General features: G+C 36.4%; 55 protein-coding genes (2 of these 55 cut by a window edge). 5 read left to right on the top strand and 50 right to left on the bottom strand.

The annotated features are described in order from the left end of the window. The 5 genes from malQ to CS063_RS11640 form a co-directional block, all read right to left on the bottom strand. Window positions 1-1481: the 5' portion of a 4-alpha-glucanotransferase gene (malQ, locus tag CS063_RS11660; protein ID WP_099449875.1), read on the bottom strand. The gene continues 16 nt to the left of window position 1, outside the view; 1481 of the gene's 1497 nt are visible here — the first part of the coding sequence; the start codon lies at window positions 1479-1481; its stop codon lies off the left edge, out of view. 29 nt (window positions 1482-1510) lie between these two features. Beyond that, complete coding sequence (locus CS063_RS11655; protein WP_099449874.1) at window positions 1511-2335, bottom strand: carbohydrate ABC transporter permease; 825 nt, start codon at window positions 2333-2335, stop codon at window positions 1511-1513. Continuing rightward, window positions 2335-3201 carry a carbohydrate ABC transporter permease gene (locus tag CS063_RS11650; protein ID WP_099449873.1) on the bottom strand — a complete coding sequence of 289 codons (867 nt, stop codon included), beginning with the start codon at window positions 3199-3201 and terminating at the stop codon, window positions 2335-2337. Before CS063_RS11650 ends, CS063_RS11655 begins: the two co-directional genes overlap by 1 nt. A gap of 138 nt (window positions 3202-3339) precedes the next feature. After that, a complete protein-coding gene (locus CS063_RS11645; protein WP_099449872.1) occupies window positions 3340-4683 on the bottom strand; it encodes an ABC transporter substrate-binding protein in 1344 nt (447 codons plus the stop codon). 54 nt (window positions 4684-4737) lie between these two features. Continuing rightward, window positions 4738-5751, bottom strand: a complete 1014-nt coding sequence (locus tag CS063_RS11640) for a LacI family DNA-binding transcriptional regulator (protein WP_099449871.1) — start codon at window positions 5749-5751, stop codon at window positions 4738-4740. Between the two features lie 450 nt (window positions 5752-6201). Here CS063_RS11640 and pfkB point away from each other — a divergent pair, with 450 nt between their 5' ends. Then, a complete protein-coding gene (gene pfkB / locus CS063_RS11635) occupies window positions 6202-7098 on the top strand; it encodes a 1-phosphofructokinase (protein WP_099449870.1) in 897 nt (298 codons plus the stop codon). A gap of 42 nt (window positions 7099-7140) precedes the next feature. Here pfkB and CS063_RS11630 read toward each other — a convergent pair whose 3' ends face one another. Then, entirely contained in the window at window positions 7141-8472 is a 1332-nt protein-coding gene (locus CS063_RS11630) for an MATE family efflux transporter (protein ID WP_330401010.1), read from the bottom strand. 147 nt (window positions 8473-8619) lie between these two features. Between CS063_RS11630 and CS063_RS11625 the strand changes: the two genes are divergently transcribed. Continuing rightward, on the top strand, window positions 8620-9696 hold the full coding sequence (locus CS063_RS11625; protein WP_099449868.1) for an HD-GYP domain-containing protein: 1077 nt from the start codon (window positions 8620-8622) through the stop codon (window positions 9694-9696). A 77-nt stretch (window positions 9697-9773) separates the two neighbouring features. Here CS063_RS11625 and CS063_RS11620 read toward each other — a convergent pair whose 3' ends face one another. From CS063_RS11620 to CS063_RS11570, 11 genes are all read right to left on the bottom strand, one after another. Then, entirely contained in the window at window positions 9774-10523 is a 750-nt protein-coding gene (locus CS063_RS11620; RefSeq protein ID WP_099449867.1) for a response regulator transcription factor, read from the bottom strand. 19 nt (window positions 10524-10542) lie between these two features. Further along, on the bottom strand, window positions 10543-12315 hold the full coding sequence (locus CS063_RS11615) for a sensor histidine kinase (protein ID WP_099449866.1): 1773 nt from the start codon (window positions 12313-12315) through the stop codon (window positions 10543-10545). A gap of 23 nt (window positions 12316-12338) precedes the next feature. Further along, the gene (locus CS063_RS11610; protein WP_099449865.1) at window positions 12339-13172 is read right to left on the bottom strand and encodes an alpha/beta hydrolase; all 834 of its coding nucleotides are present in this window, start codon (window positions 13170-13172) and stop codon (window positions 12339-12341) included. A 104-nt stretch (window positions 13173-13276) separates the two neighbouring features. Further along, the gene (locus tag CS063_RS11605; RefSeq protein ID WP_099449864.1) at window positions 13277-14404 is read right to left on the bottom strand and encodes an autoinducer 2 ABC transporter substrate-binding protein; all 1128 of its coding nucleotides are present in this window, start codon (window positions 14402-14404) and stop codon (window positions 13277-13279) included. Between the two features lie 65 nt (window positions 14405-14469). Beyond that, on the bottom strand, window positions 14470-15456 hold the full coding sequence (locus CS063_RS11600) for an ABC transporter permease (protein ID WP_099449863.1): 987 nt from the start codon (window positions 15454-15456) through the stop codon (window positions 14470-14472). Beyond that, window positions 15456-16448, bottom strand: a complete 993-nt coding sequence (locus CS063_RS11595) for an ABC transporter permease (protein WP_099449862.1) — start codon at window positions 16446-16448, stop codon at window positions 15456-15458. The genes CS063_RS11600 and CS063_RS11595 overlap by 1 nt, the downstream gene beginning before the upstream one ends. Before the next feature lie 3 nt (window positions 16449-16451). After that, on the bottom strand, window positions 16452-17975 hold the full coding sequence (locus CS063_RS11590) for a sugar ABC transporter ATP-binding protein (protein ID WP_099449861.1): 1524 nt from the start codon (window positions 17973-17975) through the stop codon (window positions 16452-16454). Between the two features lie 295 nt (window positions 17976-18270). Next, window positions 18271-19209: a TIGR03943 family putative permease subunit gene (locus CS063_RS11585; protein WP_099449860.1), complete on the bottom strand. Its 939-nt coding sequence runs from the start codon at window positions 19207-19209 to the stop codon at window positions 18271-18273. A 14-nt stretch (window positions 19210-19223) separates the two neighbouring features. Continuing rightward, window positions 19224-20201, bottom strand: coding sequence for a CobW family GTP-binding protein (locus CS063_RS11580; RefSeq protein ID WP_099449880.1), 978 nt, complete (start codon window positions 20199-20201; stop codon window positions 19224-19226). 157 nt (window positions 20202-20358) lie between these two features. Further along, on the bottom strand, window positions 20359-21219 hold the full coding sequence (gene metF / locus CS063_RS11575; protein ID WP_099449859.1) for a methylenetetrahydrofolate reductase [NAD(P)H]: 861 nt from the start codon (window positions 21217-21219) through the stop codon (window positions 20359-20361). Between the two features lie 126 nt (window positions 21220-21345). Continuing rightward, window positions 21346-22254 (bottom strand): LysR family transcriptional regulator, encoded by a 909-nt coding sequence (locus CS063_RS11570; protein ID WP_099449858.1) that lies wholly within the window; start codon window positions 22252-22254, stop codon window positions 21346-21348. Window positions 22255-23343: 1089 nt separating this feature from the next. On the opposite strand from CS063_RS11570, the gene CS063_RS18085 reads away from it, so the two are divergent. Beyond that, the gene (locus CS063_RS18085) at window positions 23344-23619 is read left to right on the top strand and encodes a transposase (protein ID WP_180270772.1); all 276 of its coding nucleotides are present in this window, start codon (window positions 23344-23346) and stop codon (window positions 23617-23619) included. 279 nt (window positions 23620-23898) lie between these two features. Here CS063_RS18085 and CS063_RS11560 read toward each other — a convergent pair whose 3' ends face one another. The 31 genes from CS063_RS11560 to CS063_RS11410 all read right to left on the bottom strand — a co-directional run bounded on the left by CS063_RS11560 (window position 23899) and on the right by CS063_RS11410 (window position 54450). Continuing rightward, window positions 23899-24372: a cupin domain-containing protein gene (locus CS063_RS11560; RefSeq protein ID WP_099449856.1), complete on the bottom strand. Its 474-nt coding sequence runs from the start codon at window positions 24370-24372 to the stop codon at window positions 23899-23901. Next, window positions 24373-25464, bottom strand: a complete 1092-nt coding sequence (gene eutH, locus CS063_RS11555; protein WP_099449855.1) for an ethanolamine utilization protein EutH — start codon at window positions 25462-25464, stop codon at window positions 24373-24375. A 38-nt stretch (window positions 25465-25502) separates the two neighbouring features. After that, entirely contained in the window at window positions 25503-26051 is a 549-nt protein-coding gene (locus CS063_RS11550; RefSeq protein ID WP_099449854.1) for a BMC domain-containing protein, read from the bottom strand. After that, complete coding sequence (locus tag CS063_RS11545) at window positions 26044-26319, bottom strand: EutN/CcmL family microcompartment protein (RefSeq protein WP_099449853.1); 276 nt, start codon at window positions 26317-26319, stop codon at window positions 26044-26046. Before CS063_RS11545 ends, CS063_RS11550 begins: the two co-directional genes overlap by 8 nt. Before the next feature lie 10 nt (window positions 26320-26329). After that, window positions 26330-26983, bottom strand: coding sequence for a hypothetical protein (locus CS063_RS11540; RefSeq protein ID WP_099449852.1), 654 nt, complete (start codon window positions 26981-26983; stop codon window positions 26330-26332). 24 nt (window positions 26984-27007) lie between these two features. After that, window positions 27008-27631 (bottom strand): ethanolamine utilization phosphate acetyltransferase EutD, encoded by a 624-nt coding sequence (eutD, locus tag CS063_RS11535; protein ID WP_099449851.1) that lies wholly within the window; start codon window positions 27629-27631, stop codon window positions 27008-27010. Between the two features lie 44 nt (window positions 27632-27675). Next, window positions 27676-28437 carry a cobalamin adenosyltransferase gene (locus CS063_RS11530; protein ID WP_099449850.1) on the bottom strand — a complete coding sequence of 254 codons (762 nt, stop codon included), beginning with the start codon at window positions 28435-28437 and terminating at the stop codon, window positions 27676-27678. A 124-nt stretch (window positions 28438-28561) separates the two neighbouring features. After that, a complete protein-coding gene (eutM, locus tag CS063_RS11525; RefSeq protein WP_099449849.1) occupies window positions 28562-28846 on the bottom strand; it encodes an ethanolamine utilization microcompartment protein EutM in 285 nt (94 codons plus the stop codon). 67 nt (window positions 28847-28913) lie between these two features. Beyond that, window positions 28914-30389, bottom strand: a complete 1476-nt coding sequence (locus CS063_RS11520) for an acetaldehyde dehydrogenase (acetylating) (protein WP_099449848.1) — start codon at window positions 30387-30389, stop codon at window positions 28914-28916. A 37-nt stretch (window positions 30390-30426) separates the two neighbouring features. Further along, window positions 30427-30987, bottom strand: a complete 561-nt coding sequence (locus tag CS063_RS11515; RefSeq protein WP_099449847.1) for a BMC domain-containing protein — start codon at window positions 30985-30987, stop codon at window positions 30427-30429. Further along, window positions 30987-31640 (bottom strand): ethanolamine utilization microcompartment protein EutL, encoded by a 654-nt coding sequence (gene eutL / locus CS063_RS11510; RefSeq protein ID WP_099449846.1) that lies wholly within the window; start codon window positions 31638-31640, stop codon window positions 30987-30989. Before eutL ends, CS063_RS11515 begins: the two co-directional genes overlap by 1 nt. Window positions 31641-31655: 15 nt before the next feature. After that, complete coding sequence (gene eutC / locus CS063_RS11505; RefSeq protein ID WP_099449845.1) at window positions 31656-32579, bottom strand: ethanolamine ammonia-lyase subunit EutC; 924 nt, start codon at window positions 32577-32579, stop codon at window positions 31656-31658. Between the two features lie 17 nt (window positions 32580-32596). Beyond that, window positions 32597-33961 (bottom strand): ethanolamine ammonia-lyase subunit EutB, encoded by a 1365-nt coding sequence (locus CS063_RS11500; protein WP_099449844.1) that lies wholly within the window; start codon window positions 33959-33961, stop codon window positions 32597-32599. 13 nt (window positions 33962-33974) lie between these two features. Continuing rightward, window positions 33975-35420 (bottom strand): ethanolamine ammonia-lyase reactivating factor EutA, encoded by a 1446-nt coding sequence (gene eutA / locus CS063_RS11495; protein ID WP_099449843.1) that lies wholly within the window; start codon window positions 35418-35420, stop codon window positions 33975-33977. Between the two features lie 42 nt (window positions 35421-35462). Beyond that, window positions 35463-35912: a EutP/PduV family microcompartment system protein gene (locus tag CS063_RS11490; RefSeq protein WP_099449842.1), complete on the bottom strand. Its 450-nt coding sequence runs from the start codon at window positions 35910-35912 to the stop codon at window positions 35463-35465. Window positions 35913-35915: 3 nt separating this feature from the next. After that, window positions 35916-36272 (bottom strand): BMC domain-containing protein, encoded by a 357-nt coding sequence (locus CS063_RS11485; protein ID WP_099449841.1) that lies wholly within the window; start codon window positions 36270-36272, stop codon window positions 35916-35918. A 70-nt stretch (window positions 36273-36342) separates the two neighbouring features. Next, on the bottom strand, window positions 36343-37473 hold the full coding sequence (locus CS063_RS11480) for a 1-propanol dehydrogenase PduQ (protein ID WP_099449840.1): 1131 nt from the start codon (window positions 37471-37473) through the stop codon (window positions 36343-36345). Between the two features lie 708 nt (window positions 37474-38181). Further along, the gene (locus tag CS063_RS11475) at window positions 38182-39285 is read right to left on the bottom strand and encodes an ABC transporter substrate-binding protein (RefSeq protein ID WP_099449839.1); all 1104 of its coding nucleotides are present in this window, start codon (window positions 39283-39285) and stop codon (window positions 38182-38184) included. Between the two features lie 56 nt (window positions 39286-39341). After that, window positions 39342-40313, bottom strand: a complete 972-nt coding sequence (locus tag CS063_RS11470; protein ID WP_099449838.1) for an ABC transporter permease — start codon at window positions 40311-40313, stop codon at window positions 39342-39344. Window positions 40314-40327: 14 nt separating this feature from the next. After that, a complete protein-coding gene (locus CS063_RS11465; RefSeq protein ID WP_099449837.1) occupies window positions 40328-41821 on the bottom strand; it encodes a sugar ABC transporter ATP-binding protein in 1494 nt (497 codons plus the stop codon). Window positions 41822-42101: 280 nt separating this feature from the next. Next, window positions 42102-43067 carry a substrate-binding domain-containing protein gene (locus CS063_RS11460; RefSeq protein ID WP_099449836.1) on the bottom strand — a complete coding sequence of 322 codons (966 nt, stop codon included), beginning with the start codon at window positions 43065-43067 and terminating at the stop codon, window positions 42102-42104. Continuing rightward, entirely contained in the window at window positions 43064-44758 is a 1695-nt protein-coding gene (locus tag CS063_RS11455) for a cache domain-containing sensor histidine kinase (RefSeq protein ID WP_180270771.1), read from the bottom strand. Before CS063_RS11455 ends, CS063_RS11460 begins: the two co-directional genes overlap by 4 nt. 71 nt (window positions 44759-44829) lie before the next feature. Next, the gene (locus tag CS063_RS11450) at window positions 44830-46449 is read right to left on the bottom strand and encodes a response regulator (protein WP_180270770.1); all 1620 of its coding nucleotides are present in this window, start codon (window positions 46447-46449) and stop codon (window positions 44830-44832) included. 157 nt (window positions 46450-46606) lie between these two features. Further along, a complete protein-coding gene (locus CS063_RS11445; protein WP_099449833.1) occupies window positions 46607-47743 on the bottom strand; it encodes a 1-propanol dehydrogenase PduQ in 1137 nt (378 codons plus the stop codon). 45 nt (window positions 47744-47788) lie between these two features. Beyond that, entirely contained in the window at window positions 47789-48337 is a 549-nt protein-coding gene (locus CS063_RS11440) for a BMC domain-containing protein (protein ID WP_099449832.1), read from the bottom strand. Between the two features lie 28 nt (window positions 48338-48365). Then, window positions 48366-49706 carry an SLBB domain-containing protein gene (locus CS063_RS11435; RefSeq protein WP_099449831.1) on the bottom strand — a complete coding sequence of 447 codons (1341 nt, stop codon included), beginning with the start codon at window positions 49704-49706 and terminating at the stop codon, window positions 48366-48368. Between the two features lie 51 nt (window positions 49707-49757). After that, window positions 49758-50045, bottom strand: a complete 288-nt coding sequence (locus CS063_RS11430; RefSeq protein WP_456300489.1) for a BMC domain-containing protein — start codon at window positions 50043-50045, stop codon at window positions 49758-49760. A gap of 251 nt (window positions 50046-50296) precedes the next feature. Then, window positions 50297-50719, bottom strand: a complete 423-nt coding sequence (locus CS063_RS11425) for a EutP/PduV family microcompartment system protein (protein WP_099449829.1) — start codon at window positions 50717-50719, stop codon at window positions 50297-50299. A gap of 1 nt (window position 50720) precedes the next feature. Then, window positions 50721-51098, bottom strand: a complete 378-nt coding sequence (locus CS063_RS11420; protein ID WP_099449828.1) for a BMC domain-containing protein — start codon at window positions 51096-51098, stop codon at window positions 50721-50723. 16 nt (window positions 51099-51114) lie between these two features. Then, entirely contained in the window at window positions 51115-51903 is a 789-nt protein-coding gene (locus CS063_RS11415; RefSeq protein ID WP_099449827.1) for a glycyl-radical enzyme activating protein, read from the bottom strand. Between the two features lie 27 nt (window positions 51904-51930). After that, window positions 51931-54450, bottom strand: a complete 2520-nt coding sequence (locus CS063_RS11410) for a glycyl radical protein (RefSeq protein WP_099449826.1) — start codon at window positions 54448-54450, stop codon at window positions 51931-51933. A gap of 227 nt (window positions 54451-54677) precedes the next feature. Between CS063_RS11410 and CS063_RS11405 the strand changes: the two genes are divergently transcribed. Next, complete coding sequence (locus CS063_RS11405; protein ID WP_099449825.1) at window positions 54678-55607, top strand: LysR family transcriptional regulator; 930 nt, start codon at window positions 54678-54680, stop codon at window positions 55605-55607. A 68-nt stretch (window positions 55608-55675) separates the two neighbouring features. Here CS063_RS11405 and CS063_RS11400 read toward each other — a convergent pair whose 3' ends face one another. Further along, on the bottom strand, window positions 55676-56071 hold the full coding sequence (locus tag CS063_RS11400; RefSeq protein ID WP_180270769.1) for a PilZ domain-containing protein: 396 nt from the start codon (window positions 56069-56071) through the stop codon (window positions 55676-55678). A gap of 235 nt (window positions 56072-56306) precedes the next feature. Between CS063_RS11400 and CS063_RS11395 the strand changes: the two genes are divergently transcribed. Continuing rightward, on the top strand, window positions 56307-57476 hold the full coding sequence (locus tag CS063_RS11395; protein ID WP_099449823.1) for an iron-containing alcohol dehydrogenase: 1170 nt from the start codon (window positions 56307-56309) through the stop codon (window positions 57474-57476). A gap of 78 nt (window positions 57477-57554) precedes the next feature. Here the strand turns inward: CS063_RS11395 and cls are convergent, their stop codons facing one another. After that, window positions 57555-57671, bottom strand: the 3' portion of a protein-coding gene (gene cls, locus CS063_RS11390; protein WP_099449822.1) for a cardiolipin synthase. Its footprint extends 1419 nt past the window's final position; 117 of the gene's 1536 nt are visible here — the last part of the coding sequence; its start codon lies beyond the right edge, outside the window — the gene reads right to left on this strand; its stop codon occupies window positions 57555-57557.

Raw genomic sequence — 57671 nt, 5'->3', positions numbered from 1 at the left:
TTCAACCTTCCATATAATTTGGTTAATTCATAAATTTGATTAGCCAGATTCTCTGTTAGTACACCGCGTTGTATTCTCCACTTCCAATTTGTTCCAAGTGTAGATGGCAGGTTCATTCTTGCTTCATTTCCAAGTCCTAAAAAGTCTTGCATTTGGGCGATTGCTACATTTCCTGTGCTGCTCCAAGCTCCCCTTATAAACCCCCAGTGATAACCTTCCTTTTCATCGCACTTGAGGTATTTCTTAGCATATTCTACATCTGATTTTAGCCCCGTTGTATTAAACCAGCCCATGACTGTGTCATTATCATGTGTTCCTGTATAAACGATGCAATTTTTGATGTAGTTATGTGGTAAATAATCACTTTCTTCTCGCGTATCAAACGCAAATTGCAATACCTTCATCCCTGGATAACCTGTTTGATTTCTAAAATCTATAACCTCTTGTGTCAGATAACCTAAATCTTCAGCAATAACCTTTATATGTCCTAACTCTTTTTGGATGACTTCAAAGAGCTTCATGCCTGGTCCTTTTACCCATTTCCCCTTCTCGGCAGTTGCTTCACCATAAGGAACCTCCCAATAAGCTTCAAAGCCTCTAAAATGATCGATACGAATCACATCATAAAGCTTTAAGCTTGCTTTAAGACGTTCTATCCACCAGTTGTATTGGGTTTCTTCTAGGTAATCCCAGTTATAAATAGGGTTCCCCCACAATTGACCTGTGGATGAAAAAGCATCTGGTGGGCATCCTGCAACCACTATGGGGTTTTTGTTTTCATCTAATTGAAAAAGTTCCGTATTGGCCCATGTATCACTGCTATCAGCCGCCACATAAATAGGAATATCTCCTATAATCTCAATACCTAAACTATTCACATAAGCTTTAAGTGCTCCCCATTGTTTAAAAAACATGAACTGAATAAATACCCAGTAATCAATTTCTTCTTTAAGCTCTTTTTTATATTTTGCCATAGCTTCTGCTTCTCTTTTTTTGATAGTAGGCTCCCATTCTTGCCAGCTTTTAAGGCCCATTTCATGCTTAACCGCCATATAAAGAGCATAATCTTCTAACCAAGCTGCATTTTCTTTTCTAAACGCTGCTATTTCTTGCCCGGGCTGTTGTTTAAAGTGGAAGTAAGCCTTTTTTAAAACCTTAAATCTTTCTTTAAAGAGCTTGCCATAATCCACTTCACCTGCATTGCTTCCAAAATCAATTCCCACTAAATCATCTTTTTCCAAAAGCCCCTCACTCATAAGCTTTTCTAGATCAATAAAATAAGGATTACCTGCAAAGGCTGAAAAGGCTTGATAAGGTGAGTCACCGTAGCCAGTATGCCCTAATGGGAGTATTTGCCAATAACTCTGACCTGCCTCCTTCAAAAAGTCTGCAAATCTATAGGCGCTTTCTCCAAAGGTCCCTATTCCATATTCTCCGGAAAGAGATGCTATATGCATGATAATGCCACTCTTTCTACTCACTTTGATATCCTCCCTTTTCTATAATTTCATTATTTAATTGCCCCTTGCATCACACCTTTGATAATGTGTTTTTGCATCGCTAGATAAAATACAACGATTGGAATCATGGCAATAATTAAACCTGCCAAAGCTAAGTCCCACCTTTTTGCAAATTGTCCAAAGAAGTAAAACATTTTAAGTGGTATGGTCTGCCAAGCCGGTTTATTGATAACAAGTTGTGGAAGTAAGAAATCATTCCAAATCCACATGGCATTAAGCACCGCAATGGTAACTGTAATGGGCTTTAAAAGAGGAAAAACAATCTTCCAAAATACCCCAAACTTACTGCAACCATCAATAGTAGCAGCTTCTTCAATCTCTACTGGAACACTCTTAATAAAACCGTGATACATGACAACAGACATAGCTGTTCCAAAGCCTATATAGGTAATAACAAGCCCTACTGGGTTAAGCATATGCAGCTTGCCCATGATATTAATAAGAGGTAGCATAACTGCTTGAAAAGGTATGAGCATGGATGCTGAAAACATAAGAAAAATAAATGTACTTGTTTTGGTCTTTGTACGAACAAGCATCCAAGCTGCCATAGAAGTGAGAAAAATAAGTAAAACAACTGTAATGACAGTAATAAGAAGTGAATTCGTGGCTGCTCGCATAAAATCTAACTTCTTAAACGCATCTACGTAATTATTCAGTGTAAAGTACTTACCCGGTAACCCCATTACATCTATTAAAAAACCTTTTTGCGTTTTAAAAGAATTAATAACAACTAGATAAAAAGGAGCTAAAAAAGTAAGTCCCGCTAAAAACCCTATTATACCTAATATTACTCTATTGGTTTTTTTCTCTACCATTACATTTCTACCTCCCTCTTCTTGCTTAAGTACATTTGTGTAATCGCTACAATGCCAAGTACCACTAAAAAGATAACGGCTTTGGACTGCGCTAACCCAAATTTACTACTTGTAAATGCTGTCTTGTAGATATTCATGGCTACCATTTGCGTTGAATTTCCTGGTCCACCACCTGTTAAAGATAAGTTTTGATCGTAAAGTTTAAAGGAATTTGCTAAGGTAAGGAATAATCCTACTGTAAAGGAAGGGGCTACAAGTGGTAATGTAATACGTCTTAAAATATCCCATTTACTTGCACCATCAATGGCTGCTGCTTCTAGTACACTATCTGGTATATTTTGAAGGCCTGCTACATAAATAATCATCATATAGCCTGCCATTTGCCAGGTCATTAAAATGATGAGGCCCCAGAAACCTGTTGTCTCTGTGGAAAGCCATCCACGTAACCATTCAATACCTAGCGCTGCACCTATTGCATCAAACCCCTTTGTAAAGATAAACTGCCATACAAATCCTAAAATCAACCCTCCAATTAAGTTAGGAATGAAAAAAATTCCTCTTAAAAAATGACTTCCTTTTAATCCTGAAGTAACAAGAAGGGCTAGTAAAAAACCTACTAAGTTAATACTTATAACAGATACTATTGCAAATTTTGCTGTAAATAAAAAGGAATTAAAAAAATCCTTATCCTTAAACACTGCTTTATAATTGTCAAGTCCTACAAAATCTATTTGGCTAGAGATTCCATTCCAAGAAGTAAAGGAATACCCTATGCCCATGATAATGGGTATCAACACTACTAAAGTAAATGTTGCGAGGACAGGACCTGTAAATATCCAAAACCATTTTTTTGAGCCTTTATTCATGCCAATCACCATCCTGAAGTATTTATGCCTGCTAAATCTTATCTCTCTTTTGATGAAATAAGGCTTAAATGAATTCCCTTTTTAGTTAGGAACTATAAATAAAGAGGAAATCATTTAAGCCTTGTAATCAGTTATACGCTATTGTCTAGCTTCTGCCCATTTTGCTTTTGCATCATCTATTACTTGTTCCCAAGTCATTTCACCTGCTACATATTTTTGAAGATTAATACCAAGTACATCTTCTCCCCAAGCAGTTGGATAACCCATGAATACCCAAGGAGTTGTTTTATCTTCTGCTTGGTAACGCATGATTTCTTTACCAAGTGCATCTTGTGCTGGATAGTTTTCATAGCCTGTAAAAGGTGGTATAAAGAAAAATTCATTTACTACTACATTTTTACCCTCATCTGAAGTATACAGCCAATTTAAGAAATCTTTAGCAGCTGCTTTTTCTGCATCTGGCTGTGTACTATTAATTGCCCAATACATAGGTACACCTAGAGGAATCCTATCTCCACCTACAGGAAGAAAGCCTAGGTTTTCAGCTACTTGCTCATCTACATTTTTAACATCACCATATACCCAGTTACCTTGTTGAGTGACAGCTACTCTCTCAATAGCAATGCCTTGACCTACTTGTGTAGCATAGTCTACAGCATTTAATTTAGCTGGGCTATCACTATGAGAAGAGTATTTAACCATTAAATCAAAATATTCTTTGAAATCTTCACTTTTTTCAAAAGCAATTTCCTTTGCATTATAAGCATCTACACCTGTTTTAAATTCTTGGTTGATAAAGATATTTGAGCTATGCAGGCCTGTTACCCATTTTTCTTTAACAGGATATTCTGTTACAGCTTCTAATAATGGGAATTGTTCTTTAAGTTCTCCTGCTTTGATTTTAGCATCTAGCTGTGCAAAGGCTTTATCCATTGAAGCCGTATCTACGATGGTACTTGCATCAATGCCTGCTGCTTCAAAAATTGCTTTATTGTAAACGAGACCATAACCTTCTACACCATAAGGCATACCATAAACTTTACCTTCTGAAGTGACTGCCCCCAGAGTGCTTCCTGCACGATCTACCCAATTTTGATCGCTTAAATCCTCTAATTTTTCAATCCAATCTGCTACGTCTTGTGGACCACCTACATTAAAGATAGTTGGTTCTTGACCTGATTGAAATTTTGCTTTAAGAGCTGCACCGTAATCATCTCCACCACCTACTGTTTGAAGATTAATGGTTACATTAGGATGGGTAGACATATATAAATCAGCTGCTTTTTGAAGGGCTTCTGATATTTCTACCTTAAATTGAAAAATATCTACTTCTACCTTTTCTCCTGATTGGCTAACATCTGTAGTCCCTGGAGTTGTCGCTGGTTTTTCCTCTGGTGACTTACCACATCCTATCACTGATACACCCATTACTATAGTTAATGCACTTGCAAATAAAGCTTTAGATAGTTTGTTTAATTTCATAAACATAACCCCTCTCTTGTTGTTTAAATGATGTTTTAATAAAGTCTATTTATATTAAATTGCTGTACAGGAACCTCCCTCGAGCAACTTAACATCTAAAAATACATGTTGATTCGGTAAATCTCTTTCTAAAATACCTAATAAAAGTTCTACACTGAGTTTAGCCATTTCTTCTTTGGGCTGTTTAATAGTTGTAATGGATGGATTATAGAACTTAGCGATATCCATCCCATCAAATCCTATAATCGAGATATCCTTGCCTATCTGATATCCTAAATCCGAAATAGCCTTAGCGGCACCTACTGCCATACTATCTGATATGGCAAAGAATGCAGTTACTTCTTTGTGCTTTGTTAAGAAGGCTTGAACGGCTTTATAAGCCTTTTCAAAATCAAAATAGCCATATAGCGTATACTCTTCCTTAAAGGCTAGGTTGTATTCTTTTAAAGCTTTTTTGTATCCTTCATAACGTCTTTTTCCAATCCCTAAATCACAAGCATCACCTAATAAAATGGCTATATTTTGGTGCCCTTTATGAATTAAATATTGGGTAGCTTCATAAGCTGCTGTAAGGTTGTGAATACTAATAGAAGAAAAGCGTTTAAAATTACTTTGCCTGCGCATATCTACTGAAACAAGTATGATCCCCACATTAAGTGCTGTTACACTTTCAAAGCTTTCATCACTTAAATTGATAAAGTTACCACCTAAACAGATCACGCCCTGTAAGCGTTTCTCTTTTATGAAGCCCACTAGTGTATCTATATCATCCTCATTACTATAATGTTCTATAATCATGGTATAACCAGCAGCTTCAACACCCACACTGATTTTTTTTAAAAGTTCTGAGAAAAAAGGATTAAAAACACCTCTTACTAAGACACCTATATTTTTAGTGTTAGTTTGTTTAAGTACTCTTGCACTATTATTAGGAACATAATTATTTTCTTTCATAATAGCTAATACCTTATCTCTTGTTTCAGTTTTTACATCTGGATGATTATTAAGTACCCTTGATACTGTACTTACTCCTACCCCAGCAATTTGAGCTATATCTTTTATGTTCATTTTTCCTTCTCCTATTTATAACCTTTTTATGTTCCGTATGCTCACATAAAAGCTATGCTTTATGGAAACCATACCGGTAACCTTATCGGTATCGTTTCCATAATTTATTTTAACTTATTATCTCACAAAAATCAACTATTATTTTATACTTATCATTACTTTTTTGTTCAACATGTATGCATCCTTTAACCTTTTGTTCTTACATATTATAAAATAAAAATTATTTAATTATTATAAAAATTTTATAACTAGCTTTACTTCTCACACATACACTTCTATACTATATCTTATTCTAGAAAATTGTTTTAACAGTTTCATATATTTATTTTTGCGTAAAATAAATTTTTTACAAACAAGTTATATTCTAATAAGGTTATGGGAAGTATAAATGAAAAGTCTTATGGACGCTTTCTAAAATACGTTTTCCTGTTACTTCGGGAGGTAAAAGCTATGATTTATACCGTTACATTTAATCCATCTTTAGATTATGTTATGCATGTTGAGGATTTAATGACTCATTCGATTAACAAAAGCCATAAGGAAGAAGTCTATCCTGGTGGAAAGGGCATCAATGTTTCCATCGTCCTTCATACACTTAGAATTCCAAATAAAGCATTTGGCTTTGTAGCTGGTTTTAGTGGCAAAGAAATTGAACGCTCATTAAGTAAACTCGGCGTTCATCATGATTTTATTACTTTAGATAATGGCTTTTCACGTATCAATGTAAAGCTTAAGGCAAAAGGAGAAACAGATATTAATGGAAGTGGTCCTCAAATCACTCCTTCTGATTTAAGAGAGCTCTTTGAAAAACTCAATGAACTCAAAGAAGGTGATTACCTAGTCCTAGCAGGTAGTATCCCTCCTAATGTTCCCCATGATATCTACCAAACCATTATCAAGGAGTTAAGTTCCAAAAATATCTTTGTCATAGTAGATGCCACAAAAGAGCTCCTTCTTAATGTGCTTCCTTATAAGCCTTTTCTTATTAAACCCAATCAAGAAGAATTAGGCGAACTATTTGGCGTAACTCTTCATACTAAAGAGGAGGTTATTGCCTATGGTAAAAAACTTCTTGAAAAAGGTGCTCAAAACGTACTGATCTCTCGTGGCAGTGAAGGAGCACTCCTTTTAACAAATGATGGACAGATATTAGATGGTACTATCCCAGATGGCAAGCTCGTAAGTAGCGTAGGTGCTGGTGATTCCATGATAGCTGGCTTTATTGCTGGTTATATCAAATCTCACTCTTTTGATACAGCACTTAAGCTCAGTTTAGCTACTGGTAGTGCTACTGCCTACTCATCTTGGCTAGCTACACCCGATCAAATAGATGATTTGCTGCTTTAATTTATAACTAAAACAGGGTCTATTACCAACTTGTAATAGACCCTATATTTTTTTCCTACGCATAATATAGATGTACCTTGGTATAAGTGGAATATTAGCAGCAATCCACGCCATTGGCGATGCAAGGCAAATCCCTGCATAACCAATCATAGCTGGAAGTGTGATAGCTACGACAAATCTCGCAACGAGTTCTGCTAAGCCTCCTAGCATAGGAAAAAAGGCTTCTCCCATCCCTTGGAGGGCATTTCTGTAAACAAATATAACACCTAATATAGGGTAAAAAATAGCTACCGTATATAAATATTGTTTGGCATTAGTCATTATTTCTACTCCTGCATGTTCTATAAATAATCTCACTATATATTCTCCTAAGAAAATATTAACAAGTGCAGCAGCAACAGCTGCTACCAAGGTCATGACTACTGCAATGTTTACTCCTTTTTTAATACGCTCTAACTGGTTAGCTCCTAAGTTTTGCCCACAATAGGTTGCCATCGTTATACCTAATGCTGGAAAAACTTGTGTAACTAGCATTTCTACTTTATTAGCAGCAGTAAAGGCTGCAATCACATTAGAACCAAACTTATTTAATGCACCTTGAATCACCATAACGCCTATTGCTGTTACAGAAAATTGGAGAGCCATAGGTAGCCCTACCTTTAAATGAAAAACTGCAAAATGACCATTCCATCTAAAATCCTCTTTTTTAAGTGCTAAAATCTTATAGCGTTTAGCCGTATAAAAAGTACATAGTATAGCTGCTATAAGTTGAGAGATGACGGTTGCATAAGCTGCTCCTGCAACACCCATTTTAAAGTTAATAATAAATAGTAAGTCCAACACAATATTAAGTCCTGAAGAAAGAAGTAAGAAGTAAAGAGGCGTTTTACTATCTCCTAAAGCACGTAAAATGCTTGCAATCATGTTATAGTACATGGTTGCACCAATTCCCATATAAATAATGCTAATATAAACTGTCGCATCCTGCATAATGTTATCTGGTGTATTCATTAGCTTTAAAAGTGGCTTAACAGTTACAATACTTAAGGTAGTCGTAAGCACTGTTGTTAGGATGCACAAAATAATGGAGGTTGCAACAGAACGGCGAACTCCCTCTTCATCTCCTGCTCCAAATTTTTGTGCTGTAATAACTGCAAAACCACTGGATATCCCCATTACAAATCCAATCACCAAAAAGTTAATAGCCCCTGTAGAACCTACTGCTGCCAATGCTTCTACACTTACAAAACGGCCTACAATAATAGTGTCTACCATGCTGTAAAGTTGTTGAAATATATTTCCTATTACTAAAGGAATCGCAAATAATAGTATGAGTCGCCAAGGATTCCCTTTTGTCATATCTTGTGCCATCATTAATCATCCTTTCATTAGTCTTCTATAAGATAGCATCATTTCATACTGTTAGCAATAGTCATGTCTATCTAAATAAAAATATAAATAAACTTTCAAAATAGTCAATCTAATGTTAAAATAAATGTAACAAAAAAGCGAGGTGAATGAATGAATCACATTTGGATAAATACGGATAAACTTTTATGTGGTATGGTTATAGCTGAATCTGTACATCTTCCCAATGGGCAGGTTCTCCTTGGAAAAAATACACTGATTACTACAAGAAGTATACTTAAGCTCAAATTATTATCCATCCCTTCTGTTTGTATCACTGCTGAAAGTGCCAATCCTAAACTTCAAGAAACGACCCTTTCTTATATAGAAAAGGTTCGTAATACAGAGGACTTTAAACATTTCAATAAAAATTTTGAGCAAGGTGTCCATTCTATTAAACATTCTCTTAATGAAGTTGTTAAACGTAATGCAGAAATTGATGTAAATAAACTTATTAAAGATGTAGAGCAGGTCATTTCTCAAACACCTAATAAACTTTATATATTTAATATGCTTCATTGCATGCGTGATTATGATGATTTAACTTATGTTCATAGTTTTAATGTATCACTTATTTGTTCTGTCTTCGGTCATTGGCTAAAGATGTCTGCTGAGGATATCCGTGTTCTCACGCTTTGTGGACTTCTCCATGATATTGGTAAACTTTTGATTCCTCAAAGTATCATTACTAAGCCTTCTAAGCTTACATCTAAAGAATATGAAATTGTTAAAAAACATACTATTTTAGGTTATGACATTTTAAAAGATAAAAAAATAGATAACCGAATCAAAGAGGTGGCTCTTATGCACCACGAAAAATGTGATGGCTCAGGTTATCCTAGAGGTCTTGTTGGTGAACAAATCAGTAGCTTTGCCAAAATAGTCGCAGTAGCTGATGTCTATGATGCTATGACCTCTAACCGCATCTATCGTCAAGGACTTTGCCCCTTTGAGGTTATTTCTATCTTTGAGGATGAAGGACTTAGCAAGTATGACCCTTCTTATCTATTACCTTTTTTAGAAAGTACGGTTCAATCTTATATTCATCAAACTGTACGCCTTAATAATGGTCAAACGGGTGAACTTATCATGATTAATAAACTGGATCTTGCCCATCCTGTTGTTCACACTAACGAAAGCTTTATTGATTTATCTAAAAATCGCCATTTAAAGGTAGAGGCTATTGTTTAAATATTCTATAGATTAAAAAATACACCTAGTTTATCTACTAAGGTGTATTTTTTAGTCCTTAAACAACCTAAACAGCATTATTCTTCTAAGTTTTGATTCCGGTATTCTCTAGGTGTATAACCTGTAGCTACTTTAAAAACTTTACTAAAATAGAATTGATCAGAAAATCCAAGACTTTCTGCAATCTCCCCTATACGAAATTCCTCTTTTCTCTTTAACAGCTTCTTAGCCTCTTGTACACGTATAGAGGTAAGATAATCATTGTAAGTACAATTTTTATGTTGTTTAAATATTTTACTTAAATAAGGCTGGCTAATATAAAATTTATTACAGATAGTAAGTATGCTATTATCCTCTCTCAGATTCTGCTCAATATAATCTGTAATTTTTTCTACTAATTTTTCTGAACTTAACTTAGTGGGAGCTAATTTCACTCTCGTCTTTTTATTTTTATCTAAGGTTTTATCCATTCTTATAAATAAGTCCTTTAACTTTTGTGAATCTATCGGTTTAAGCAGATAGTCAAAGGCTCCATAGGTAAAGGCTCCATGTACATAATCAAAATCTGAATAACCACTTAACGCAATACAAATAGTACTCTTTTCTTCCTGTTCCGTAATATATCTAATTAATTCTATTCCACTTTTTTTAGGCATTTTCATATCTGTTATAATAACATCCGGTTTTAACTCCTTAAAAAGTCTAATCCCTTGCTCCACATCATAGGCTTCTCCAACTACCTCATAGTTCTGTGTACTTTTGCTAATAGCCCTTTTAACCATAGAGAGTGCCGCCGGTTCATCATCCACTAGCAGTACTTGATACATAACTATAACACCTCTTATTCTATCTGAATTCTTTGATATTCATACTAAGTATTATACTTGTTCCACCTACATCATTCTTTTCTTGTAATTCATACTGAAAGCTTTCGCCATAAAAAATAGATAATCTAATCAAGGTACCACTAAGCCCTAATCCTCCAAACTGAATCTTAGTAACAATTTCTGATACATCTTCATTGCTGAAAAATTCATTAATACGTTCCTGTATCTTTTCACCTGCTTCTTTTGTAATACCACATCCATTATCCTTCACTTCTATGTAGAGCCTCTCTCCTAGTAATACTGTAAATACCTTCACAATAACATTTTCATTTTCCATAAGGCTATACTTGATGGCGTTCTCCACTATGGGCTGATAGGTAAGCTTAGGTATGATAATATCTTTTGCTTCCTCATCCACATGCAGTTCAAATTCCAGACGATGTCTATATCTACTTTTCATGATCGCCATATAAGAGCGAAGCTTTTCCATCTCTTCTCCTATCGTTACCTCACTCATTTCATAACTCGACACATAGCGCAAGATTTCTGTCAGACTATAACAAGCATCCGCTGCCATTTCTGTTTCTCCTTCTTCACACATATTGGCAATGCTTCCTAGACTATTGTATAGAAAGTGAGGTCCCATCTCTGATTGCAACGCATTAAACAAGGTTTTAGTCTGCACACTCTCCATTTTTTTCTGTGTAAGAATATACTCTTGAATACGGTCTGACATTTTTTGAAATGCTCCCACCAATATAGCCGTTTCATAGTCCTTCATTTTAATATTGAGGTCTTTATTCAAGTGATTCATATCTATGTGTTCCATATGTTGAACCAATAGATGAATAGGCTTAATAACTGATTTCACTGCCAAAATACAAAATAAAATAGTAAGAAGCATTAATCCAAGAGCAATTAAAATCATTAATTTCATTGCCCTATTAAAAGCTTCCATTAATATAGCTTCTTCTAAGGCAATAACTGCTCTTCCTTCATAATAATTGGAAGAGGAAGTAAATACGACTTGATTCCTTAGATGCCTTACTTTAGAGTATTGTTTTGTAGCAGCCTTTAGTCTATTTATTTTTTCTCTTTCGTCTTCATCGAAAGTAGCATAAAATACATCTTCTCCATTACTCATAAAAACTACTACATCTAATAAATAGTCATTCCACTTTACATTACAAATTTCACGAATATAGAGTGCATTTTGCTGAACCTCTATATACCCTAAAGTGTTTCCCTCTCGGTCCTTAATCGGCTTGATAAGAGAAAAAACTTGCGTATCACTGGTTGTATCCCAGTGATCATAATGTAGACTCACAAAGGCACGACTACTCATTTTATTCATCATGTATTTGCCTTGAATCATTTTTATTCTTTTAAGTACATCCTCCTTAGTAACCGTTGTCTTTCCTGTAGAGAAGTATTCTCCATGTAGTGTATAGACTGCAACACGACGTATATCCGATCGATTCATATAGGCCTTCATTAGTATCTGACGAATCTCATGGGAGTAAATAGATTCTTCATCTTTCATCTCTTTTCTCCACATAGTCATAAAAGTACCCTCTGTCAAAACCTCTACAGTAACGGCATCCATTGTCTGTAACCTACTATCAATTTGCTTCATGACAGTTTCTACAATTTGAGAAATATTGCTAACTCCTTGACTATAGGCATTGCTATATCCATACCTATAAAAAGCCATAATGCCTACTACCACTAAAAGTGTCGTAAATACTATATAAAGAGCTGCTAGTTTTGTGCTCATCCTACTTTTTGACATATATTCCAGCCTCTAATTTTCTTCTAAAATCTCCTAATCCACTGAATAGCTAGCTGTATCCAATTTGCATTATCTGGTTGAACCTGTTCGGGTATATCCATTGTTGTTTCATCACATAATGCTAATCCATGTTCTCCAATTTCATAAATATGTAGTTCAAAAGGAACACTATGCTTTCGAAGAGCCATTGTCAGTAAAAGAGCATTCTCCACTGGGACAGCTGTATCCTCCGCAGTATGCCAGATAAAGCAAGGAATGGTTTCTTTGGTTACCCGTGTTTCTAGTGAAAGACTCTTTCTAGCTTCACTAGTAGCCTCTGGTCCTAAAAGCAACTGACAGGACTCCTCATGTGTATATTCTCCTGTGGTAATGACTGGATAGCATAAAATCATTCCATTAGGCTTCCACATTTTTTCCTCAGTCCCTAAACTATCTTTTAAAAAAGGTTCATTCCACAAGGTCCCTAATGATGCACATAAGTGTCCTCCTGCTGAAAAACCACAAACAAAAATTCTGTTGGGATCAATATCCCACTCACTTGCATGCTCTCTCACTACGGCTACTGCCTTTGCCAGTTCTAATAAAGCAGATGGATACCTAGAAGGTGCTACACTATACTGGAGTACAAAAGCTTGCATTCCTGCTGCAAGAAAGCGCATTGCTATAGGCTCTCCTTCTCTATCTGATTTAAAGCGATACGCTCCACCAGGACATACAATAACTGCAGGTCTTTTTCGAGGTAATTTGATTTCTTTGCTGCTTTCTAAAAGATAGGCGATTAACTTAGGTTGGTAGTTATCATGAATAGCCTGTACTTTTTTGTAATCCACCTTCATTTCTATTTCTCTATATAACATATGGACATTCCTCCATTCTTCATACACTTAATATTATATCAAAATATAACAAAAAATGACACGAAATATTCGTATCATTTTTTGTTATTATCAAAAGTCTTTTCTTAATAGTCAAAGTTATCTACATTAGTAGCATCAAATACTAAAGCATCTCCTAATACACATTCGCGATTATTAATTTCTTTTTCCCCTAATCTTCCTGCTTGAACAGAAGTAGAGTCTGTTGTAATGGTATTATTTGCAAGTTGGTAGCCTGCCTGAACAGCTAAATAACCTAAATCCATACAATTCCAAAGCACACCACTATTAAGTGGATTTGTTTCATCTTTGATATAAGTTTTTAACGCATTAGGTGTAGCTAAACCAGTTAAAGTAATTTTAGTTGCATCTGGCTTACTTGCTGCACTTTGATACTGTGCACCTAAAGCAGGTGTTGACATAGAAGATAAGGCGATAGCTGCTTGAATTTTATCAGCTCCTTCTCCCATACGAGAAATTAAAGTTGCACATTCACTATTAACCTTTGTTTCATCTGTTCCTGGATAGTAAACATCTGTATCCTTATTTTGGATTTTCATAAAGTTATATTCGGGTGTTTCTAATAAAGTGTAGATAGCATTTTCCCAAGCTGTTTGGTTAGCATCTGTACCTGAACCAGAAACTAAAGCAATATTGGCTGGATTATCCGCTGTATACCCCTTTGCTTTTAAGTCCCCTGCTGCTCCATCTAATAACCCTTTACCTGCTGCATCTGGAGTAATCTGATTGATAAATAAATCTCTTGCTTCTGGGTCAGCATCTGCATCATAAGACACTACTTTGATCCCACTTTGTTGTGCTTTCTTTAGAGTAGGCGCGATAGCAGTTGGGTCATTAGGTGATACGATAATAACATCTACTTCTTGTGCAATCCATCCTTCTAAAATATCTACTTGCTTTTGATTGGTTGCTTGATCTTGTGAAGGACCATCATACAATAATGTAATTCCCAGTTCATCAGCTGCTTCTTGTGCACCTAATTTACAAGCATCAAAATAGTTTTCCCCTTTGAATTTTGGAAGCATAGCAATAACCATTTTATCTTTGCCATCTTTAGCTGCTTGTGAACCCTCACTAGTGCTTGGCTTTGTAGAACCTGCTGTATCCGTCTTTGAACACCCTACCATAGTTGAAAATGACATAAGACCTATTAATGACATCGCCGTTAATTTTTTTACTAGATTCTTTTTCATACCTTCATTCTCCTTTTATTATTTTTTATGTAAATTTTTACATAAGCTTTAGAGAGTACCTACTTTTAGGCTTCAGATGCTACGTTCGTTTTATCTATAGCCACAATCTTTTTCTTTTTCATTCGTACATTGACAACAGCATAACTGATTAATGCAATCATAAGAACAACTCCCTGTACGATAGTCTGCACATCAATTGGGATATTCAGTACAGTAAGTCCACTATTTAATGTGGCTATAATGAGTGTTGCTAGGACAGTTCCTTTCATATCACCAAAGCCACCGTTAATACTTGTACCTCCAAGTACAACTGCTGTGATAACCTTGAGATTGAAACTAGTTCCTGCATCATATTTAACGCTTGTAAATCTACCTAGCCAGATAAAGGCGGCTAGTGCGCAGATTATACCACATAGTGTATAAAGTACAATCAGCATCTTTTCTGTATCTACCCCCGCATACTTGGTAGCATTTTTATTTAACCCAATGCTATAAAGTTTTCTTCCGAAGGTGGTTTTACCAAGTAAAATAATAAATAGGATAGCAATTACACTATAAATCCATATTTGAACAGGTATCCCTACTATAGACATTGTTCCCATGTTTTCTGCAAAATCATAAGCATAGACACTATCCCCTTTTGAAATTCCTCTAGCTAACCCTAGGTAAAGATACATCGTAGCTAGTGTCGTTACCATTGGCGAAATTTTTGCTCTGGCAATAATCAGTCCATTTATAAGCCCGCAGATAGCTCCTGTTAAAAGAGTTACCACGATCCCCATTGCCGTGCCAAATGAAGCTGCAGCCATTCCGCCTAACATGGCTGACAAAACAAGTATATTTCCTACAGATAAGTCAATACCACCTGTGATAATAATCATAGTCATAGGTAAAGCAACCATCCCAATTTCAACGATGTTACGAAGCATTACATTGATAATATAGTTGGGTTTTAGGAATGCTGGTGCATTTAAACTAATTGCTCCAAAAATAACTACCCAGATTAAAAACAGTGCCATATTAAATGTAAATTTGATTTTTCCTTTTTTCATTATGCTTCACCGCCTAACTGTCTCATCTGATCTGTAATGACTCTTTTCTTTTTGATATATTTAGCTGCACTTACAAGCACAGATATGATAATAATAGCACCCTTAATGGCATCTGCCCAGTTCGCACTGATTCCTAGGTAATTGATAGCTGGTGCAATCATTGCTAAAATAAATGCCCCAATAACGGTTCCTATAATGCGCCCTGAACCTCCTGCTGTACTCGTTCCTCCTAATACAACTGCGGCAATAAAGGTCATTTCCATACCACTTCCCATTGTCGTCGTCACACGCTGCCCAGCAGTAGCTACAATAAGTGCTGTAATTCCAAATAATGCACCTGCTATGGTATAGGTAATAACAATGGTTTGATCTACATTAATCCCTGCGAGACGTGCACCATTACTATTATTTCCGATAGCATAAATCTTCTTTGAAAACTTGGAGTACTTCATAAAAATAATTGCAACAACTGCTACAATCAAGCAGATAAGTATACTTGCTGGGATCATTCCAAATATTTTTGCTTCAAAGGCTAGCCATGTAAAACTCTCAGGTAAGTCATAAATAGAACCCTCTACAGTGAGTGGCAGGACACCTTGAAAAATTTGAGTAGTTGCTAGTGTTGCTACAATTGCTGGAATTTTTAGCTTAGTAATAAATAGCCCGTTTAAAGTACTTAAAACAGCTCCAATCACCATTGCTGCAATAAGAAGCACTCCAAAAGGTGCACCTTGCTTCCCAATTGCTGCTACACTTAGTGCTACTACAGATATAAGTGCTCCTGTTGATACGTCAATGTTAGACGTTAAGATAATCATATTCATTCCTATTGCTGAGATTAAAATATAACTAAAGGAATTTAATAAGCTCATTATGTTGTTAATAGAGTAGAAGGCTGGTGCAAATACTCTTAGTAGCAAGAGAGCTGCTACCAAAAACACCATTAAATAAAATTCTGTTGATAAAGAGGATTTTTTCTTATTTGTTTTCATTTGTTATACCCCCACCACATTTTGCTTTTTAGATTCTAGCGCCAGGGCAAGAATTTTTTCCTGTGTCACTTCTTCTCGTTCAAAGCTTCCTGCTATATACCCATCCTTCATAACACAAATACGGTCACACATTCCGATAAGCTCAGGCAGCTCTGAAGAAATCATAATAATCGTTAAGCCTTTTAGTGTTAAATCACTGATAATTTTATGTATTTCTGCCTTAGCATTGACATCCACCCCTCTAGTGGGCTCATCTAATATTAAAATCTTAGGTTGAAGTGCTAAAGCCTTAGAAACTGCTACCTTCTGCTGATTCCCACCTGATAAATTAGCTACCATAAATTCTGAATCAGGTGCCTTGATCCCTATTTCTTTGATATAGGCATTCCCAATCTCCGTCTCTTTTTCTGTCTTAATAATTCCCATTTTATCAGCAAACTTATGAATCTGCGGAAGTGTAATATTCTGCTCAATGCTCATATCTACAATTAAGCCATATTTCCCTCTATCCTCTGATACATAGACAATACCATTTGCCATGGCGTCTTTATAATTCTTGATTTCAATTTCTTTTCCTTCTAAAATCACTTTTCCCATAGCCTTAGGGGTAAAACCACAAATAGAAGTCATTAGCTCTGTTCGTCCTGCTCCTGCTAGTCCTGCAAAGCCAAGAATTTCTCCTTTTCTAAGCCCAAAATTGATATCTTCCAAAAAGCCCTCGTCATAATAGTGTTCTACCCGGAAGAATTCCTCACCTATAGGTGTCTCTGCTTTAGGGTAGTAAGCTCCCATCTTCCTTCCAACCATATCTGCTACCAGCTCATCTTTATTGGTTTCCTTTATATTCTTAGTGGAAATATATTGTCCATCTCGCACAACCGTTACCCTGTCACATATTTGGAAAATCTCTTCCATCCGATGACTAATATACACAATCCCTAGTCCTTCTGCCTTCAGACTATTGATGATTTTAAATAAGGCTGTTACTTCACGCTCTGTTAAGGAAGCAGTAGGCTCGTCAAATATAATAATATTGGCATTGAAGGTAAGAGCCTTTGCAATCTCTACCATTTGTTTCTGCGCCATACCTAATGTCTTAATCTGTGCACCTAAATCTATTTCTGTATTAAGGCGCTTAAAAATTTCTTTTGCCTGTTTCTCCATAGCTGCATAATCAATAATGGATAACGGCCCTATTTTCTTAGTCACCTCATGCCCTAAAAAAAGATTATCAAGGATTGTCATTTCCTCAAATAAGCTTGTTTCTTGAAAAATAATAGAAACACCCTTGCTATAGGCTTCCATAGGATTAGCAAAAGACTCTTTCTTTCCATTTACAGTCATCTCACCACTATCTGGCTTATGTACCCCACATACCACTTTCATAAGGGTAGACTTTCCTGCTCCATTCTCACCGCAAATAGCATGAACTTCTCCACTTCTTAAATTGAAGTTAATACCATTCAATGCTAAAACACCAGGAAAAGTTTTTACAATATCATTGAGTTCCAATATTGTCTTATTCATCTTCACTCTACTCCTATCTTTTCCGTCTTTTATATTATTTTGTATCCATAGCTATATGTTACTATCTATTCATTTTTTAATACATGTAAAATCTAAAGACTTTTATGTAAAATACAAAATAGACAAAAAAAATAAGGAAATCCTATTTTTTTTGAGGAGTTTCCTAGTAAAATTTAAAATTCTATAATTTTGTTTAGTTTTTATGAAATAATTTCTTATTCTACAATCTCAGCAATTCGTATATAACCTAAATTCGTTTCTTCTCTTATAACTTAAGACTTCATTTTATAAGTATTTATCCAAAACTAATTATGGAGGATTGATCTTTAGCAGCAGATGCGATACTTTTGACATGGAGTACTGGACCTTCTCCTTGATAAACAGGTGCTTCTTCCCAACAGATTTCAGCTAATAGCTCTACGCTCTCTTTATTTTGAAAACGTGGCTTGCCAATATTGTGACAGTAAAGTCCCATAAAAGCTATGTCATCCTCACAACAAGGCATCGCAAAGCGCCCAAAGCTGAAGCGGTCTTTAGGATCACTTGGCTCTTTGAAAAAAAGTCCACTTACTTTTACTTTTTTATGAAGATACTTGTTGGGTTCCTCCCATAAATCAATATACCAAATACCATAGTGCTCCTCACTAACCTCAATCACATCCTTTGTTATATCATAGGGAAGCTCTTCTTTAATAGGTGTCATTACAAAGTCTGTTGAAACACTCAATAATTGAACCTCACTATTTATCGCCTTTACTGTGCCTGTTAAAGCTCTTATATTCATCTCTTCATTCATGCGATTGACTATAACTAATTGAGCTGTTTTAAAATGCTCCATCATCATCCCTCGCATATTATTAAAGTAAAGATTAAAGGTCTCTCCGTTTACGATCACCATGCTTTGGTAGAGAAACCAGCCTGTAGGGAGTGGTGTATCAAAAAGAAGCTCTAATCCCCACATCCCATTGTATTCCATAATGACCCTACTTGGACTATGAATCAAATTGAGTTCTTTTAGGAAAGCTTCTGTTAGCTCCTCTTCCTCGTCTACTCTTACTAAAGTCACATGATTTTTAGTCAGTAGTATCTCCTCATAGTCTTCGACCCCTTCTTCACAAACAATAAGAAGTGTTTCCTTTCCATCTGCAAAAATAGGCTTAGCTAGAAGATGACTTATAAAGGAAGTTTTACCTGATTCCAGTAATCCATTCAATAAAAAGATAGGTATTTTCATGGTTCTGCTCTCCTCTAACACTCTTCAAATAGTTGCTGAAGTCCCTTTTTATCTAGCTTTGTTCCGATTACACACAAGCGTCCTGTGTAGTCTGCTGCTTCTTGTCTTATTTCATATTCTCCTGGCACCATATCAAAGCAAAACCAATTACCTTTTTCATCTTGCAAAATCCCTTTAGCACGAAGAATCATCCCGTACGCTTGTGTATTTGAAAGCTTTTCCAAAACTCTTTTAATGGCTTCTTGTTTAAAAGGACGAGGTGTTTCTAAACCCCAACTAGTAAAAACTTCGTCTGCATGATGATGCTGGTGATGGTGATGATGTTCCGTATGAGAATGGTGTCCACCACAACATGAACAAATAGCCTCCTTCTTAAGAAGCTCCTTCTCTAATGTATTTTGACTTTCCATAGCCTCTAAAAGCTGCTTGCCTTCTAGGTCTTGCCATGGGGTAGTCACTAATGTAGCTGCCTTATTACGTTCTTTAATTAGTTGAGTGCACTCTATCAACTTGTCCTCACTGATATCTTGTGTACGACTTAATAAAATAGTTGTTGCATTTTCAATTTGATTATTAAAGAACTCTCCAAAGTTTTTCATGTACATTTTACACTTTTTAGCATCTACTACTGCAGTCCTAACATTAAGAGTTATTTGTGCGTCTTGCTCCTTATCTTTAACAGCTTTTATTACATCTGAAAGCTTACCTACTCCTGACGGCTCAATAATAATGCGGTCCGGCTTATATTTACTTAGTACTTCTTTTAGTGCTACACCAAAATCACCTACTAACGAACAACAGATACAGCCTGAGTTCATTTCTGTTATTTCTACTCCACCTTCTTTAAGAAAGCCACTATCTATCCCTATCTCACCGAATTCATTTTCAATAAGCACTAGCTTTTCATCCTTAAAAGCTTCTTTGATAAGTTTTTTAATTAAAGTTGTTTTACCTGCCCCTAAAAATCCTGAGATAATATCCACCTTTGTCATTTGCATTTCCCTCTCTTCCATACTGCAATTTATCACGCCTTTTAATTATAGGTTTATTCATTTATTTTATACAATTATCCATCAAATTTCAAACAAATCCAATATAAGTTCTATATATAAAAAAAAGCAAGGCTTTATACCTTGCTTTTTTTACAGTTTAAAGAAGTTTCTTGATACCCTCATAAATTCTTTGAGCCACAAGTGGGTTATTCATCGTATAAAGGTGAATACCCTCTACATCATGAGCAATTAGGTCAACGATTTGGTCAATGGCATAAGCAATCCCTGCCTCAAATAAGGCTTCTTTATTATCTTCATATTTTTGCATAATCTTTGTAAACTTACTAGGTAGTGACGCTCCACAAAGAGAAACCATCTTTTCAATTTGTGCTTTATTAATAACAGGCATGATTCCTGCTTCAATAGGTACCTCAATCCCCGCAAGCTGGGCATTTTTTTGAAAGTTATAGAAAACATCATTATCAAAGAAAAGCTGTGAGATCAAATGCCCTACTCCTGCATCTACTTTTTTCTTAAGATTAAGGATATCCTGCACCTCATTCTCACACTCAGTATGTCCTTCTGGATAACACGCTCCACTTAATCCAAAGTTTCCTTGGCTTTTGATATAGGCTACTAAGTCACTGGCATATGTAAAATCTTTCTTAGGTGTCACATTTGGATTTTTATCCCCACGAAGGGCTAAGATATTTTCTACTCCTGCCTTCTCTAATTCTTGAAGAAGTATGTTTATTTCATCTTGATTATGATTAAGACAGGTAAGATGAGCGAGTGCTTCAATATGGTATTTAGCTTTTATTTTTTTAGCAATTTCTACTGTTTGATTGTTAACACAGCTTCCACCTGCTCCAAAGGTTACACTGATAAAATCTGGTTTTAATTGACTAAGAATTTCTAAGGTTTCATCTAAATTTCTTAAAGCGCTTTCTTTCTTAGGTGGAAAAATTTCAAAAGAAATAATGGGCTTTTTTTGTTCAAAAAAATGTTCTATCTTCATAATTACTTGCTTCCTTCCCTTTTGCTGTTCTAGCTCTTTACTTACTGTTTTTATATTGTAGTAAGTATACGTGCTTTCCTAAAAAGAGTAAATTACAAAAAAAATATAGCTTGCTATAGTTTAATACTATAGCAAGCTAATTGTATGACGTTTTAGTGCTTCTAAATAAATTTCTCCTAATCGACTTATTGTTACACTTTTATGAGTAATGATACCAATACGCATTACTTCTTCTACATCTAATGGTATAGCAATGATGTGCTTACCGTTTAATTCTTCACTTATAATACCACTTGAAATAGTAAAACCATTTAGTCCTACAAGTAAGTTGAAGAGTGTTGCTCTGTCACTTACCTTGATGGCTTTTTTATGTACTAAAGTACTCAGAATCTCCTCTGAAAAATAAAAAGAATTATTTTCTCCTTGCTCAAAGGATAAACAAGGGTAATCTCTAAGTTCTTCAAGAGAGACACTTTTTTGCTTTGCTAGGGGATTCCCTGACCAAATAAAGATATGAGGCTTAGCTGTAAAAAGTTCCTTAAAGACTAAATTACTTTCCTTTAAAAGCTTGCAAATAACCTTTTCATTAAATTCATTCAAATATAAAATACCAATTTCACTTCTAAGTTGTTTGACATCCTCAATAATTTCATAGGTTTTAGTTTCTCTTAGTGTAAATTCATATTCCTCTAAGCCATATTCTTTAATAAGTTCCACAAAAGCATCTACTGCAAAGGCATAATGCTGGGTTGAAACGCTAAACTTTTGCTTAGCCGGCTTCATCCCTAAATACTTCTCCTCTAATAATCCCATTTGCTCCACTACTTGTCTCGCATAGCCTAAGAACTCCTTTCCTTCTGTGGATAAGACAATTCCTTTGTTATTTCTATTAAAAAGACTTATGCCAAGCTCGCCCTCTAAGTCCTTTATAGCATTTGATAAGCTAGGCTGTGAAATAAATAATGTCTTAGCCGCCTCACTCATGGAACTACTATCTGCTACTGTAATAACATATTTAAGCTGTTGTAAAGTCACTTTGCTTCCCCCTCTTGCTCTTTATTTATCTGGATGCCTTATATCTTATAAACTTCTATATACCCTCTTTTTTACTCTCCTTATTATAGCATACCTCCAAAATAAATTTCCCCTACATTTCTCCCTGTTCCTATTCATTATTCCTCTTTATCTTTTCTTATTCCTATTCGTCATTCCTCTTTATCCTTCCTTATTCCTATTCATCATTCCTCTTTATCCTTCCTTATTCCTATTCATCATTCCTCTTTATCCTTCCTTATTCCTATTCATCATTCCTCTTTATCTTTTCTTATTCCTATTCATCATTCCTCTCTATCTTTCCTTACCCCTATTCATCATTCCTCTCTATCTTTCCTTATCCCTATTCGTCGTACGGGGCGATTCCATATCGCCCCCATAATGCCTAACCAATTCTATATCTCACACACAATCCATGTTATCTTCAGCCTTGATTAAAGTATTTCAATTACGGATATTATAATAAATACACTATGGATAAATAGTATTTAGATAATTATAGAATTACAAGGAGATATGAGGTTACGGGAGATATGGAATCTCGGGCGGATATGGAATCCCGGGCGGATATGGAATCCGCCCCTACGAGGTGGGATAGGTGAAATGATAGAAAAGGGGATGTTAATAATTTGAAAATTTTAGATAGGTGGTGAAATCTTGAATTTACCTAGAAGGAAATCTAATCGATTAAAAAATTATGATTACAGTCAAAACGGTGCTTATTTCATAACACTATGTACTCACAACAAAAAAATATTATTCACCCCCGTAGGGGACGATTCCATATCGTCCCGCGATTCTATATCGTCCTGCAATTCCATGTCGTCTCGTAATTCCATATCGCCCCACGATTCCATATCATTTCAAAATACCCTATCATTTAGCAACTCCATGTCGTCCCGCGATTCTAGACCATCTTACAGATCTCTATCAACTCAAATGATAAATAGTATATTTCTAAAAACAATTGCACACTATCCCCATGTAACCTGTCCCAAATATGTGATTATGCCTAATCATTTTCATGCTATTCTTGTTATTGAAAGAAAGGATATGGAGTCACATAGAAGTATGGAATTATTGGCGGATATGGGATTACGGGCGGATATGGAATCCGCCCCTACGGTGTCGGGGGTTGTGCAGGCTTTTAAGCGCTATTCTACGATTGAATATATAAAAATGGTTAAACAAGGGATTTTACCATCCTTTGATAAGCATATATGGCAACGTTCTTTTCATGACCATATCATCCGTAATGAGCAGGCCTATCAAAAAATATGGGAGTATATTGACACAAATCCTTTGAAATGGGAATTGGATTGTTTTTATACTCCTGATTATAAATAGCTTCTTTATTAATTATTATAATTATTGGATAGTTAATAGATATGAATTAGAGATGGATATGGAGTTGCGGGCGGATATGGAATCCGCCCCTACGGGATCAGGATAGGGGTAGAGAATCCACCCATACAGGATCAGGATAGGGGTAGAGAATCCACCCATACAGGATTAGGATAGGGGTAGGGAATCCACCCATACAGGATTAGGATAGAGGTAGGGAATCCACCCATACAGGATTAGGATAGGGGTAGGGAATCCACCCATACAGGATCAGGATAGGGGTTAGGGTTGGTTGGCCCAGTCTGCTGGGTAGGTTATATAGATGAAACGGGCATAGTTGGGAACAGAAAATTTGATACTGGAACCCTTTGGGATAAGAACAAGCTCACCTGCATGGGCAGTTGCTACTTCTCCATTAATAATGATACTAAGGCTTCCTTCAATAACATAATCTATTTCATCATAATTAAGATGCCAATCAAAGGTAGTACTCTTCATTTCCATTACCCCACAACCTAGCCTTGGACTTTCTTGCAGTGTGAAAACATCTTTGGTATAAACCTGATCAGTAGATTTCCCGGTATCTAAGCGATTACTCTCATCCACTTTAACGGTTGGTACCTTAACAGCAATAACACCTGACTTTGTTACTTCCCTTACATAATCCATACCATTAGAAATGTTATTTGCCTTGCCTAGTTTCTCTAAAATAATCTGTTTAATAAGTGTTTCTAAGGTTGAACGTTCAATATCCATCTACTGCTTCTCCCTTCCAAGTGTTTTATTGGCAATAAAGATGGCTACAATAACAGCTGTGATACCACCTACTAATTTACCTACAATCATAGGAAAAATCATTTCTGAATTAAAACCAGCTGTAAAGCCTAAGTGATCCCCAAATACAAAGGCAGCAGATACAGCAAAAGCTACATTGATAATTTTACCTCTTGCATCCATATCTTTCATCATTCCAAACATAGGGATACTATTCGCTAAGCTCGCTACAAGTCCTGCTGCTCCTACATCATTCATACCCAATATTTTCCCCATTTTCATAAGTGGTGTTTTGAAAACCTTTGTAATAACATATACCAGTGGAAAGGCCCCTGCTAATACAATAGCAATATCTGCTACAATAGCAAATCCTTCACTAATAGGTGTCATACCTGGTATAATGACAATACCTGTTAGCTTCTCAATAATACCTAATGCTAAGCCAAAAATGATAACGGCTACAACAAACTTCCCAAAGTAGGTAAACCCTTTAATCATGGCATCTTGAAAAAAGAAGAGCCCTAATGCAATAAGAACCGCAAAAATAATGATTGGAATAAGATTCATAACAACCATACTTATAGGAAAGCCTGCTACAAGCCCACCTACGAAGGAACCAATAGGAATAGTAATAACTCCGGCAAGGACACCTGTTGCTAAATACTTACGGTCACTTTCTTCAATGATTCCAAGTCCAACAGGGATGGTAAATACAATAGTAGGTCCAAGCATAGCTCCTACAATGAGTCCTCCAAAAAGACCTGCTTGTGGATCAATGGCTAAAGCCTGTGCAAGAGGTGCTCCACCCATATCATTAGCTAAAATAGAACCTGCAAACATAGCAGGGTCTGCTCCTAGAAAACCAAAAAGAGGAACAATGACTGGCTTTAGTAAGTTTGCAATAATAGGAGCTAAAGCAATAATACCTACCATTGAAATGGCTAAAGTACCAATTGCCATAATCCCTTCTTCAAATTTTTCACCTATCCCAAAACGATTACCTATTATTTTATCCAGTGCACCTAGCACAGCAAAGATAACCATGATGTATACAATGATTTCGTTAATACTCATAAAAATCTCCTCCAATTATTCAGTTTGCTTGCCCTTTATTAAACCAAATATTTTTTAATCTCTTCACTAGGTGAAGGAATAAGTGCTCGATTGGCATACTCACTGGCACTTAGCTTATTTTTTACTTCTTGAAAACCATATTCAATGCTACTCACAGCACCCGTTACTGTAAAAACAAGCTTACCACCTATACAAAGTGCTAGCTGCAATTTAATGAGTTTTACATCACTAGCCTTTAGCATATGGTCTAATACCTCAATGCCTGTACAAACCTTATTGGTTTCTATAATGCCAATGGCATCACTGACTTTTTTCATTTCATACTTATTCTTGAAACCTTCTATAATAGCAGGCGTAACAGCATGTAACCTAAAACTATCTATAAGGCTCTTTTCACTTTGTGCCTCACCATATCCAATGGCTTCATCTACTGCACCCTCATCACCTGTAACAATAATTAAAAATCTACCTGGACATAGGGTGCGAAAATAAATAATTTCTACATTAGCCTTTTTAACAATTTGGTCACCTATTTCAATACCTTTACTAATACTTCTAAATTCAAGAGCTCCTATACTTCTAATCATTGTCTTCTACCTCTATAGAATCCACTATTCCTACAATGGCAGCATCAATGGGACAATTAGGATTGTGTACTGCATAGCGTGCTGCTCCACCTCTTACAACTAAAACCAAGTCACCTACTCCTGCCCCAATAATATCTGCTGCGACGACAAGCTCTGGCTTCTCTTTTCCACGTTCTAAAAGCATTTTAAGCACTAACAACTTCTGACCATTCATATTATCATCCTTTTTGGTAGCCCATATACTACCCACTACTCTCCCAATATCCACATTATTTCTCCTATATCCGCCTAATTTGAATATGCTGTTTTCTTATATAGTCATCTGCTAAAGGTGTAATAATACATTTCTTTGTAATCGTTAATGTATATACTCCTTCTATATGCTTTTTAATAAGATCCGACTCCAGAAGTAATTTCTTATACGTCATATCTAAATCTCTATTGCCTTTTATAGGTTCATGCGTTGAATCTACAGGTTTATTTACTTCTCTTTCTTCAATTTCATCCAAATGACTGATGCATCTTACACCATATTTTTGAAGCTTATCTTCATACTCCATAAGTGTGATATAAAGCGTTTTATGAGCTTGTTTTTTATACTTCCTGTACTCCATACCTTCTTCTAAAATATAAACAGGTTTTTCTTGCAAGAGAGCTTGTAAAATAAAGTCCTCTTCCTGTGTTACTGGCGAGGCAAGGGCTAAATGACTTAGCATCTTGGTAGATAGCTGGGTGATAAGAATACCTTCGCCTTCTATCTGATTGGAAGTGTATTCACTTAGCTCGTATACTCCCTCTCCCCTTTTCAAAGCAGAAGTAGGCATGGGCCCTATCACAATCAACTTTCTTTTTGAAAGCGGAATTGTCACTTTTTGCTCTAACCTTTTATAGAGTTCTGTTAGAATTTCATCTACTAAGGCTTCTTTTTGCACATTCCCATCCCTTTCTCTCTCCTCTTATTTGATAATCATACCTAACGTACCTTTCGTAAAGCCACATGCATTGGCTTCATCATAGTCAATATGAATATAGGTTTTAAAATCCTTGCTTACGCGTACTACTAAATCATCAAAAATGAGTGGTCTTGTTCCAAATACTTTTACCTTGATCACCTCTCCATCGGATACATTAAATTTCACTGCATCTTCTGGTGTCATGTGCATATGCCTTTTAGCTACAATTAACCCCTCACTTAGAGTAAGTTGTTTGTCTCCATTACTTACTACTATCTGTGGTGAGCCTTTAATATCTCCACTTTGACGAATAGGTGCTTTAATACCTAAAGCAAGGGTATCTGTAAGGGAAACTTCTACCTGGGAGCTTTTTCTTTCAGGCCCTAATACTACTACATTCTTCAAAGAACCCTTCGGTCCAGTAATGGTTACACGTTCTGCACATGCGTATTGTCCTGGCTGAGACAAGTCCTTAACGGGTGTGAGCTGATAGCCGTCACCAAATAAAAAGTCAATATCTTTTCTTGAAAGATGAATATGCCTGCCTGAAGCTTCTACTTCAACAAAAAGCCTCTCCTTAAGTGCCTTGACTATACTATCTATCATTTGATTAAGTGTTTGTGACATATACGCTCCTTTCTTCCAATGTTTTAAATGTCCACCATGGATGTTTAATTGTATTTGCCTGCTAAATATTTGAACATCATAATCCAGAATAAAGAAGACAACCTATTAAGTGCTTTGATAATATCTTCTCTACTGGTTTGTCCATATTCATCCTTAAAAGCCTTGTAGGCTATAAGCTCTGTTTCACGCGTAAGTGTACGAAGCTTATTAAGGTAAGCCACCATTTCACCTTGCTTGTAATTTGGTAAAAAATGAGAAATGCCATAATATTTACTAGGATGATGGGAATGCTCCCTAAGCGCTACGGCATCTAAATCTTGAAGGCGAAAATCCCCAATAGGTTCTCCACATACTTCAGAGCGTAAAAGATTCCTTATAAAACGAATAATCTCTTCCAAGTCCTTAATCATTTGAGGGATGTTTTGTTTTTGTGCAAAAAGCTGTACAAGTATCATTTCTGCCTCTAAACTATCAATGGCTCCTCTAAAAGCGATACGTGGATGATCTTTAAAAACCAAAAGATTCCCTCTTAAATGTGTCATATCCTCTGGCTTTTCTAGGAGTTTGCCACCAAATAAGGTATCATAGCTTTCTTCTTTTATAGCCTCTTTTGTATCCTCAGTATTCATTTTGACTACCTCCCTTGAGGGATTGTCTTGTATTTTAAGTTCAATATTTTTTTCTAATAAATAAGCTCTAGCTGAAGGTGTAATAATCCTACCAGGTGCCACAACAAGTTCACCTTTTTCTTTCAGCTGTCCACTTGTTAACATGTGCCTAATATCATTTTCTGTTAGAACGGACATGCTTATCACCTTCTTGCCTCTCTCATCTCTATTATTTTTTATAGAAGAGGCTGCTCACCTTCCCTGATGAGCATCCTCTTTTGGCTTATACAGCCATCTTACCTTAAAATAGGAGAGACTTTATTTAGGCATGACCATGTGGCAAGATAACATCAACTTCTGAATGAGGTCTTGGAATAACATGCACTGAAATAAGTTCTCCTACTCTTTCCGCAGCTGCAGCTCCTGCATCAGTTGCTGCTTTCACAGCACCTACATCACCTCTTACCATAACTGTCACAAGACCGCCACCGATTTGCTCTTTACCTACAAGCGTTACATTAGCTGCCTTTACCATGGCATCAGCTGCTTCAATCGCACCTACTAAACCTTTTGTTTCAATCATTCCTAATGCATTCGTATTTGCCATTTTGTTTTCCTCCTATAAAGTAAGCGTAGCTTTTAAACTACATACTTAGTATTCTACTTTTCAGCAATTATATTAATTCCTTCATAATCCTTTTTACTAGTTCCTCTACAAGGTTCTCTGTACCCATCCCATTGCTACAGCAGCTTCCTGTTTGATTTGTACCTGCTTCACGACGTAAATCTTCTAATTCTTTGACACCATATGCCACACGTTTGATGTTAATAAGATCAATAGGTCCAATGTTGTTAGAAGAAGAGCTTCCACCCACTGCTCCACACCCTAAGGTAAGTGCTGGGAATAGATTCGTTGTACCTCCTACACCACCTAAAGCACCTAATGTATTAACTAAAATACGAGAAGCTGGGATTTTAAGAGCGAAGCGTTTAACAAGCTCTTCATCATTGGCATGGATACAGAAGGTATGTCCTCTACCTTCCAAAATCAAAATTTCTTGAGCTTTCTTTAAAACAGCCTCTACATTTTCTTCCACATAGAAAGCTAAAATAGGAGCTAACTTTTCTCTCGAATAAGGCACATCATGTCCGATACGTGTTTCTTTAGCAATGAGTACGCGTGCTGAAGAAGGTACTCTAGTAAGGCCTGCTAGTTTGGCAATATGCTCTACACTTTTTCCTACAATTTGAGGGTTCATAGAACCGCTAGGCCTTAAAATAAAGTTACCTAACTGCTTAGCTTCTTCAGTATCTAAGAAGTAGCCTCCTTGTGCCTTAAACTCTGCTACAACCTTATCCTCCATACATCTTTCAACCATAATGGATTGTTCAGAGGCACAAATTGTTCCGTTGTCAAAGGTTTTAGAATCCATAATGCGTTTAACTGCCATTTTAAGATCTGCACTTTTATCAATAAAAGCAGGACCATTACCTGCACCTACTCCAATAGCTGGTGTACCGGAAGAGTAAGCAGACTTTACCATACCTGGACCACCTGTAGCTAAAATAAGCTTGGTATAAGGGTGCTTCATAAGCTCCTGAGTGGCTTGAAGTGTAGGAATTGTAATGGTAGAGATGGCTCCCTTAGGACAGCCTGCTGCCTCTGCTGCTTGTGCTAAAATATCTACAGTTGCTTTTATACAATTTTTAGCACTAGGATGGGGTGAAAAAACAATACAGCTACCTGCTTTAATTGCAATCAAGGTTTTATACATAACAGTTGATGTGGGATTTGTAGAGGGTACAATCCCTGCAATCACTCCAACAGGTATACCGATATCTAATATTTTTTCTTCTTTATTATCCTTGAGTATTCCAATGGTTTTCTGATTTTTAATCCCTTCATAAATACCCTTGGATCCAAATACATTTTTAATAACCTTATCTTCCCATTTTCCAAAGCCGGTTTCTTCATTAGCCATCTTAGCCAGCTTTTCAGCATTTTTAAAACCCGCATCTGCAATCGCTTTAACGATTTTATCAATTTTACATTGATCAAAGGTTTCAAGTATCTCTTGTGCCTTTTGTGCTGCACTAAGTAGATTTCTTACCTCTTGAAGGGATTGTAAATCTTTATCTATAAGTTCCATTTAGGTCCTCCTCGTGTTACTTGCTAGTATTCTTATGCTATAAAGTAGCTTTGTTATTAAAACTTTTAATGAGTTCAAGGAGTTCTTCTTTTTTAGCTGTTTTGAGTTTTTTAGAAGATACAGAAATGCCTAGAGTCTGAATAAGCCCTCTTAGTTCTTCATTACTTTTTTTATCTAACTCCTCAAAGTTAATGATTTCTTCTTGCAAAGCTTCTTTTTTTTCTAGATTTATGCCCATCTCATCACTGTGTTCTGGCTCAGTAAGTGGTGCGCCTTTTTCATTATCGAAAGTCTCCTCTTCATTGCTTTTCTTGTGCGCTAGAGGGGGCTTTACGATGGTTCCAATAATGGCCTCATCTAATCGTGGAATAATATGGGCACTTCTTACTGTCCCTATCCTTTCAGCTGCACTGCTTCCTGCATCTACAGCTGCTCGTATGGCACCTACGTCTCCAAAAAGTTGTACTGTCATGATGCCGCTACCAACCTTTGATAGTCCACTTAATTGGACATTAGATGCCTTAAGTGCGGCGTCTGCTGCTTCGATAGCAGCAGGGTAACCAATCACTTCTATAAGTCCTAATGCTTGGAGTCTCATTAATAATCCCTTGGGTTATCTGCTACAGCTTTAATAGCTTCAGCAAAAGCTGCACATGCGGCATAACATGCAGACTGAGTACCTGTTAAAAGACCCCCGCCAAAGTTCGTTTCAGAAGGTGGGCCAAAAAACTCAACGAGCTTTACATCTGCAGCTTTCATTGCTGCATCTAATCCATAGATAGCTTCCATAGGAGGTGCAATGAGGTATGCAAGAGGTTCACCCTCTTCTATCCCTGCTACCTTTGAAAGGTAAGAACCTGTACGTGAAATGGTATGGGCATAGTACACAATGGAGTCATCTTCATTAGCACTTACAAAGCATGCTCCAGACTGAAAAAAATCAAGAGCAGCTTTCAGTCCACTTCTTACCTCTGCTGGACTAGGCCCTCCGATAATACCAATGACTTCACCTGCTAATTTAGTAGAGGCATTGCCTGCCCCTGCATACATTGAACGCGCATAGACTACTTCTACATCCGCATCTTTAGTTGCTTCATCGAGTGCAGTATAGGTAACGTCATCACAGTCAGAGGTGATAATACCTATACTTTTATGCTTAGGACCTAGTTCAAGCTTAGCTGCTAATTCTGGGCTGACATTAGAAATAACACGTACGCCCAATACATTTACTCGCATTTTATCATTTTTCATTTATTTTACCTCCTTCTACTTTAAATCAATACCAGATGCTTTTTTATCAAGCATGGTTTTAATAAGCTCTGCAGCATGTGCACCTGCTTCTACGGCTGTGGTACCACCCTTGTGAATATTAGAAATAACCGTCCTTTTAGCTTCTGGAAGCCCATGCTTAGGCTTGTAAGCAATATAAGCTGACATAGACTCCGCTGTTACAAGCCCTGGTCTTTCACCTACTAGCATACAAATGACATCTGCTCCTGTTACCTCTCCAATCGCATCCATTGCCCCAACCCTGGCATATTTAACAAATAAAATATCCGGTACGGTTATACCATGCATCTGCAACCCTTGCTTAATAGCTGGAATCGCATTTTCCACATTGGCTTCAATAGCTGATGAAGAAAGACCATCTCCTACAACAAGTAATACTTTTGGATTATTACCACAGGTCTTTTTGATTATTTCTAACTCCTCTGGTCCAAATCTCCTTCCCAGGTCAGGACGAGTTAAATATTCATCCTTATCTTTACAGAGAGTTTTAACAAAAACAAAGTTATTCTTTTTAATGAACTCTTCTGATACATCATTAAATACAGCATCTTGTGCGGCAGCATGGTCAGCTCTTACACGAAGCATCGTTATCGTTTTATAACGTGCTCCTGCCTTTCCTACGCCAAGTCTAGCTGGCGTTTTAGCCTTCATAGCTAAATAACCTTCCTTATCCTTTGCATGCTCCACTAAAAACTGTTTCTTAATATCTATTTTTGTAATATCAGGAATGCAACCATTAGGGTCAATAGTAGTGGTTTTGGTTTCATTACTTGCTGCTTTTACAGTAGATGCAGCTGGGGTAGTAGAAATCGTAACATCACTTCCTACCACAGAAGGTTCTTTACTTATCATTTGCTCTACGAGTTGCTCTACCATCTTTCTTAAATCTTGTTCGTTCATCATTGTGCCTCCTTATCCTAGAATAGTATTGATGCATCTCCAGCTTTTTCAGTTAAACGGCCCCTTTCATCCACAAAGCCCATTTTAACTAACCATTCATGGAAAGGCTTAATAGCTGTGAGTCCGAACATTTCTCTTAAGGCTGCTGTTTCATGATAACCTGTGGTTTGATAGTTCAGCATAACATCATCCCCATGAGGAATTCCCATAAAATAGTTACAGCCTGCTGTTGTTAGTAAAACAGATAAGTCTTCAATAGAGTTTTGGTCCGCCTTCATATGATTGGTATAACATGCGTCACAGCCCATAGATATACCCGTTAGTTTTCCCATAAAGTGGTCTTCTAGCCCTGCACGGCTTACTTGGCGGCCATCATATAAATATTCTGGTCCAATAAAACCAACTACTGTATTCACAATAAAAGGCTGAAAACGTTTAGCAAAGCCATAGCATCTTGCTTCCATTGTTACCTGATCTGTATCATGATGGGCCTCTGAAGAAAGTTCAGAGCCTTGTCCTGTCTCAAAGTACATTACATTAGGACCTTCTGCTGTTCCTTCTGATAAAACAAGCTGTCTTGCTTCTTCTATAGTGGCTGCATTAAAACCAAAGGCTTCATTTCCTTTTTCTGAGCCTGCAATGGATTGGAAAATAAGGTCTGTTGGTGCCCCTTTACGAATAGCATCCATCTGAGTTGTCACATGGGCAAGTACACAGGTTTGAGTAGGAATTTTAAACTTCTGTTTAATTTCTTCAAAACGTTTAAGAACACGTACAACACTTTCTGTCGAATCATCTACTGGATTAAGTCCAAGTAGTGCATCCCCTGCCCCATAGGTTAAGCCTTCTAGTAAAGAAGCCATAATACCATCTGGGTCATCTGTAGGATGGTTGGGTTGCAGTCTTGAAGAAAGTGTTCCTGGCTCACCAATTGTTGTATTACAGTGAGCAGTGATACGGATCTTACTCGCTCCATAAATAAGGTCCATATTAGACATAAGCTTAGCAACAGCAGCTACTATCTCAGAGGTAATCCCTCTTGATGCCCTGCGAATATCTGCACCTGTTGTCTTTTCATCAAGAATCCATTCTCTGAATTCTGCTACTGTCATGTGTTTGAACTCATTATAGATTTTTTCATTGACATCATCTTGAATGATACGTGTAACCTCATCCATTTCATAAGGTACAGCAGGGTTATTTCGAAGATCCTCCAAGGTTACATTTGCTAGTACTACCTTGGCAGCAACCCTCTCCTCTGCACTCTCTGCTGCGAGTCCTGCTAGTTTATCCCCTGACTTTTCTTCATTGGCCTTAGCCATTACCTCTTTGAGTGATTTAAACTCATAAGTATGTCCAAATAATTGTGTCTTTAAAATCATAAAGACCCTCCTTTCAATTAAATACAAGTGTTTTAACAACGACTGGGAGCACTGCTCCTTCTGCTACTGGATGTCCAATATCGATATAATCTCCATTGTCTAGCTTGATGCTATCTAAACAAATCACATCCTTTTTATAGCCTAATTCATAGTACATAGTTTGACCCAGTACCTTAGCCATATCTTTTTCTACAATTAAAATAAGTGGTAATTCTCTTTGAATCAGTTCCTGCATCCCTTCTACAAGTCCTTTTGCATAAGCCTGTACCTCCTTGAAGCTAGGGTTTTCCTTACCTTGGAGTGCAATGGCCACCTTTTGCAGATCACCATCTAACTTAAACCACTGGAGCTTTCGCTTAACAGCCTCTCTTAAGATAGCCTCTCCTCCTTCCTCATCCTCTAAAGATAATTTCAAAATAGGGAGATTCTTAATAGGAAAGGTATTTTTTGTATAGGTAATGGTACTTCCACTTATTTCTGTAGTATGGGTGCCTGCACCTACAACGGTTGCACGAATCGTCTCTGTACTTTTAACAACTTGCATAGTTGTATAAAGTGGTGAATTTCGAATGGCTTGCCCTAGTAAAATGCCAATATCTCCAAATTGAAAACTATCCTTTATTGGTCCTCTTTCTGCCACATCGTAATAAACATAATCTGCTACGCCACCAGAAAAAGAGATGCACTCAGGTCGTTCTTCTCTTGCGATGCTTTTATTGGTAATGAGCTTATCAAAATCTGCATCTATAGGCGCTAAACCTACACTTTGCATAAGCCCCTTGACCATTAGCTGAATGATGGGCATCAGTTTTTCCTTTGTTACCACATCACCTCTATGGATACCTAAATGGTATTTTTCGATAAGCTCCTGGATTTTAGGCGCAATATAACTAATCTGCCTAGAGGAGGGGTCTAGCTTAATGAGTCTGCCACCAATGTCTAAGCACCCCGTATCTTTAACGTCTCCACGTTTGAAAACAGCTAAATTACTCGTTCCTCCTCCAATGTCTATATTCACTACACTGGTATTGTGCTCCTTGGAATAGGTATGTGCCCCTGCACCCTTGCCAGAAATAATGCTTTCTAAATCGGGACCTGCTGTAGCTACTACAAAATCACCTGCAAAACCACTTAGTGTCGTGAGTACTTCTTTTGCATTTTCTTTCCTTGCTGTTTCACCGGTAATAATAACTGCACCCGTATTAATTTGACTTTTATCAATTCCTGCACTGTGATATTCCTTTTCAATAAGTTCTTTTACTTTAGGCCCATCTATCTCTTTAATGGAAAGAAGAGGGGTAAAATAAATAGGACTCCTGTAGATAATTTCTTTATCTACAATCACAATGCGAGGAACTGTATAGCTTGATGCCATATTTTCAATAATAAGTTTTGAAAATATAAGCTGAGTGGTGCTGGTCCCAATATCAATACCAACACTTAGAAGCTCTTCTCTCATCCCATCACTTCTTCCTTATTTCTTCTAATACTCTATAACCTGTTAGTTTTTATCCTTTAAAAAGGATTTTATATAATTAAATAAATCTTGAATGCCTACATCATCTACGGTATCCACCTTAAAGATTTGGCTGACTCCTGCCATTTTCAAACTTTCTTCTATTCTTTTTATTTGAGCTTCCTCTTTAACTAAGTTGATTTTGGTAATAATACCAATCATTTCCTTTGCAAATGAACAGGCAAAAGCTGGTGGAATAAAGTTCTCTTCTGCAGTAGGATCACCTATTAATGCAATAAGCTCTGCATCCACAGCCGTCATAATAAGTGCACTATAGTAATGTCTGTTTTCAAGATATTCACCAGGTGTATCAATCGCATGATTATAGATTTCTACAGATTGGGTTTTTTTATACAGAAGCTCTAATTCGTCTAGTTTTTGACATAGAGTTGTTTTACCACAGCCTGTACGTCCCATAAAGATAACTCTTCCCATCTCCTAAGTCCTCGTAATATGTGTAGGTGTAAAACCTAGTGTATGCTCTAATACTTCAATAATCTCTTTAACAGCTGCTTCCACCGCACTGATGTCTCCACTAATAATAAGTGCCCCACTAAAGCGATCGATAAAACCTATTGCAATATCTGCCGCTTTACTCGCTACATCTGCTGCAATAATGGACCCTTCACTGGGAGTAATAGTCAAAATACCAATCGCACTTATTTTTTCTGTAATAAGCCCTAACTTTTTATAGATATCTCCTGTAGGATTTGCAATAATGTGAGCCAGTGTAATCTGCTTACCAGGTACAAACTCCTGTATGATACGTTGTTTATCTTCCACTTGTAAGGTCATCTTGTTTCCTCACTTTTCACTTACATTCTTGATTAGTAAAGCCTTTTCTACTTAACTTTATTTATAAGCATCAACTTATCTTATAGATAATTTCCACTATATCACCAGTAGTTGCCTTACGAGGATTCGTTAAAATACATGCATCTTCTAAGGCTCCCTTTGCTATATCTTGTTTGAACTTATTAATCTCTTCTCTAGAGACCTTACACTCTTGCAAGCTTGTAGGCATCTTCATTTCGTGCTGCATCTTGGTAATGGCATGGATAAAGTTTTTAACAAGCATCCTAATACTGCTTCCCTCAATACCTACTAACTTAGCAAGCTGTGCATATTTACAAGCAGCCACTGTATATTTATTAGGGTTAAAGCCTTCTATCTCACTATTAAATTCGATAACGTAGGGAAGCAATAAGGCATTGGTTCTTCCGTGAGGAATATGAAGTTTTCCTCCAATATTGTGAGCAATAGCATGGTTCATTCCTAAGGAAGCTAGGTTAAAGGCTAAACCTGCTAGGCAAGAAGCATTATGCATTTTTTCTTTTGCCTCCATATCTTCACTTGCACTATAAGATTTGACCAAATACCCAAAAACTAATTCTACTGCTTTCTCAGCTAATGCATCTGAAAAATCCGTTGCCTGTGTGGACACATAAGCTTCTATGGCATGGGTCAAAACATCCATCCCTGTATCTGCTACAATACTAGGTGGTACACTTTTCACCAGCTCTGGCTCTAGAATGGCTACATCAGGTAAAAATTCATCGGATACTAGTGGGTATTTAATTTGTTTCACCTCGTCTGTAATAACGGAAAAAGAGGTTACTTCTGAGCCTGTCCCACTGGTAGTAGGAATAGCAATAAACTCCATATGGTTTAATTGACCAATTTTTTTCGCAAAGTTCATAATAGCCTTGGTGGCATCAATAGCTGACCCTCCACCTAATGCAATAACTACATCTGGCTTAAAAGCTGTTAAAACTTCAACACCCTTTACCACAAGTCCCATGGGTGGATCAGGAACAATGTCGCTAAATATTTCATAAGATTCAGGGGATAAATGCGTTGTAATCTTATGAATCATGCCTGATTTCACCATAAAAGGGTCTGTGACAATAAAGACCTTTTTGTCTTTGAAGGTTGCTACATAGCTCAGTGAGCCCTGCCCAAGTTTTACCTTGGTTTTAATTTCAAAAGTCTTCATCTCCATCCCATCCTATTCTATAGATTGAAAGATTTCCTTATTTAGGCTATGTATTTTTTTGATATTTATACGAAATTAAAAAACGAGCTTTAACTCGTTTTTTAATGTGTCTATTTTTATATGATTTAAAGTGTAGATAGAGATATGATTGAGACAAGAATAAATATATCATTAGGGCAAGGTTGAATATATCATTAGGACGGGGTTGAATATATCATTAGGACGGGGTTGAATATATCATTAGGACGGGCGGATATGGAATCCGCCCCTACGAGGTAATGATATCAAATCATTTATTCCCCCACATCGTAGGGGATGATTCCATATCATCCCACAAAAGGTAATGGTACCAACCCATTTATTCCCCCACATCGTAGGGGATGATTCCATATCATCCCGCAAAAGGTAATGATACCAACCCATTTATTCCCCCACATCGTAGGGGATGATTCCATATCATCCCGCAAAAGGTAATGATACCAAATCATTTATCCCGCCATATCGTAGGGGATGATTCCATATCATCCCGCAAAAGGTAATGGTACCAACCCATTTATTCCCCCACATCGTAGGGGATGATTCCATATCATCCCCTAAAAGGTAATGGTACCAAATCATTTTATTTCAGCACATAAAAAACACCTCCAAGAATTTTTTAATTCTTGGAGGTGTTTTTTAATTTATTTATCGGAAAGGGTATTTCTAAGATTATTGGTATAAGCAAGGTGCAACATTTTCATCTTCCATGTTGTCAGCGTTGTACCATAAGCATCCTGTATCAACGTCTTCTACTGCTTCACCTTTTGCTGCTGCAACTGCAAGTCTTACTGCGTTGTAACCGATAGATACTGGATCTTGAGTTACTGAACCGTAGAATACACCATTCTTGATAGCATCAATTTGAAGTGCACCTGAGTCAAAGCCTACTGCAATTACTTTATCTTGACCTAATTTGTTTAAACCTTCATTGGCATTGATAATACATTTTGCTGCAAATTCGTTAGAACCGTAGATTGCAATAAGGTCCGCTTTGTTAAGAAGAGTTAACGCCTCTGTTTTACCTGCATTGTCTGTAACTTCTGCTGGGATTCTTACTTCCATAACCACTTTAGCCCCATCTGCTTTACGGTTAAATTTATCATGACCTTCTACTTGGCTCTTATCTTCTCCAACAAGCTCTGTCATTTTATCAATGAAACCTGCTGTACGTTGTACGATAGAGTCTGAGTTAGCTTCTTGAGAAACTACACCAATTCTCACTGGCTGAGCTGGATCTGTTACTTTATCTTTGATAGCTTCATACATTTTTTCTGCTGCAAGTGCACCTGCTGCATAGTTATCTGTTGCTGCATTAGCTTTTACTGCGCCTTCTGGTGCTCCTGGAACCCCTGAGTCAAAACCAATGATTGGAATATTCTTACTTTGTGCTCCTACGATAGCATCTAATGCGGCACTTGTATCAAGAGCTGCAAGACAAATTGCATTTGGTCCTTTATTAATGGCATTATTAAGCTGCTCTACTTGAGTAGCAATAGCACCTTCTCCTTCTGGTCCTACGAAGTTTGTTTTTACACCAAATTCTTCTTCTGCTTTTTTACTACCTTTTAATACGGCTTGCCAGAAATCATGTTGGAAACCTTTTGCAACGATTTCGATTCTTAAATCACTTCCAGCTGCAGCTCCACCAGCTTCAGGACTTGTTGCTGGAGTAGATGAACCTGTTTCTTTTGAACCACCACAACCTGTTAATAAGCTTCCACAAGCTAATACGGCTACCATACTAAGTGCTGATAATTTTTTCCATTGTTTCATGAAGGATACCCCCTATTTTGTATTTTTATGTTAATTTAATTAGGTCACTTAATGAACTATCTTGTTTTCTTTTTATTTCTATTTTTAACATCTAAATAAACTGCAACGATAAGTACGAATCCTGTAATGAATTGTTGATAATGTGGTTGTAAATCGATAAATGGTAAACCTACCTTTAAGATGGCCATAATGAATACCCCAATGATGGTTCCTACTACTGTTCCATAACCACCTGCAAGGGATGTACCACCAATTACTACAGCTGCAATAGCATCTAACTCAAATCCATTTCCTGTACCTGGCATAATGGTAGAGTTGATTGCAGCATATGCAATACCTGCGATTCCTGCAAAAGTACCACTGATTACATAAGCGAGTGTTTCCCATTTCACAATATTAACACCTGATAAGCGTGTTGCTTCTTTGTTGCTACCTAGTGAAAGGATATAACGTCCTGGGCGGGTTTTGCCTAAGAAAATCGCCATAATGATTGCCGCTACCACGAGCAGGATGATACCTACTGGGAATCCATCTGCTGTTCTAAAAATAGATTTGTACCAACCATCTTCTGAGGTTCTAAGTGGGAAAGTAATACTTTGTGTCTTTGTGATGATTGAACCAAGACCTCTTGTTACCATCATTGTCCCTAGAGTAGCAATGAAGGCTGGAAGCTTGAAAACAGATACCATGATACCATTTGCAAGTCCAAATAAGGCACCACTTAAGATAATAACAATTAAACTAATCCATAATGGAACACCATGATTATATAATGTTCCTCCAATTAAGGATGTACAAATCAGAACCGTACCGATTGATAAGTCAATCCCTCCTGTGATGATAACAAAGGTAACACCTATTGCCATAAAACCTGTAGCATAGGCTGAGTCAAATATACTTACTAGTGTATTGGTACTTCTAAAAGCTGGACTCATTGCAAAGAAGAATAAGTAAATAGCAATAAGTGCTATAACAGCTACTAGTCTTTGCGTCCCAATTGTCTTGAATAGTGATTTTCCCTTTTCCATGATAGCTCTCCTTCCTAATTTCTCATTGTGGCATATTTCATAATTTTCTCTTGAGTAGCTTCTTCAATAGCAAGCTCACCTGTTTTGCGACCTTCACACATTACGATCACTCGGTCACTCATTCGAAGGATTTCTGTAAGTTCTGATGAAATCATAATAATTGACTTTCCTTCTTTTACAAGCTTATTCATTAGTGTATAAATTTCACTTTTCGCTCCTACGTCAATTCCTCTAGTGGGTTCATCAAAGATTAGGATTTCACTATCTCTGATAAGCCATTTAGCAATAACAACTTTTTGCTGATTTCCCCCTGATAAGTTAACAACTAACTGTTCAACAGAAGAAGTTTTGGTACTGAGCATTTTTACATATTTTTCTGCATCAGCCTTTACTTTAGCGTCATCAATAAAGAGACCTTTACTATAATCCTTTAAAGAAGCCATAACAGAGTTGTCTGCTACACTCTTTTCAACAACAATACCATATCTCTTTCTATCTTCTGATAAGTAACCTATGCCGTATTTAACAGCATCCATTGGTGATTTGATAGTTGCTAATTGTCCATTTACATAGATCTCACCACTATCAACCTCATCTGCTCCAAAAATAGCCCTTGCAAGCTCTGTTCGTCCTGCTCCCATAAGTCCTGAGAAACCAAGTATTTCACCTTTGTGCAGTTCAAAGCTTACATCTTTTACCATCTTACCAGCATTTAGATTTTTCACACTTAGTACAACAGGTGCATTTGCTGGAACATTTCTTTTTTGTTTAGGATCTTCGTAAATAACACGTCCAACCATCATATTGATGATGTCATCTTTTGTACACTCCTTAGTAATAAGTGTGCCTACATATTCTCCATCTCTCATAACTGTTACACGATCTGTGATACGGTTGATTTCATCCATTCGGTGAGAAATATAGATAATCCCAATACCATCATTTCGAAGGTCATTAATAATTTTAAATAAATCATTAATTTCCGTTTCTGTTAAGGCTGCTGTAGGTTCGTCAAATACAATGACTTTTGCATCTTGTGAAATAGCCTTTGCGATTTCAACCATTTGCTGTTTACCTACTGTAAGATTTCCCATTATTTCTTTAGGGTCAATATGGATACCTAAGCGAGCAAATAGTTTTTCTGCCTTTTGATTCATTTGTTTATCATTGATAAACATGCCTTGCATATCCTCTCTACCAATAAAGAGGTTTTGTCCAACAGTTAAGTGGTGCATCATATTTAACTCTTGATGAACAATAACAATACCAGCTAACTGTGCTTCTTTAGGATTCTTAAACTCTACTTCTTTATTTTCAAATTTGATACTTCCAGAATCTTTACCATAGATCCCTGTAAGTATTTTCATAAGAGTAGATTTACCTGCACCATTTTCACCCATAAGGGCGTGTACTTCTCCCTTTCTTAGATCCAGGTTGGCATTTTTTAATGCGTATACTCCCGAGAAAGATTTTACGATATTTTCCATACATACGATTGTATCGCCCATTTTTTCACCTTCTATCCCTAAAATGATGTTCACTTTCGCCAAAGTTTTTATTGTTTATAAGCTCATTATAGTGAAATAAATAAGTAATTATAATATAAAATCTTATAAAAAAAGGTCAAAATATTACTGAATTCTAGATTTTTCACCAGTAATATTCCAACCTTTTTCTCATTTGTTATTATTTGTCTATTATTTTTGGTATATTGATTCTATTAAAATTGTTTTGTGTTGTATATTGTTACTTTATGTGGTTTTTAAGTTAAATATCTTTGCATTTTTACTAAAACGGAAAAAGCAATCTTTGATTCATACCAATATACATATTTTCTTTTGTAATCAAAGTTGAACCTGTATTTATATTTTTCTCTATCACTTCGCCTTGTAATAGCTTAACTGCCTTTTCTACACTGATATAGCCCATATAAAAGGGATTTTGAATAGTAATACTATCATAAATTCCTTCTTCCAAATATTTAATCTGTTCTTTTGAATTATCAAAGCCTACTACTTTTATTTGATCAACTAAATTTAAATCTTTTATAGCACGTGCGACTCCTATGGAGGTATATTGGTTAAGTGCTGCAATCACTTTTAAATTCTCATGCTCTTTTACTGCCTTAATAGTATTTTCATAGGCCTTGTCACTATCCGAGCCACATTCATAGCTTTCTACAATCCTGCCCTCTCTATCATTAAGGGCTACTCTTATCCCTGACTCTCTTTGCATAGCTGTTGATGTCATTTTGCTATGACTCATAATGGCTACTGTTCCATCATCTACTAATAATTTTTTTATACGAGAACCCATTTTTATTCCCGCTTCAAAATTATTAGTTGCAATCATTACATCTTCAATCTGATCCTTTACACCTGCATCTACAATGAGCAATTTGATACCATTATCCTTTATTTTCTGAGCCAACGGAGCCGTTTTTTCATAGTCTTCTGCTGCTAGTATAATGGCATCAGGCCTTTTACTAATAGCTTCTAAAATAATCTCATTTTGCTTTTCATAGCTCCCTTCTTTTTCAGGCGCCATCACTTCAAGCTTTATCTCGTATTCTATTTTGGCTTCACTCGCCCCCTCTATAACTAAGTTCCAAAAGTCATTATTGGGCTCTACCACTTTAGGAATAAATATAATTGAAAAGTTTTTATTTTGTTTAAGTTCTACACCCCTACTTAAACTGATGTATAGAACCACTGCTATCATAAGGATAAGTAGCACTTTTTTTAATATTTTCATGCTTTCTCACCTTCCTGCTCTTTAACGATTGTAATCTTCATACACGTCCCTTTGCCTAATTCACTTTCGCAAAACATCTCTGCTTTTTGTCCATAATGTAGCTTAAGGCGCGAATAAACATTATAGACACCTACGCCATTTTTCTTTAGATTTGTTTCCTTTTCTTCAAAAATATGTGCACGTGTCTCCTCACTCATACCTATTCCATCATCTTCCACCTCAAGAATGATTTTTTCATCCTTTTCATAGCCTTTAATTAAAATATTTCCTTCTGTTTCTTTATTTTTAATGCCATGATAAATAGCATTTTCTATGAGCGGCTGAATAATAAGCTTGATAATTTGAACATTTTCAATAGCTGGGTCGACCTCTATTTCATAGTTTAATTGATCTCTATACCGCATTTTTTGGATACTCAAGTAGCTTTTTGCATAATTAATCTCTTGATAAAGAGGTATGAGCTCCAGTCCATTACTAATGCTTTGTCTTAACAACTTAGCAAGTTCCGAGGTCATTTTAACTACTTCCTTATTTTTTCCTCCCTCTGACATCCAAACAATGGATTCTAAGGTGTTATATAAAAAATGAGGATTAATTTGTGCATGGAGTGCCTTAAGCTCACTTTTTCTTTTTAGCTTCTCAGCTAATATTTTTTCCTTGATGAGCTGATGGATCTTTTGGTTCATATTGTTAAAGGTTTTTCCGAGTGTCCCTATTTCATTTTTTTCTACAATTTCTATTTCTGCTGCTTCAAAATCTCCTAGCTCAGACTTTTTCATAGCCTCTTCTAAAATCCGTATAGGCTCTGTGATCTTTTTAGAAAGATGAATAGAAAGACTAATAGCTATGACTAAAAGCATACTTATCGTAACCATATAGGCATTCCTTGCAATAGTACTATAGGTAAGAAGGGCTTTTGTTTTAACTACTCCTACCGCACGCCAGCCTGTCCTTTCTGACTTAGCAATAGTATATAAGTACTCTTCATTATCCTTAGTTGTTATAAAATAACTCTCTTTACTTTTTACTACATCTGTAATAAGCTCTGTCTTTAGTCCACTGTAAATCATTTTTTGGTTAGGATGATAAACAAGATTGCCTGCTTCATCAATGATGAAAATATATCCCTTATCTTCAAGCTCAATACGTTTACAAAGGTCCTCTATCACCTTATAATTTAAATCTACAAGTAAAACGCCAATATTACTTGTTCCTCCCTTGTCTTGAATGGCACTACTTAAAGTAACTACCCAAGGGTATTCATATTCCACAATATTTTGCACATGAGAAGTAGAAATTGCAAAACCTTCTTTTTGATCCAAGGCTTTTTTATACCAGGATTGTTCTCTAACATTCATATAGGGATTAATCGTTACCCCGTTATTTAATAGGATTCTTCCATTGATACCTATAACAGCTATATTACGAATATCTTCTCTTATATTTAAAGTGGTTGCTATTTGCTCCGTTACTCTCTTTTTTGCTAACTTCTGTTCAGTCGTTCCAGCATCTAACATGAGATAGTTCCTTACATCCGCATTTTGATTAAGCATATGAGATATATTCTCCATGTATTTGATGTAGGATTCAATGCTATAATTCATTTGCTCTGTTAACTCTTTCATATATTTAATAGAGTTTTCTAAGGTCGTTTGCTTTGTAAGTTTTAAGGAGAAATACGTAAAAATCATGCTCATAGGGATAAGCAAAACTAAAAAAGCTAGGAGTACTTCTTCTTGAATACTTTTAAACTTTATCTTTTTTATAACTCATCCCTGCTTTCTTTGGCATATTCTTTAGGCGTCTTTCCTGTATATTTTTTAAACGTTATACTAAAATAATGAGGGTCGCTAAAGCCTACTTTTTCTGCAATCTCATAGTTTTTAAGAGAAGTATTTTTAAGCATATTTTTTGCTTTTTCTATTCGCTTTTTTGTTAGTACTTCTATAAAAGTCTCTCCTGTTTCTCTCTTAAAGGTTGCACTAAAGTAACTTGGACTCATGGTTAAATAACTGCAAATATCTTGAAGTGTTAACTCACTATTTTGATAATTCTTTTCAATATAATCTAGTGCTAATAAGGTCTGCTTCTTGCTCATATCTTCTTTAAGGCTGTAAATCTGCCCCATAATTTCTATAAGATAGGAGTTTGTAATGGCAAAGGCTTCATCAACGGTTTTTTGCTGTTTAAACTGTGTAAGCCAGTTTTCATCATTATTTTTTATATTCTCTGTTTCCACACCCGCTAATTTAAGGAGTTCATTTGCCCTTAATATCATCTTTTGCATAATAATAAGTATTTCTTCTTTTTGTAAATAGGTGGCTTGTATCTTCTTTACTATTTTATCTAGCTCTAATCTTATCCCTTCTTCAGACTGCTTTTTTACTTGCAGCAAGACTTCCTCTATATTTTTGGAAAGATCTATAGGTTCTTTATACGTTTTAATTTCTTCTTGGCTAAGAATGCAATTGTATCCACATAAATAGCTGTAGCGAGTTGCTTCATAGGCACCCCTATATGAAATATAGATTTTATTAAGCTTGTCTACTTTTTCTCCTATACCTATAATCGTTTCTACTCCAAGATGGGCTTTCATTTTATCTTGTATATGTTTGCAAATTTGCTTTACCTGCTTTTCAAATTCTTGATTGAGATTGGATTCAAAAATAATAATGGAGCGATTATCCTTCTGCTGAAAAGCAACACCTAGATGATCCTGGGTAATAATTTCATCTACAATATTATAAATCGCAAAAGTAAGGAGAGCACTTTGATTTTGATTATCTTCCATCTTAAACTGAGAGAAATCAGTTTCTTTACTATCAATAAATGCTACTTTAAAATACCTCTTACTTAGATAAATTTCTGATTCTTTCATCTCCTCCCTATACTCCTCTTCACTTTTATTTCCTAGTATAAGGTCATTAAGGACTTGAGAACGAATGGTTGGTAAATGTTTGTAATAAGAACTTCTCAGCTTCTTTATATTGTTTTTTTCTTGCCTTTGTTTATCTAACTCTTTACTTATTGCCACTAGTAGCTCTGTTAACTCTGCAGCTGTAACAGGTTTTAATAAATATTCTTCAACCTTATATTGGAGAGCTTGTTTTGCATATTCAAATTCATCATAACCACTAAAAATAATAATTTTAGTTTGAGGGTGATTTTCAAATAAATACTTACTTAACTGCATCCCATCTACAAAGGGCATACAAATATCTGTTAGCACTATATCTGGTACTTCTCCTTCAATTACCTCTATTGCTTCTTTTCCATTTTTACATGCTGCTAAAAGGGTAAGTCCCATTTCTTCCCATGCAATATTTTCTGCAATAGCTTCCCGCACCAGTACTTCATCTTCTACCAATAACACCTTATACATTTTATTCACCTCACTCATTAGCATCTTACTGTATCTTTTGTGACTTTGTTCTTTTTCATGTAGACCTATTCATAAGAAATGTTCTTGTTATAGAACAATTAAGCGAGATTAGTGGGGCATTTACATGCTCTCTAGTCTCGCTTAATTGTTAGCATTTTTATTCCATTATATCTTCTAATATACGCTCAATATCCTCACTGTGGGCTTTTCTTGGATTAGTTGTTGTACAAACATCTGCAAGTGCCCCTTCTACTATAGAGGCTTTAAAGTGAAGGAAATCCTCCCTCTTTATGCCCACTTCTTTTAAAGTAGTTGGTGTTTTAGTCATTTTAAGCATATATTCCAGTTCTTTTATAAAGGCTAAAACATCTTTTCTTGTCTCTGAGTGTGAAATACCGAGTATCTTAGCGATATGTGCATATTTAAGAGCAGCTTTAGAATATTCTAAACCAAAGCTCTCTTCTAAACAAGCATTGAATTTTACAATGTGAGGAAGAAGCATGGCATTGGCTCTTCCATGGGGGATATGAAATTTCGCTCCAAGTCCATGAGCAATACTATGATTAATCCCCAGTCCTGCACTACTAAAAGCAATTCCTGCAAGACAAGACGCACTATGCATCTTCTCTCTAGCTACTAAGTCCTCTCCATTTGCATAAGCCTTTGGAAGATATTCATAGGCCAATTCAACTGCTTTTTCTGCAAGTGCATCACTTAAATCATTGGCATTTTCAGATACGTAAGCTTCAAGTGCATGTGTAATGACATCAAATCCTGTATCAGCCGTTACCTTTTGAGGAACAGTCCTTACAAACTCTGACTCCAATATAGCTACATCTGGTCTTAAAGAGGCATCCACTAGAGGATATTTCACTCCTTTTTCTGCATCTGAAATAACCGCAAATTGTGTCACTTCAGAACCTGTACCACTGGTGGTCGGAATAGCAATTAGCTCGATTTTCGAAGCAGAATCCGCTTGCCTTGCCATAAGTACAATCGCTTTAGCTGCATCGATAGAAGAGCCTCCTCCTATTGCTATAACAGTCGTTACCTTTGCATCTATAAGAAAGCGAAGACCTTTTGTTACAAGATCAATGGTAGGGTCAGGAGTCACCTCATCAAACAGGCTTACACTTGCACAAACAGCTAATTTTTGTTTCACTGTCTCCATTACCTTTGTACTTGCTAGAAAACTATCTGTAATAATCGCTACATGTTGCCCTTCTAATTCATCTAATCGATCTAAAGCATTGCTGCCAAAGCATATTTCTGTGTCTAATTTAAACTTTACCACAGTAACTTCTCCCTCCTAAACTTCTAGCCTCATCTATTCTGCACGCTATAAAAGGCTTTCCCATAATTTTTTATCTGGGTTTGGTATAACGGATGCGTCTAGGAACATACCTGTTTCACTCACCGCTTTTTGCGCCTTTTCAATTGCCGCCTCTACTGCTGCTACATCTCCTGTAAGAAAGAGATACGATTTTCCGCACATCCCTCTTGCAATACGCAGTTCAATCAATTCAACCACTGAAGTTTTAGCTGCTTCATCTGCTGCCACAATAATAGATGCTCCAGTAAAGGTCTCTACGATCCCTAAGGCTTTTGCCTCTTTAATTTCATTTGCACCATAAATGGCTGGAAAAATGGATTCATGTGGATTTCCTAATACAAAACTATCAATTAACGCCTCACCAAATTGAGTTCTTGAAGCTTCAATAGATGCTTTTACAGCACTTAAGTCACCAGCTAAAAGTACAATGTATTTTCCAGGACAAACAGTCTGTGCTTGTATTAGTTCTACTTGTGCTGTTTTTAAAATGAGGTCTGCTGCCTGTACACCTTTAGAGACTGTCTTATACTCAACCATTCCAATTGCTCTACTCATTGATTACATCCTTTCCTTTACATTCTCTTTAACTATTCTTTATCGTCACATAGTCGTCATTTACATCCAGTACAGTTCCACTTATAGAAGCATGGATAAATGCCCCTAAGTTCTCAGCTGTCACCTTACCAATCACCTGACCCTTTTCCACATGCTCACCTTGCTTCACACAGGGCACACCTGGTGTCCCAATATGCTGACGCATTGCAATCTTTACAAGTGATGCTTTTACAATCTCTTCCTTTAACGGTGCTTTTGCATCGTATTTTTCAATACCTAAACGAGCTGTTAAACGCTCCTTAGAAACTCCTCTAAAAGCTCTATCTTTATGCACGGGTTTTTGCACGACATCTTTACGTGGTGTTACACCATTTTTTCTTAGGCCATCCTTGCACTCACCAATTAGTGTTTTGGGTGCTAAATCTTGGAAGCATGAATACATTTCACAAAGTCCACATTGTGAACAATAGAAGGTTTCCATAAAGGTGTCTACTTGGCGGTATAAATTAGAGGTTGCTGCCTGCATAAAAGCATGAGGTCTTATAGGATGTCCTAATTGATTTCTTGGACACAGATCCGTACACATTTGACATTGGCAGCAAGCTGACATCCCTCTTTTCATACTTACCGATGTCTTTGCTTGCCTCTTCTTTACAATATACTGATCAGGAGGCATCACCAAAATGGCATTAGACGTTTTGTTAATCGTATCATAGCCACTTACAATGCGTCCCGTCATTGGACCACCATTAATGTAAATAGGATCCTGTATAGTAAGTCCACCTGCTGCTTCGATGCATTCGTCAACGCTAATCCCTAAAGGTACCTTTAAGGTTATTGGATTTCTTACTTCTCCTGTTATGGTAATGTATTTATAAATAACAGGCTCTTTTTCATTTAAAGCTTTATAAACATTCAAGATTGTTTCTACGTTAAATACGGTTACACCAATAGAAATAGGAATACTTCCAGGTGGTACAACCCTACCTGTTGTTTCGTAAATCGTAACCACTTCATCACCCGCTGGATAAGTCTCTGGAAGAAGACCTATCCGTACATTACGACTTGTTTTTAAGGTTTTAATAACGCCTTCTACTGCTGCTATTGCGCCTTTATAAGAAGGCTTAACTGCAATAATGACATCTGCTACCTCTAATACTTCAGCTATCCTTTCTAAAGTTGTAACAATCTCATAGGCATATTTTTCAAGAACTTGCCTGTGTAACTTTAATAAAGGTTCACATTCTGCACAGTTAAGAATAAGGGTGTCTGCTCTTTCATCTAATTTTGCATAGCTTGGAAAGCCAGCACCACCAGCACCTACAATGCCATTTTCTTTCATTATTTGTTTCAGTTCATCACTATTCATAAGTACCTACTCCAGTCCTATTCAATCAGATTATGTGAATTTTATTGTCTTTTATTTTTTAACTTGTGGAAGAACTCTTTCAACATCTGTATGTGGTCTAGGAATAACATGATTTGCTACAATTTCTCCATATCTTGTAGCTGAAGCCTGCCCTGCTTCTACAGCAGCTTTTACAGCCCCGATATCTCCTCTTACCATAACAGTAATTAAACCTGAACCAATTTTCTCTGTTCCTACTAACTCAACATTAGCTGCTTTAAGCATAGCATCTGCTGCCTCTACTGCTGCTATTAATCCTCTTGTTTCAATCATTCCTAACGCTTGCTGTACCATTGTCATGTCCTCCTTGATTTTCATTTTATTGACACTATTTTATCAATATGAATTTTTTGTTGGTTTTAATTTGTTTTATCTTTGTTATATCTTTATTATACACTTAATTTCTACACAAAACAATATTTTATTTTGTTTTGTGTGGCTTTTATATCTTTCTTTACCTTTGTTTTATGTTGTCGCCCATAAAAAAACAAGCCTATTTACCTATTTTGTAAACAGACTTGCCCTTTTTATTTGATGAATGCATTTGTTCGTTAATTTAAATACTCAATTAACTCATCTATACCAATATCCTGATAAGAACTTGTAAAAAATATTTTTTTACATCCTGCTAGTTCTAGCCACTTAGCCACTCGTTTAGGATTTGCGTTTTTTTGGTCAATCTTAGTGACTATCCCTATTACTTCCCGATTTGCCATACTGGTTATGTTAGGGCTCAAAAGGGAATAAGGCTCTGTTGCACTTACTACTAATCCTACCACATCTGCTTCATAAGCATAAAGTGCTACAGCACCACCTAAATTACGATTTTCTATATATTCACCCGGTGTGTCTAAAATACAGCTTCCATATTCCACATACTGTGTTTTTTCATAGCGAAGTTCTTCCTTTTTTAGTGCTTGCTTTAGGGTTGTTTTACCACATTCACTTCGCCCGATTAAAATAAGTTTTTTCATACTAGGTTCTTGTAACCTCGCATACTGTAAAGCCTAGCTTTTCTTTTACATAAGCGGTTACAGAATCTGTAGCTGCCTCTACTTCTGAAACAGTCCCCGTAACAATAAGTGTGCCACTAAACCTATCTACAAAACCAATCTCTACTCCTGAAGTTTTCATGGCTATATCTGCTCCGATAATGGCTGTCTCGCTGGGACTCATAGTAATAATCCCAATAGCTGAGCGACCATAATCAACAGATGGGTCCAGTCCCAGTTTTTGATAGAGTATATCATCAGGGTTGGCTATAATATGAGCCAGCGTAATCTGCTTTCCTGGAACAATTTCTTGAATAATCCTCATTTTATCCTGTGAATTAAATAATTCTCCTGGATTCATATTTCCCCTCCCTTATCTATCCGCCTATCTGGCATTTAAGTCTTGTATTTCTTACAACAACTTGCTTTAATTTTTCCATATCTTCTTCTTTTAACGGTTCTATACCCATTAAATCATAGCCCCTACCCAATCCTTCATACTTATCTTGCCCTAATCGATGATAAGGCAATAAATGGATTTCCTCCACCGTACCAAGAGACTCGGTAAAGCTAGCAATCGCTTTTATTTCTTCCTCTGTATCATTAAAACCAGGTATAACAGGTACTCTAATGATTAGGCTAGTACCAGAAGCCGCAATATGTTTTGCATTTTCTAAAATACGTTCATTAGGCTGACTTGTATAGGCCTTATGCTTTGCAGAATCCATATGCTTAATATCCATCAGGTATAAGTCTAGATAAGGAAGCAGCCTCTCTATCGTTTCAAACTTTGCAAAGCTACTGGACTCAATTGCTGTATGCAGGCCATTTTCTTTGAAGGTCTTTAAAAGTGCTACTGTAAAGTCTGGTTGAAAAAGTACTTCTCCTCCTGATAGAGTAACTCCTCCACCTGATTTAAAGTAGTAGCTTCTATCTCTTAATACAGCTTCTAATACTTCTTCTACCGTTACATCTCTTCCAATGACTTTATCCTTGCCAGCTACCTTCATTACTTCACTATTAAAGTTTTGAGATTCTGGATTACAGCACCATTTACATCTTAGAAAGCAACCTTTTAAAAAGACAACCGTTCGAATTCCTGGTCCATCATGTACTGAATAGCGCTGAATATCAAAGATTCTTCCTTTCACCTTTAAACTCTCCATCTGTATTTACCTCCATCACAGTCCTTTTTAGAAGCCTTGTTCTGTACGATTAATAATGTCATCTTGTAATGACCTTGACAATGTGGTAAATAAAGCGCTATATCCTGCCACACGTACTACTAAGTTTTTATAATTTTCTGGGTTTTGTTGTGCATCTAAGAGCGTTTCCCTATTAACAACGTTAAACTGTACGTGGCTTCCCTTTTGCTCAAAGTAAGTGCGAATAAGTGCCACAAATTTTTCAAGCCCTTCTCGTCCTTTAAGAGCAGATGGGTGGAATTTTTGATTAAATAAGGTTCCATTCGAGGCAATGTAATGATCTAATTTAGAAACGGAGTTAGCTGTTGCTGTTGGACCATTTACATCTTTACCTGCCGTAGGAGATACACCATCAGCAACTGGTTTACCTTTTAACCTACCATCAGGTGTGGCCCCTGTTTGTTTACCAAGTGGCACATTGGCAGATACAGGATAAAGCCCTGCTTGGAACTGTCCACCTCTAGGATTTTTAAAGGTTTCAAGTGGTCTTGTATAGGTATAGGCTACATCTCTTGCAAACAAATCGACTTCTTCAATATCATTACCAAATTTAGGCAATTCATCAATCCTATCAAGTAGTTCTTCATAGCGCTTCTTATTAGGATTATTCTTTACTTCTTCTAAGGTTACTGCACAAATTTTAGCAATATCTTCTTCGGTAATTTTTGCACCTTGTGCCATTAAATCTTCTAGTACTGCTTTAGTTAGTTCCTCAACTCTGCCCTCTGGTTGACCATAGTTTTCTTCAAGTGCCTTCTTAAACTCTGTCATTGTGACTTTTTTATCTTCAAAAACAAGCTTTTTAATAGCATATAAAGAGTCAGCTACATTGGCAATACCAAAACCTTGTGGTCCTGTAAAGTTATAAATAGCCCCACCTTCTTGCACTGTTTTTCCACGTTTTATACAATCATCCACCATACAAGATAAGAAAGGAAGTGGACAACGCTTTGCATGGGCTACATCAATGGCATTATCCGCGTTAACTAGTAGTCCAATAAGGTAATTCATTTGTGTTTTATACGCATCATAGAATTCTTCAAAAGTTGTCATTTGAGTTACATCTTTGGTTTGAACACCTACTAATACCCCTTTGTCCATCCCACTACTAAAGGTAAGTTCAAGTGGTCTGCACATATTGAAGAATGCCGCATCATGCCAGCCTTCTGTTTTCCCAGCTTTTTGTGGCTCTACACAACCAATAATATTATAGTCTCTTGCATCTGCAAGAGTGAGTCCACGATTGGTTAAGCTTGGAATAATGACTTCATCATTATAGTAAGCAGGAAGACCGATACCTGTCCTGGTTAGTTCTGCTGCCTTAATTAAAAATTCATGAGGTGTTTTATTCCATACCCTTACAGAAAGAGAAGGCTGTGGTAGCATCACATGCATAGAGGCTTCAATGCACATAAAAGATAAGTCATTAGTGGCATCATTTCCATCTGCATCTTGTCCTCCTGCAATAAGGTTTTGGAATAAGCTATAGCCTGCAAAACCTTCTGCCGAAGCTGCATCCCTTGCTTTATTGAGGTCATTTAGTTTCACCCAGATACAATCCATTAATTCTTGAGCTAATTCTCTTGTTATGTTTCCTTCTTCCATGTCTTTTTTAAAGTAAGGATACATATATTGATCAAAACGTCCTGGTGAAATAGAGTGTCCACTTGATTCTACTTGAAGAAGCATTTGCACAAACCAGAAGGATTGACAGGCTTCATAGAAGGAAGTAGCGCCCTTTCTTGGTACATTCACACAGTTTTGAGCTATGTAAAGAAGCTCTTTTTTACGGTTTATATCTTGACATTCATCAGCTAAGCTAAGAGCTAATCTTGCATAACGCTCTGCATACTCAATAACTGCCTCACAGCTTAAAATGATTGCATTTAAAAGCTGACTTTTAGTAATGTAGTCTTCATCATACACATGACATTTTGCTAATTCTTCTTTTGCTTCTTGAATAATGCCTTCATAACCAATGGCTAGAACCTTATCGTATTGAACAGTAACATGGCCTACTCCATTATAGAAGTAGTTACCCACCGTAAAGATATTATGGTCAATAGCCTTTAAAGCTTCTGGAGCCATATAAGAAGCAGCAAGCTCACTAGTTGTTTTACCTTTCCAGTATGTGTAAACCTCATGAAGCTGAGCTTTTGTTTCATCTGCAATATAAAAAGGATCGGCACTTCTAGTCGCTATCGTATCAAACTCTGCTTCAAGCCATTCAAAAGAGAATTCTGGGAATACTTGACAGCCTCTAGGTGCTTTAGTGGAACTTCCTACAATGAGCTCATTATCTCTAATGGTAATAGGAATGTTCTTTAAAATATGAGCAAATGCCTTAGCCCTTCTCATAATGATAGGCTCATGCTCAGTTTGTTTATAAGACTCTGTAAGCAAGATTGCTCTATCTGCTTCTATAACTGGCATGTTTGCAAACAAATCTTCTTTAAGCTTTTCAATTCTGTCTGACTTAGTGATACTTCCTACATAATACTTCGCCATATTAACATCCTTCCTCTTATTATTTTATATTCTCTTCACATCATAAACGTGAAGTTATTTCATCTGTTTATTTTTGTTTGTATCACTATTTTACTATACTTTCAACATAAACTCAACTAAAACCACACAAACAAAGTAAAAAAGAGTTTGTTTAAAATATGTTAGCCATTTGCAACAATCTATTTTATACTAAGACTAATACAAAATAGATAAAAGGAGGTACTGATGTGTCCCAACTTCATCTCTATGAAATTTTTTATTCTGTTGCCGAATACAAAAGCTTCTCTAAGGCTGCTGATGCCCTGTATCTTTCTCAACCTGCTATCAGTAAAGCAATGAAAAATTTAGAAAATACTTTAGATATTAAACTTTTCCACAGGCAGTCTAAAGGTATTTCCCTCACACCAGAAGGGAGTGTGTTCTATTCTCACCTCCAAAAAGCCTTTGAAGCAATCAAAGCCGGCGAAACTCAGCTTCATAAACTCAAGCACTTAGAGGACGGACACTTGAAATTAGGTGTCAGTCAAACACTCGGAACACACTTTTTACTTCCTCATTTAAAGGATTTTATCAAGAAATATCCACATATTCAGCTGCAACTAGTCAATGACCTTACCCATAATACCCTTTCTTTAGTAAATAAAGGGGATATTGATCTCGCCATTGTTAGTTCCTCTACCCTTCATGAGCAGCTTCATTTCATTTCTATAGAAGAAATAGAAGATATCTTTGTTTGTAGTCCTACCTACTACCAAACAATCCAAAATTTTTCTTTACTAGAGCTTTGTCAGAATGCTACTTTCTTATTTCTTTCTAACGAAAGTGTTACCAGACTTTATATAGAAAAGCTACTTGCGGAGCAAGGTTTACACATCATACCTGATGTTATTGCTGGTGATATGAACTTCCTTATTGAGTGCGCTAAACTAGGACTGGGGATTACCTCCGTTGTTAAAAGCTTTGTAGAGAAGGATTTGGAAGAAGGCTCACTTGTAGAAGTCAATTTATCCCTTACAAGCTACTCCCGTTCTATTGGTATGGTCTATCCTAAAAACACACCCCTTTCTCTAGTAGCTCAAACTTTTATAAATTTTATATTAGAAAAAACTGCTTCTTATAAATCTTCTACATTAAATACCAAAAGGGATAGCGACTGACCAGGTTTTACCTTGGTTAGTACTATCCCTTTCTTTTAAAAAACACTTTACATTTCATTTTTGCCTTCCTATTTAATCCTTAGAACATTATTGGCATTTAAAATGGGTCTAAATTTAATCTCTGATGCTACAAGTAGGTCTGTAAAATATTTTCTCACTTCTGTTGGTATAATAAGAAACTTAGTATGCAAAATGAGTTCACTGTTTTCATTTTCTCTTATAGCCACAGCCTCACAATAAATGCTAAGTACCATATCATTGAGTTTAAAATCTACGATAAACTCTTCTACTTTAACTTTATGATCCAGTCGAATCTCTACTCCACCCATGGAAATATTAGTAATTGTACATTGGTGCCTTGTTTTCCCTTTACGTAAGACAGCTGGTATATTGCAAGCATATCTCGGTGACTCTCTTCTCTCTACTCCATTCCTTTCTCTACTATTCCCCCATTGCTGAATCATGTAACTCCTCCAAACCATAAAATGTATTTTTCTTTTCTACTTAAAAATACCTTTTGCTCCCTTTTACTATTTAATCTCTTGTCTTTAGTATAGCATTGTTCTTGTAAATATTCATCCTGTTTAATAGTTAACTTTCATTTTATTTTTATAAAATCAAAAAATAGCTTGACTTAGAGTTCACTCTAGCAAGTAGAATAAACTTAATGACAATTATAAATTTTAGGAGGTATTTGCAATGTTTTTTAATTATTACATTCCAACCAAAATTTTATTCGGAAAAGGACAACTTAGTAACTTGCATAAGGAAAAGCTTCCTGGTAAAAAAGCTTTAATTGTTATCTCCAGCGGCAATTCTATTAAGAAATACGGCTATCTCGATAAGCTTCTAGACCAACTTACTAAAGCAAATGTTGCTTCTGTTTTATATGATAAAATCCTGCCCAATCCTATCAAAGAACATGTTATGGAAGGCGCTGCCATAGCTAAAGAAAATGCCTGTGACTTTGTTATCGGTCTAGGTGGTGGAAGTAGTATTGATACTGCAAAAGCTATTGCCGTTATGGCTACTAATGAAGGAGATTATTGGGATTATATCTCTGGCGGAACAGGCAAGGGGCTTCCTGTCCCCTTCGCACCCTTACCTATCGTAGCCATTACCACAACAGCAGGTACAGGTACTGAAGCTGACCCTTGGACTGTTATAACCAAAAGTGATACTAATGAAAAAATTGGTTTTGGCTATGAAAAGACCTTTCCAGTTCTTTCTGTCGTAGATCCAGAGCTTATGATGACGGTCCCAGCTCACTTAACCGCTTACCAAGGCTTTGATGCCCTTTTCCATAGCACAGAAGGTTATATTAATAAAACAGCTTATGTGCTAAGTGATCTATATGCTCTAAAGGCTATCGAACTTATTGGCAAAAGCTTAGCTGAGGCTGTTAACAATGGCGGGAATAGTGAAGCAAGAGCACATGTGGCTTTAGCCAACACTTTAGCTGGCATGGTTGAGTCTACCTCTGGTTGTACCTCTGAGCATTCCCTTGAACACGCTTTAAGTGCTTATCATCCAGAGCTTCCTCATGGTGCAGGTCTTATCATGATAAGTAAAGCTTATTATACTTATATTGCAAACTCTGGTACTTGTGATGAACGTATGATTGATATGGCTAAGGCATTAGGAAAAACTGATGCTACTTGTCCAATGGACTTCGTAACAGCTCTTGTTGATTTACAAAAAGCTTGTCATGTAGATGAATTAAAAATGAGTGACTATGGTATTACCTATGATGAGATGGATAAGCTTGCTACTAATGCAAGAGAAGCTATGGGTGGATTATTTGAAGTAGATCCTGTCCCTATCTCTCATGAAGCTTGCATAACTATTTTAGAGGCTTCCTATAAATAAAAGAAACCTTATAAAAACCCTTAGACTTCTAGTTTCTGTATAGAAGCCTAAGGGTTTTATAGGGTACAGCTATTTTTCTTACATAAGTGGTGCAAACAGCCTTAAAATGCTACGTAACAAACGCTTGCCCCAACTTACCTTCTTTGTATCTTCTAAGGTAATAGGTGTACATACCTTGAGTGTCTCTAAAAAGTC

The sequence above is a fragment of the Sporanaerobium hydrogeniformans genome (assembly GCF_002735925.1).
In the GTDB taxonomy this organism is placed as follows: domain Bacteria; phylum Bacillota; class Clostridia; order Lachnospirales; family Cellulosilyticaceae; genus Sporanaerobium; species Sporanaerobium hydrogeniformans.
Note: the sequence above shows the minus strand (reverse complement) of the source record. Positions and strands in the feature narration are given on the sequence as shown.

Bases quoted from the DNA above. Each gene is read 5' to 3' on its own strand.
- eutH (WP_099449855.1), bottom strand. From the start codon at position 25,464: ATGAGTATTAACGAAATCATTGTATACATCATGGTTATCTTTGCTGTG.
- CS063_RS11475 (WP_099449839.1), bottom strand. From the start codon at position 39,285: ATGAAACAATGGAAAAAATTATCAGCACTTAGTATGGTAGCCGTATTA.
- CS063_RS11435 (WP_099449831.1), bottom strand. From the start codon at position 49,706: ATGAATAGTGATGAACTGAAACAAATAATGAAAGAAAATGGCATTGTA.
- metF (WP_099449859.1), bottom strand. From the start codon at position 21,219: ATGAAGATAGAACATTTTTTTGAACAAAAAAAGCCCATTATTTCTTTT.
- CS063_RS11450 (WP_180270770.1), bottom strand. From the start codon at position 46,449: ATGTATAAGGTGTTATTGGTAGAAGATGAAGTACTGGTGCGGGAAGCT.
- CS063_RS11625 (WP_099449868.1), top strand. From the start codon at position 8,620: ATGAATCACATTTGGATAAATACGGATAAACTTTTATGTGGTATGGTT.
- eutL (WP_099449846.1), bottom strand. From the start codon at position 31,640: ATGAAAAATGATAAAATGCGAGTAAATGTATTGGGCGTACGTGTTATT.
- CS063_RS11395 (WP_099449823.1), top strand. From the start codon at position 56,307: ATGTTTTTTAATTATTACATTCCAACCAAAATTTTATTCGGAAAAGGA.
- CS063_RS11470 (WP_099449838.1), bottom strand. From the start codon at position 40,313: ATGGAAAAGGGAAAATCACTATTCAAGACAATTGGGACGCAAAGACTA.
- CS063_RS11590 (WP_099449861.1), bottom strand. From the start codon at position 17,975: ATGAATAAGACAATATTGGAACTCAATGATATTGTAAAAACTTTTCCT.
- CS063_RS11600 (WP_099449863.1), bottom strand. From the start codon at position 15,456: ATGAAAAAAGGAAAAATCAAATTTACATTTAATATGGCACTGTTTTTA.
- CS063_RS11655 (WP_099449874.1), bottom strand. From the start codon at position 2,335: ATGGTAGAGAAAAAAACCAATAGAGTAATATTAGGTATAATAGGGTTT.
- CS063_RS11400 (WP_180270769.1), bottom strand. From the start codon at position 56,071: ATGATTCAGCAATGGGGGAATAGTAGAGAAAGGAATGGAGTAGAGAGA.
- eutC (WP_099449845.1), bottom strand. From the start codon at position 32,579: ATGAACGAACAAGATTTAAGAAAGATGGTAGAGCAACTCGTAGAGCAA.
- CS063_RS11630 (WP_330401010.1), bottom strand. From the start codon at position 8,472: ATGATGGCACAAGATATGACAAAAGGGAATCCTTGGCGACTCATACTA.
- CS063_RS11550 (WP_099449854.1), bottom strand. From the start codon at position 26,051: ATGATTAGAAGTATAGGAGCTCTTGAATTTAGAAGTATTAGTAAAGGT.
- eutA (WP_099449843.1), bottom strand. From the start codon at position 35,420: ATGAGAGAAGAGCTTCTAAGTGTTGGTATTGATATTGGGACCAGCACC.
- CS063_RS11485 (WP_099449841.1), bottom strand. From the start codon at position 36,272: ATGACCTTACAAGTGGAAGATAAACAACGTATCATACAGGAGTTTGTA.
- CS063_RS11605 (WP_099449864.1), bottom strand. From the start codon at position 14,404: ATGAAAAAGAATCTAGTAAAAAAATTAACGGCGATGTCATTAATAGGT.
- CS063_RS11530 (WP_099449850.1), bottom strand. From the start codon at position 28,437: ATGTCCGTTCTAACAGAAAATGATATTAGGCACATGTTAACAAGTGGA.
- CS063_RS11615 (WP_099449866.1), bottom strand. From the start codon at position 12,315: ATGTCAAAAAGTAGGATGAGCACAAAACTAGCAGCTCTTTATATAGTA.
- CS063_RS11455 (WP_180270771.1), bottom strand. From the start codon at position 44,758: ATGATTTTTACGTATTTCTCCTTAAAACTTACAAAGCAAACGACCTTA.
- eutD (WP_099449851.1), bottom strand. From the start codon at position 27,631: ATGTCACAAACACTTAATCAAATGATAGATAGTATAGTCAAGGCACTT.
- CS063_RS11580 (WP_099449880.1), bottom strand. From the start codon at position 20,201: ATGACAAAGGTGGATATTATCTCAGGATTTTTAGGGGCAGGTAAAACA.
- CS063_RS11515 (WP_099449847.1), bottom strand. From the start codon at position 30,987: ATGAGACTCCAAGCATTAGGACTTATAGAAGTGATTGGTTACCCTGCT.
- CS063_RS11480 (WP_099449840.1), bottom strand. From the start codon at position 37,473: ATGAAGACTTTTGAAATTAAAACCAAGGTAAAACTTGGGCAGGGCTCA.
- CS063_RS11520 (WP_099449848.1), bottom strand. From the start codon at position 30,389: ATGGAACTTATAGATAAAGATTTACAATCCCTTCAAGAGGTAAGAAAT.
- pfkB (WP_099449870.1), top strand. From the start codon at position 6,202: ATGATTTATACCGTTACATTTAATCCATCTTTAGATTATGTTATGCAT.
- CS063_RS11650 (WP_099449873.1), bottom strand. From the start codon at position 3,201: ATGAATAAAGGCTCAAAAAAATGGTTTTGGATATTTACAGGTCCTGTC.
- CS063_RS11410 (WP_099449826.1), bottom strand. From the start codon at position 54,450: ATGGCGAAGTATTATGTAGGAAGTATCACTAAGTCAGACAGAATTGAA.
- CS063_RS11610 (WP_099449865.1), bottom strand. From the start codon at position 13,172: ATGTTATATAGAGAAATAGAAATGAAGGTGGATTACAAAAAAGTACAG.
- CS063_RS11415 (WP_099449827.1), bottom strand. From the start codon at position 51,903: ATGGAGAGTTTAAAGGTGAAAGGAAGAATCTTTGATATTCAGCGCTAT.
- CS063_RS11645 (WP_099449872.1), bottom strand. From the start codon at position 4,683: ATGAAATTAAACAAACTATCTAAAGCTTTATTTGCAAGTGCATTAACT.
- CS063_RS11585 (WP_099449860.1), bottom strand. From the start codon at position 19,209: ATGAAAATACCTATCTTTTTATTGAATGGATTACTGGAATCAGGTAAA.
- CS063_RS11500 (WP_099449844.1), bottom strand. From the start codon at position 33,961: ATGATTTTAAAGACACAATTATTTGGACATACTTATGAGTTTAAATCA.
- CS063_RS11560 (WP_099449856.1), bottom strand. From the start codon at position 24,372: ATGGATATTGAACGTTCAACCTTAGAAACACTTATTAAACAGATTATT.
- CS063_RS11465 (WP_099449837.1), bottom strand. From the start codon at position 41,821: ATGGGCGATACAATCGTATGTATGGAAAATATCGTAAAATCTTTCTCG.
- CS063_RS11430 (WP_456300489.1), bottom strand. From the start codon at position 50,045: ATGACAATGGTACAGCAAGCGTTAGGAATGATTGAAACAAGAGGATTA.
- CS063_RS11425 (WP_099449829.1), bottom strand. From the start codon at position 50,719: ATGAAAAAACTTATTTTAATCGGGCGAAGTGAATGTGGTAAAACAACC.
- CS063_RS11420 (WP_099449828.1), bottom strand. From the start codon at position 51,098: ATGAATCCAGGAGAATTATTTAATTCACAGGATAAAATGAGGATTATT.
- CS063_RS11460 (WP_099449836.1), bottom strand. From the start codon at position 43,067: ATGAAAATATTAAAAAAAGTGCTACTTATCCTTATGATAGCAGTGGTT.
- eutM (WP_099449849.1), bottom strand. From the start codon at position 28,846: ATGGCAAATACGAATGCATTAGGAATGATTGAAACAAAAGGTTTAGTA.
- CS063_RS11620 (WP_099449867.1), bottom strand. From the start codon at position 10,523: ATGTATCAAGTACTGCTAGTGGATGATGAACCGGCGGCACTCTCTATG.
- CS063_RS11490 (WP_099449842.1), bottom strand. From the start codon at position 35,912: ATGGGAAGAGTTATCTTTATGGGACGTACAGGCTGTGGTAAAACAACT.
- CS063_RS11640 (WP_099449871.1), bottom strand. From the start codon at position 5,751: ATGAACATAAAAGATATAGCTCAAATTGCTGGGGTAGGAGTAAGTACA.
- CS063_RS18085 (WP_180270772.1), top strand. From the start codon at position 23,344: ATGGAATTATTGGCGGATATGGGATTACGGGCGGATATGGAATCCGCC.
- CS063_RS11595 (WP_099449862.1), bottom strand. From the start codon at position 16,448: ATGAAAACAAATAAGAAAAAATCCTCTTTATCAACAGAATTTTATTTA.
- CS063_RS11440 (WP_099449832.1), bottom strand. From the start codon at position 48,337: ATGAGTAGAGCAATTGGAATGGTTGAGTATAAGACAGTCTCTAAAGGT.